At 73.6% G+C, this 56,391-nt stretch carries 53 protein-coding genes (2 of these 53 running past the window's edge); 32 read left to right on the forward strand and 21 right to left on the reverse strand.

Annotated elements, in window-relative coordinates; all coding sequences use genetic code 11:
- Positions 1-428: the start of an O-antigen ligase family protein gene (locus ACWEFJ_RS22210; protein WP_378095536.1), read on the reverse strand. The gene continues 949 nt to the left of window position 1, outside the view; 428 of the gene's 1,377 nt are visible here — the first part of the coding sequence; it begins with the start codon at positions 426-428; its stop codon lies beyond the left edge, outside the window.
- Positions 401-1,336 carry a hypothetical protein gene (locus tag ACWEFJ_RS22215; RefSeq protein WP_449714883.1) on the reverse strand — a complete coding sequence of 312 codons (936 nt, stop codon included), beginning with the start codon at positions 1,334-1,336 and terminating at the stop codon, positions 401-403. The genes ACWEFJ_RS22210 and ACWEFJ_RS22215 overlap by 28 nt, the downstream gene beginning before the upstream one ends.
- Positions 1,337-1,429: 93 nt before the next feature.
- On the opposite strand from ACWEFJ_RS22215, the gene ACWEFJ_RS22220 reads away from it, so the two are divergent.
- Together ACWEFJ_RS22220 and ACWEFJ_RS22225 are read left to right on the forward strand one after the other, a co-directional pair.
- The gene (locus ACWEFJ_RS22220) at positions 1,430-2,392 is read left to right on the forward strand and encodes a TolB family protein (protein WP_449714884.1); all 963 of its coding nucleotides are present in this window, start codon (positions 1,430-1,432) and stop codon (positions 2,390-2,392) included.
- Between the two features lie 351 nt (positions 2,393-2,743).
- Positions 2,744-3,829 carry an acyltransferase family protein gene (locus ACWEFJ_RS22225; RefSeq protein WP_449714885.1) on the forward strand — a complete coding sequence of 362 codons (1,086 nt, stop codon included), beginning with the start codon at positions 2,744-2,746 and terminating at the stop codon, positions 3,827-3,829.
- Here the strand turns inward: ACWEFJ_RS22225 and ACWEFJ_RS22230 are convergent.
- Genes ACWEFJ_RS22230 through ACWEFJ_RS22240 form a run of 3 tightly spaced genes read right to left on the reverse strand, consistent with a single transcriptional unit; the run spans position 3,807 to position 7,530 of the window.
- Positions 3,807-5,024 (reverse strand): rhamnosyltransferase WsaF family glycosyltransferase, encoded by a 1,218-nt coding sequence (locus ACWEFJ_RS22230; protein ID WP_449714886.1) that lies wholly within the window; start codon positions 5,022-5,024, stop codon positions 3,807-3,809. The genes ACWEFJ_RS22225 and ACWEFJ_RS22230 overlap by 23 nt on opposite strands.
- Positions 5,021-6,463, reverse strand: a complete 1,443-nt coding sequence (locus ACWEFJ_RS22235; protein ID WP_449714887.1) for a lipopolysaccharide biosynthesis protein — start codon at positions 6,461-6,463, stop codon at positions 5,021-5,023. Before ACWEFJ_RS22235 ends, ACWEFJ_RS22230 begins: the two co-directional genes overlap by 4 nt.
- Positions 6,448-7,530 carry a glycosyltransferase gene (locus ACWEFJ_RS22240; RefSeq protein ID WP_378088038.1) on the reverse strand — a complete coding sequence of 361 codons (1,083 nt, stop codon included), beginning with the start codon at positions 7,528-7,530 and terminating at the stop codon, positions 6,448-6,450. Before ACWEFJ_RS22240 ends, ACWEFJ_RS22235 begins: the two co-directional genes overlap by 16 nt.
- Positions 7,531-7,623: 93 nt before the next feature.
- Here ACWEFJ_RS22240 and ACWEFJ_RS22245 point away from each other — a divergent pair, with 93 nt between their 5' ends.
- The 4 genes from ACWEFJ_RS22245 to ACWEFJ_RS22260 all read left to right on the forward strand — a co-directional run bounded on the left by ACWEFJ_RS22245 (position 7,624) and on the right by ACWEFJ_RS22260 (position 11,493).
- Entirely contained in the window at positions 7,624-8,472 is an 849-nt protein-coding gene (locus tag ACWEFJ_RS22245) for a glycosyltransferase (protein WP_449714888.1), read from the forward strand.
- Complete coding sequence (locus ACWEFJ_RS22250) at positions 8,469-9,737, forward strand: hypothetical protein (protein WP_449714889.1); 1,269 nt, start codon at positions 8,469-8,471, stop codon at positions 9,735-9,737. Before ACWEFJ_RS22245 ends, ACWEFJ_RS22250 begins: the two co-directional genes overlap by 4 nt.
- A gap of 67 nt (positions 9,738-9,804) precedes the next feature.
- Complete coding sequence (locus ACWEFJ_RS22255) at positions 9,805-11,124, forward strand: cytochrome D1 domain-containing protein (RefSeq protein WP_449714890.1); 1,320 nt, start codon at positions 9,805-9,807, stop codon at positions 11,122-11,124.
- Positions 11,125-11,193: 69 nt separating this feature from the next.
- Positions 11,194-11,493, forward strand: coding sequence for a hypothetical protein (locus tag ACWEFJ_RS22260; RefSeq protein ID WP_449714891.1), 300 nt, complete (start codon positions 11,194-11,196; stop codon positions 11,491-11,493).
- Here the strand turns inward: ACWEFJ_RS22260 and ACWEFJ_RS22265 are convergent.
- On the reverse strand, positions 11,481-12,692 hold the full coding sequence (locus ACWEFJ_RS22265) for an MFS transporter (RefSeq protein ID WP_449714892.1): 1,212 nt from the start codon (positions 12,690-12,692) through the stop codon (positions 11,481-11,483). The two genes, ACWEFJ_RS22260 and ACWEFJ_RS22265, sit on opposite strands and share 13 nt — an antisense overlap.
- A 115-nt stretch (positions 12,693-12,807) precedes the next feature.
- Between ACWEFJ_RS22265 and ACWEFJ_RS22270 the strand changes: the two genes are divergently transcribed.
- From ACWEFJ_RS22270 to ACWEFJ_RS22280, 3 genes are all read left to right on the forward strand, one after another.
- The gene (locus ACWEFJ_RS22270; protein WP_449714893.1) at positions 12,808-13,605 is read left to right on the forward strand and encodes a WecB/TagA/CpsF family glycosyltransferase; all 798 of its coding nucleotides are present in this window, start codon (positions 12,808-12,810) and stop codon (positions 13,603-13,605) included.
- Between the two features lie 2 nt (positions 13,606-13,607).
- Entirely contained in the window at positions 13,608-15,650 is a 2,043-nt protein-coding gene (locus ACWEFJ_RS22275) for a glycosyltransferase (RefSeq protein ID WP_449714894.1), read from the forward strand.
- A gap of 404 nt (positions 15,651-16,054) precedes the next feature.
- Positions 16,055-17,575, forward strand: coding sequence for a serine/threonine-protein kinase (locus ACWEFJ_RS22280; RefSeq protein ID WP_378088023.1), 1,521 nt, complete (start codon positions 16,055-16,057; stop codon positions 17,573-17,575).
- 36 nt (positions 17,576-17,611) lie between these two features.
- On the opposite strand, the gene ACWEFJ_RS22285 is transcribed toward ACWEFJ_RS22280, so the two are convergent.
- Positions 17,612-18,397, reverse strand: coding sequence for an enoyl-CoA hydratase/isomerase family protein (locus tag ACWEFJ_RS22285; protein ID WP_449714895.1), 786 nt, complete (start codon positions 18,395-18,397; stop codon positions 17,612-17,614).
- Positions 18,398-18,843: 446 nt separating this feature from the next.
- On the opposite strand from ACWEFJ_RS22285, the gene ACWEFJ_RS22290 reads away from it, so the two are divergent.
- A complete protein-coding gene (locus tag ACWEFJ_RS22290) occupies positions 18,844-19,377 on the forward strand; it encodes a LuxR C-terminal-related transcriptional regulator (protein WP_378088019.1) in 534 nt (177 codons plus the stop codon).
- Between the two features lie 73 nt (positions 19,378-19,450).
- On the opposite strand, the gene ACWEFJ_RS22295 is transcribed toward ACWEFJ_RS22290, so the two are convergent.
- Complete coding sequence (locus ACWEFJ_RS22295; protein WP_449714896.1) at positions 19,451-22,270, reverse strand: ATP-binding protein; 2,820 nt, start codon at positions 22,268-22,270, stop codon at positions 19,451-19,453.
- A gap of 266 nt (positions 22,271-22,536) precedes the next feature.
- Between ACWEFJ_RS22295 and ACWEFJ_RS22300 the strand changes: the two genes are divergently transcribed.
- Both ACWEFJ_RS22300 and ACWEFJ_RS22305 read left to right on the forward strand, forming a co-directional pair.
- Positions 22,537-23,775: an ABC transporter substrate-binding protein gene (locus ACWEFJ_RS22300; protein WP_378088015.1), complete on the forward strand. Its 1,239-nt coding sequence runs from the start codon at positions 22,537-22,539 to the stop codon at positions 23,773-23,775.
- Positions 23,776-23,821: 46 nt separating this feature from the next.
- Entirely contained in the window at positions 23,822-24,262 is a 441-nt protein-coding gene (locus tag ACWEFJ_RS22305) for an SRPBCC family protein (protein ID WP_378088013.1), read from the forward strand.
- 188 nt (positions 24,263-24,450) lie between these two features.
- On the opposite strand, the gene ACWEFJ_RS22310 is transcribed toward ACWEFJ_RS22305, so the two are convergent.
- From ACWEFJ_RS22310 to ACWEFJ_RS22330, 5 genes are all read right to left on the reverse strand, one after another.
- The gene (locus tag ACWEFJ_RS22310; RefSeq protein WP_378088011.1) at positions 24,451-26,028 is read right to left on the reverse strand and encodes a phytoene desaturase family protein; all 1,578 of its coding nucleotides are present in this window, start codon (positions 26,026-26,028) and stop codon (positions 24,451-24,453) included.
- Positions 26,025-27,044 (reverse strand): NAD-dependent epimerase/dehydratase family protein, encoded by a 1,020-nt coding sequence (locus tag ACWEFJ_RS22315; protein WP_449714897.1) that lies wholly within the window; start codon positions 27,042-27,044, stop codon positions 26,025-26,027. The genes ACWEFJ_RS22310 and ACWEFJ_RS22315 overlap by 4 nt, the downstream gene beginning before the upstream one ends.
- 16 nt (positions 27,045-27,060) lie before the next feature.
- Positions 27,061-29,376: a Tex family protein gene (locus ACWEFJ_RS22320; protein WP_378088007.1), complete on the reverse strand. Its 2,316-nt coding sequence runs from the start codon at positions 29,374-29,376 to the stop codon at positions 27,061-27,063.
- A 73-nt stretch (positions 29,377-29,449) separates the two neighbouring features.
- A complete protein-coding gene (locus ACWEFJ_RS22325; RefSeq protein WP_449714898.1) occupies positions 29,450-30,229 on the reverse strand; it encodes a hypothetical protein in 780 nt (259 codons plus the stop codon).
- Positions 30,230-30,259: 30 nt separating this feature from the next.
- Positions 30,260-31,363 carry a PA2928 family protein gene (locus ACWEFJ_RS22330; RefSeq protein ID WP_449714899.1) on the reverse strand — a complete coding sequence of 368 codons (1,104 nt, stop codon included), beginning with the start codon at positions 31,361-31,363 and terminating at the stop codon, positions 30,260-30,262.
- A gap of 121 nt (positions 31,364-31,484) precedes the next feature.
- Between ACWEFJ_RS22330 and ACWEFJ_RS22335 the strand changes: the two genes are divergently transcribed.
- The 5 genes from ACWEFJ_RS22335 to ACWEFJ_RS22355 are packed head-to-tail and all read left to right on the forward strand — an operon-like array spanning position 31,485 to position 37,517.
- The gene (locus tag ACWEFJ_RS22335; RefSeq protein WP_449714900.1) at positions 31,485-32,732 is read left to right on the forward strand and encodes a hypothetical protein; all 1,248 of its coding nucleotides are present in this window, start codon (positions 31,485-31,487) and stop codon (positions 32,730-32,732) included.
- On the forward strand, positions 32,729-33,739 hold the full coding sequence (locus tag ACWEFJ_RS22340; protein ID WP_449714901.1) for a hypothetical protein: 1,011 nt from the start codon (positions 32,729-32,731) through the stop codon (positions 33,737-33,739). Before ACWEFJ_RS22335 ends, ACWEFJ_RS22340 begins: the two co-directional genes overlap by 4 nt.
- Positions 33,736-35,823, forward strand: coding sequence for a hypothetical protein (locus ACWEFJ_RS22345; RefSeq protein WP_449714902.1), 2,088 nt, complete (start codon positions 33,736-33,738; stop codon positions 35,821-35,823). The genes ACWEFJ_RS22340 and ACWEFJ_RS22345 overlap by 4 nt, the downstream gene beginning before the upstream one ends.
- A complete protein-coding gene (locus ACWEFJ_RS22350) occupies positions 35,817-37,004 on the forward strand; it encodes a CHAT domain-containing protein (RefSeq protein ID WP_449714903.1) in 1,188 nt (395 codons plus the stop codon). The genes ACWEFJ_RS22345 and ACWEFJ_RS22350 overlap by 7 nt, the downstream gene beginning before the upstream one ends.
- Before the next feature lie 48 nt (positions 37,005-37,052).
- Positions 37,053-37,517, forward strand: coding sequence for a hypothetical protein (locus tag ACWEFJ_RS22355; RefSeq protein ID WP_378087993.1), 465 nt, complete (start codon positions 37,053-37,055; stop codon positions 37,515-37,517).
- Here ACWEFJ_RS22355 and ACWEFJ_RS22360 read toward each other — a convergent pair.
- Positions 37,501-38,073 (reverse strand): AAA family ATPase, encoded by a 573-nt coding sequence (locus tag ACWEFJ_RS22360; protein ID WP_378087991.1) that lies wholly within the window; start codon positions 38,071-38,073, stop codon positions 37,501-37,503. The genes ACWEFJ_RS22355 and ACWEFJ_RS22360 overlap by 17 nt on opposite strands.
- Before the next feature lie 57 nt (positions 38,074-38,130).
- Here ACWEFJ_RS22360 and ACWEFJ_RS22365 point away from each other — a divergent pair, with 57 nt between their 5' ends.
- Genes ACWEFJ_RS22365 through ACWEFJ_RS22375 form a run of 3 tightly spaced genes read left to right on the forward strand, consistent with a single transcriptional unit; the run spans position 38,131 to position 40,633 of the window.
- Positions 38,131-38,988, forward strand: a complete 858-nt coding sequence (locus tag ACWEFJ_RS22365) for a patatin-like phospholipase family protein (RefSeq protein ID WP_449714904.1) — start codon at positions 38,131-38,133, stop codon at positions 38,986-38,988.
- Positions 38,989-38,993: 5 nt separating this feature from the next.
- Positions 38,994-39,887 (forward strand): alpha/beta fold hydrolase, encoded by an 894-nt coding sequence (locus tag ACWEFJ_RS22370; protein ID WP_449714905.1) that lies wholly within the window; start codon positions 38,994-38,996, stop codon positions 39,885-39,887.
- 2 nt (positions 39,888-39,889) lie between these two features.
- A complete protein-coding gene (locus ACWEFJ_RS22375) occupies positions 39,890-40,633 on the forward strand; it encodes an aminoglycoside adenylyltransferase family protein (RefSeq protein WP_449714906.1) in 744 nt (247 codons plus the stop codon).
- Here ACWEFJ_RS22375 and ACWEFJ_RS22380 read toward each other — a convergent pair.
- Positions 40,623-40,799 carry a DUF397 domain-containing protein gene (locus ACWEFJ_RS22380; RefSeq protein ID WP_449714907.1) on the reverse strand — a complete coding sequence of 59 codons (177 nt, stop codon included), beginning with the start codon at positions 40,797-40,799 and terminating at the stop codon, positions 40,623-40,625. The two genes, ACWEFJ_RS22375 and ACWEFJ_RS22380, sit on opposite strands and share 11 nt — an antisense overlap.
- Positions 40,796-41,653: a helix-turn-helix domain-containing protein gene (locus ACWEFJ_RS22385; protein WP_449714908.1), complete on the reverse strand. Its 858-nt coding sequence runs from the start codon at positions 41,651-41,653 to the stop codon at positions 40,796-40,798. Before ACWEFJ_RS22385 ends, ACWEFJ_RS22380 begins: the two co-directional genes overlap by 4 nt.
- A gap of 176 nt (positions 41,654-41,829) precedes the next feature.
- Between ACWEFJ_RS22385 and ACWEFJ_RS22390 the strand changes: the two genes are divergently transcribed.
- The 6 genes from ACWEFJ_RS22390 to ACWEFJ_RS22415 all read left to right on the forward strand — a co-directional run bounded on the left by ACWEFJ_RS22390 (position 41,830) and on the right by ACWEFJ_RS22415 (position 46,941).
- Positions 41,830-41,967 carry a hypothetical protein gene (locus ACWEFJ_RS22390; RefSeq protein WP_449714909.1) on the forward strand — a complete coding sequence of 46 codons (138 nt, stop codon included), beginning with the start codon at positions 41,830-41,832 and terminating at the stop codon, positions 41,965-41,967.
- Positions 41,968-42,300: 333 nt separating this feature from the next.
- Positions 42,301-43,104, forward strand: coding sequence for a lipase family alpha/beta hydrolase (locus ACWEFJ_RS22395; protein WP_449714910.1), 804 nt, complete (start codon positions 42,301-42,303; stop codon positions 43,102-43,104).
- Between the two features lie 593 nt (positions 43,105-43,697).
- A complete protein-coding gene (locus ACWEFJ_RS22400) occupies positions 43,698-44,591 on the forward strand; it encodes an amino acid ABC transporter permease (RefSeq protein ID WP_449714911.1) in 894 nt (297 codons plus the stop codon).
- On the forward strand, positions 44,591-45,343 hold the full coding sequence (locus ACWEFJ_RS22405) for an amino acid ABC transporter ATP-binding protein (protein WP_449714928.1): 753 nt from the start codon (positions 44,591-44,593) through the stop codon (positions 45,341-45,343). The genes ACWEFJ_RS22400 and ACWEFJ_RS22405 overlap by 1 nt, the downstream gene beginning before the upstream one ends.
- A gap of 30 nt (positions 45,344-45,373) precedes the next feature.
- Positions 45,374-46,336, forward strand: a complete 963-nt coding sequence (locus ACWEFJ_RS22410) for an ABC transporter substrate-binding protein (protein WP_378087974.1) — start codon at positions 45,374-45,376, stop codon at positions 46,334-46,336.
- 56 nt (positions 46,337-46,392) lie between these two features.
- Positions 46,393-46,941, forward strand: coding sequence for an NADPH-dependent FMN reductase (locus ACWEFJ_RS22415; RefSeq protein ID WP_378087973.1), 549 nt, complete (start codon positions 46,393-46,395; stop codon positions 46,939-46,941).
- Position 46,942: 1 nt separating this feature from the next.
- Here ACWEFJ_RS22415 and ACWEFJ_RS22420 read toward each other — a convergent pair whose 3' ends face one another.
- Both ACWEFJ_RS22420 and ACWEFJ_RS22425 read right to left on the reverse strand, forming a co-directional pair.
- Positions 46,943-48,781 (reverse strand): FAD/NAD(P)-binding protein, encoded by a 1,839-nt coding sequence (locus tag ACWEFJ_RS22420; protein WP_449714912.1) that lies wholly within the window; start codon positions 48,779-48,781, stop codon positions 46,943-46,945.
- Positions 48,778-49,602: an amino acid ABC transporter permease gene (locus tag ACWEFJ_RS22425; protein WP_378087969.1), complete on the reverse strand. Its 825-nt coding sequence runs from the start codon at positions 49,600-49,602 to the stop codon at positions 48,778-48,780. Before ACWEFJ_RS22425 ends, ACWEFJ_RS22420 begins: the two co-directional genes overlap by 4 nt.
- A 335-nt stretch (positions 49,603-49,937) precedes the next feature.
- On the opposite strand from ACWEFJ_RS22425, the gene ACWEFJ_RS22430 reads away from it, so the two are divergent.
- The 6 genes from ACWEFJ_RS22430 (at position 49,938) to ACWEFJ_RS22455 (ending at position 54,881) form a co-directional block, all read left to right on the forward strand.
- Positions 49,938-51,074: an LLM class flavin-dependent oxidoreductase gene (locus tag ACWEFJ_RS22430; protein WP_449714913.1), complete on the forward strand. Its 1,137-nt coding sequence runs from the start codon at positions 49,938-49,940 to the stop codon at positions 51,072-51,074.
- Positions 51,075-51,078: 4 nt separating this feature from the next.
- Positions 51,079-51,558: a GNAT family N-acetyltransferase gene (locus ACWEFJ_RS22435; RefSeq protein ID WP_449714914.1), complete on the forward strand. Its 480-nt coding sequence runs from the start codon at positions 51,079-51,081 to the stop codon at positions 51,556-51,558.
- 3 nt (positions 51,559-51,561) lie between these two features.
- Positions 51,562-52,482: an ABC transporter substrate-binding protein gene (locus tag ACWEFJ_RS22440; RefSeq protein WP_449714915.1), complete on the forward strand. Its 921-nt coding sequence runs from the start codon at positions 51,562-51,564 to the stop codon at positions 52,480-52,482.
- A 181-nt stretch (positions 52,483-52,663) separates the two neighbouring features.
- Positions 52,664-53,596, forward strand: a complete 933-nt coding sequence (locus ACWEFJ_RS22445; protein WP_378087961.1) for a hypothetical protein — start codon at positions 52,664-52,666, stop codon at positions 53,594-53,596.
- A gap of 303 nt (positions 53,597-53,899) precedes the next feature.
- A complete protein-coding gene (locus ACWEFJ_RS22450; protein WP_449714916.1) occupies positions 53,900-54,661 on the forward strand; it encodes an enoyl-CoA hydratase/isomerase family protein in 762 nt (253 codons plus the stop codon).
- 52 nt (positions 54,662-54,713) lie between these two features.
- Positions 54,714-54,881 (forward strand): hypothetical protein, encoded by a 168-nt coding sequence (locus ACWEFJ_RS22455; protein ID WP_378087957.1) that lies wholly within the window; start codon positions 54,714-54,716, stop codon positions 54,879-54,881.
- A 198-nt stretch (positions 54,882-55,079) separates the two neighbouring features.
- Here the strand turns inward: ACWEFJ_RS22455 and ACWEFJ_RS22460 are convergent, their stop codons facing one another.
- The 3 genes in view from ACWEFJ_RS22460 to ACWEFJ_RS22470 are tightly spaced (each overlapping or abutting the next) and all read right to left on the reverse strand, a layout consistent with a single transcriptional unit that may run on beyond the window.
- Entirely contained in the window at positions 55,080-55,364 is a 285-nt protein-coding gene (locus ACWEFJ_RS22460; RefSeq protein ID WP_378087955.1) for a DUF4235 domain-containing protein, read from the reverse strand.
- Complete coding sequence (locus ACWEFJ_RS22465; RefSeq protein WP_449714917.1) at positions 55,361-55,993, reverse strand: DUF3618 domain-containing protein; 633 nt, start codon at positions 55,991-55,993, stop codon at positions 55,361-55,363. Before ACWEFJ_RS22465 ends, ACWEFJ_RS22460 begins: the two co-directional genes overlap by 4 nt.
- Positions 55,990-56,391, reverse strand: the 3' portion of a protein-coding gene (locus ACWEFJ_RS22470) for a phage holin family protein (RefSeq protein WP_378087951.1). 51 nt of this gene lie beyond the right edge of the window; the window shows 402 of its 453 coding nt (coding positions 52-453); its start codon lies off the right edge, out of view — the gene reads right to left on this strand; the stop codon is at positions 55,990-55,992. The genes ACWEFJ_RS22465 and ACWEFJ_RS22470 overlap by 4 nt, the downstream gene beginning before the upstream one ends.

Raw genomic sequence — 56,391 nt, forward strand, 5'->3', positions numbered from 1 at the left:
CGGTCCTTGGTGCGCACCGCGTCGCACACGAACACCGCGACCGCGATCATCGACGTGATCCGGATGATGCTGCTGTCGGCCACGGTCAGCTCGTCGGTCGGCAGCCACCGCCGGGTGGCCACGCCGTAGGTCGCCAGGTGCGACGCCAGGTACAGCGCCACGGCGGTGCGCACGACGTTGCGCCCCTTGCCCATGCCGACGTTGTCCACCATCTGCCCGGACACCCACAGCACGCCCAGCAGCAACGCCACCACGAGCGCGGGCGGCAGGGTCATCGGGACGAACGACAGCACCAACCGGGCCGGGATGATCAGCAGGGCCAGCAGGAACAGGCGCACCAGCGTCGCGCCGTCCACGCCCTGGCGCGCGAGGGTCTCCCGCACGGACCGCTCGGACACGGTCAGGGCTTGTCGTCGCCGGTCGGCCACGCGGGCCTGCCCGGCTGACCGCCGGCGTTGCGCGGACCCGGCGGGACCGACGGGCCGTGCGGTCCGGTCGAACCGGGCGCGGCGATCTTCACCGTCTTCTCGCTGGCCGTCGGCTGCGGGCGGCGGGGCGGCGGGCCGGGCGGGCGGCGGGGCGCGCCGTTGGGCGACGGCGGCGGCGCCTGCGGGGGCGTCTTGGCCGGCCGCGCGACCGGCTCGGGGGCGGGCGCGTCCTCCTCCGGCTCGACCGCCTTGCCCTCGCGCGCCTCACGGCGGCGGCGCAGGTGGTTGAGGATGCTGTCGCCGCCGAACGTGGCCGCCGTCGTCAACAGCATCAGCAGCACGAACGCCGCGCCCGCGTACCGGACCTTGCCGCCGATCTGGGCCTCCGCCGCGGTCGGGTTCACGATCACCTGCGAGGTGATGAACGTCGACTCCGGCGCCTTCAGCGCGGTCTGCTGCTTGTCCAGCTCCTTGGCCGCGAACTCCATCACCGTGGTGACCAACTTCTCGGCCGCCTCGGGCGTGCTGCCGTCCGCGGTCACGAACAGGAACGGCCCGCTCATGCCGCCGCCCGCCGCGGTGAAGTTCTCCGTCGAGTCCTTGTCCAGGCCGAGCGACTCCTTGCGCGTCTTCGGGTCGGCCAGGATCTGCGCCAGGATCTGCGCGGTCGTGGTGAGGCTGCCGTCGAACGCGAGCAGCGGGTTGACCCGCACCGCGTCCTCCGGCGACAGCTTCTCCGAGAACGTGCCACCGGCCGACGGCGATGTGAGCACCATGACACCCGAGGACTGGTAGCGCGTCGGGATGGACAGGAACACGCCCGCGGCGACGGCGACCGCCGTCACCGCCGCCGGGAGGGCGATGTACCACCGCCTGCGCAGAGTTCGCACGGCGCCCCAGAAGTCCATCCGCTCCCCGATCCACGTTTACCCTGCGTAGGTGCCCGCAAGGTGTTGTTACTCTGAAATCGGCCGACTCGCGCCTAGTCGTTACAGGTGGTGATGGACTTGGGCTACCGGCGGGTCGTCTTCGCCGTCGCGGCCATCGTACTGGTCGTCGGCGTGGCCGTGGGGTACGTGGTTTCGGTCGTGCGCGAGGCCGCGCCCGTGCCGGTCGCCTCGACCGGCGGGGACCTCATGTTCGTGGCCCTGGCGGACGGGCGCAGCCGGGTGGAGCAGGTCGACCTGGCCGATCCGGGCGCACGCGGCGCGACGGGGATGACGTGCCAGCGGGTGTACCGGGCCGGTGGCACGACGGTGTGCCTGAAGCTGGCGGGACCGGGTCCGACGTACGCGGCCGAGGTGTCGCGGGACGGTGGCGTGGTGCGGACCGTGCCGCTGCCGGGCGTGCCGAGCCGGGCGAAGGTGTCGGCGTCGGGGCACGTGGTCTCGTGGACGTCGTTCGTGACGGGCGACTCGTACTCCGTGCCCGGCGGGTTCTCGACCAGGACCGGGTTCCTGGACCTGCGCACCGGTGAGGCGGTGGAGTCCCTGGAGGGCTTCACGGCCGTCGTCGAGGGGCAGCAGCACACCGCGCAGGACGTGAACTACTGGGGGCTGACGGTGGCCGACGACGACCGCACGTTCTACGCGACGTTGGCGTCCGGCGGGTACACCTGGCTGGTGAAGGGCGACCTGGCGGCACGTCGCCTGGAGTCGTTGCGGCGTGACGCGGAGTGCCCGTCGCTGTCGCCGGACGGCACGAAGGTGGCCTACAAGAAGCGCATCGGGCGGTTGGGCCCGTGGGAGCTGGCCGTGCTCGACCTGGAGACCGGGGAGGAGCGCCGGCTGCCCGGGACGGCGGGCGTGGACGACCAGGCCACGTGGCTGGACGACGACCGGCTCGCGTTCGCCGCCGTGCCGAAGGACGCCAAGCTCGCTTCGATCCACGTCGTGCCGGCCGACGGGTCGTCCGCCGCCGTGCTGCTGATCCCCGACGCGACCTCCCCGTCGCCGGTCGGCTAACGCCTGGCCGAGCGCCGCGATCTCCCTGTGTCAGAAGGAGAACGCGGCCCTTGGGAGGCTGGAGTTGTTATCCCGGACGGTGAATCCCGCCGAACCCGCAAGAATGCTGTTACCGGGCAAGGGGTCCGCGCACGTCGGCCACCGGCGGTCAACCACCTGCGCCGCCCGCGTGGTCCACCCGGCCGCACGTGGCCGCCGCCGCACGCCGAGCGCGCTCCGCCCCGCCGACCCGGCGCCGACCCGATGACCACCGCGCCACCCCCGCCGTCCCGGACCCGGCCGTCCCAGACCTCGCCGCTCGCACCGCAAGCCCCGCTGATCCCGGCGCCCGCGCCGCCACCCGACTCGCGCGTGCCGCCCGCCTCCGCGGAACCGCCCGCGCCCCCGCCGCTCCCCGCGGTCCGGTTGCCGTCCCTCACCGGCCTGCGCTTCCTCGCCGCCTTCGTCGTCTTCGGCTTCCACCTGCACGCCGGCGGCCTGTTCGACGGCACGGGCGCGGAAGGGGTGCTGGCGGCCGTGTTCGGGCAGGGGGCGACCGGGGTCGGGTTCTTCTTCCTGCTCTCCGGGTTCGTGCTCACCTGGTCCGCCCGGCCCGGGGTGCCGGCCCGCGTCGCCCTGCGGCGCCGGGCCGCCCGGGTCCTGCCGAACCACGTCGTGGTCTGGCTCGTCGTGTTCGCGGGCCTGGCCTGGGCGGGCGGCGCGTCCGTGCTCACGGGCCTGCTGGGCCTGGTCCTGCTCCAGGCGTGGGTCCCGGTGCAGTCGGTCTACTTCGGCGTCAACACCCCGGCCTGGTCGCTGTCCTGCGAAGCCGCCTTCTACACCGCCTTCGGGTGGCTGCTCGGGCTGGTCGACAGGATCCCGCCCCGGCGGCTCCGGTGGGCCGCCGGCGGGCTCATGGCGGCCGTGGTCGCGGTGCCCGCGGTGGCGTTGCCGATGCCGGCCGGCCTGGAGTACTGGTTCGTCTACGTCTTCCCGGTCACCAGGGCGCTGGAGTTCGTGCTCGGCATGGTGCTGGCCCGGGTCGTGCGCGCGGGCCGGTGGGTGGGGCTCGGCCTCGCCCCGGCCGGCGCGCTGGCCGTGGTCGGCTACGTCGCCTCCGGTCACCTGCCGGGCACGTTCGGCTACGTCGCGGGCACGGTGGTCCCGCTCGCCCTGCTCATCCCGGCCGTCGCGGTCGCCGACGTCACCGGCGCCCGGTCGCCCTTCCGCAACCGGACCGCGGTGCTCCTGGGCGAGGTGTCGTTCGCGTTCTACCTCGTGCACCAGGTGGTGATGCGGGTCGCCGAGGCCGCCAGGCCGCACGACCTCGGCCTGGTCGGGGCGGTGGGCATCGCCGGCGCGCTCCTCGTCGCCTCGCTGGCGGCGGCCTGGCTGCTGCACCGGCTCGTCGAACGGCCGGCGCAGCGCCGCCTGCTCAGGCCGACAGCTCCCGCCTGAGCACCTTCTCCAGCTCGTGCCCGGCCGCGTCCCAGGACCGGCCGGACACGCTGGCGGACGCGGCCCGCGCGACCGCGTCGAAATCGGGCGTGGTGACCACGTCGGACAACGCGCGGGCCAGGTCGTGCGGGGTCGGGGGCGCGTACCGGACGTGCTCGTTGTCCAGCACGACCCGGTTGTGCGCGGCGTCGTTGACCACCGGCACGCAGCCCGCGGCCAGCATCTCGTGCGGCACCAGCGACACGTTCGTCATCGACAGCGTGAGACCGGCGTAGCACCGGTTGTAGATGTCGTTCAACGCGTCCGGCGTGACCAGGCCGTGGTCCACGTGCCGCGGCCCGAGCGAGCCGATCTTCTCGCCGTACGTGTGGATCGCGACGTCCGGGTGCCGCTCCGCGAAGACCTCCAGCGCCAGCAACCCGATCTCGATCGCCCGCCGGGGCGCGAGCCGACGCGCGTAGAACACCACGCCGTCCCGCCGCGCGCCCTCCCGCAGGCGGTACCGCCCGACGTCGCAGCCGAAGTCGAAGAAGTCGGCGGGCATGCCCACCTCGGCGCGCAGCTTGTCCGCCAGGTAGCGGCCCGCGGTGAACGCGTGGAACCCCATCCGGTAGGTGTTCTCGGCCAGCGCCGACAGCCCCCCGACCGGGAAGAACCACGGCTCGTAGTCCTGCACCAGGTAGAACCGCCGGCCCGCGCACGGGTCGTTGAACGCCGGGTAGGCCGTCATCCACGCGGTCGCGAACACGGCGTGGGCGTCGGCCATCCCCTCGGTCACGTCGTGCACCGTGCCGCGGAACCCCGGGTAGGCCGACCGGATCACCGGCTCGTGGTCGACCGCACGGCTGCCGTACACGTCGTACAGGTACAGCCGGCACGTGTGGCCCACCGACTCCAGGTGCTCGATGAGCCGGAACATCGTGGTGTGCCCGCCCGAGCCGGGCGACGGCGGCGTGCTGATCCAGTTCACGGTGAGCCGCCCGTCGGCGGGCACCGGCGGCACCACCACCGGCCGCGGCGCGCCGAGGTCCGCCGCCCGCACGTCCTCCAGGCGCACCGGGAACACTTCGGCGTCCGCGCCGAACCGCCGCGCCGCCCGACCGAGCGCGCGGGCGCCCACCTGGCGCACACCCTGTTCGCGCACGATGCGCGTGACCTGGTGCGCCCGCCGCCGCAACTGCCGGACGACCTTCACGTGCCACTCCTCCGCAACAGGCCCAGCACCTCGTGGCGCAGGGGGTAGACGACGGCGGCGTAGGCCAGCGACGCGAGCGCGCCGCTCACCAGGAGCCGCAACAGCGGTGCCTCGACCAGCTCCTCCACCCCGAGCGCGACCGCGACCATCACGAGACCGCCGAGCAGGGGACGTGCCACCGCCGCACCCAGGACACCCGCCCGCAGCCCGTAGGGCCGGAACGCCACCAGGTACGCGGGCACGATGAACACGAGCACGACCACGCTCTGCGCCGCCGCCACGCCGCGGATGCCGTCGACGTGCGCGCCCAGCGCCAGCAGCGGCACCAGCGCCGCGAGCCAGACGAGGTGGATGACGAAGATGGCCCGCGACCGGCCCGCGCTGGCCAGGTAGTCGTAGCCCAGCTCCAGCGCCACGCGCAGCGCGCCGAGCGCCACCAGCAGCGCCAACGCCTGCGCGGCGGGGGCCCACCGCTCGCCGTAGACGACCCGGACCAGCGGGTCCGCGAGCACGGCCAGCAGCACGCAGGCGGGCACGGTGGCCAGCGCGAGCAGCCGCAGGGCGCGGGCGAACGTCCGCGCGAACATCTCCGGATCGTCCCTGACCTGCGAGAACGCCGCCAGCGACACGCTGCGCACCGGCTGCGAGAACGCGGCGACCGGCCAGTTCGCCAGGTTGAACGCGAGCAGGTAGTAGCCGAGCTGCACGGTGCCGAGCACGCTGCCGACGATGATCTGGTCGACGTTGAGCACGCCGAACACGAGCAGGCTCGCCCCGGCCAGCGGCAGGCCGAACGCGAGCAGCTCGCGCGCCTGCCGCGGGTCGAAGCCGGGCCGGTACCAGCGCTCGGTGTAGGCGAACATGACGCCGGCGGACACCAGGTTGGTGGCGATCCGCGACCAGGCGAGGCTCCACGCGCCGAACCCGAGCAGGGCGAGCACCACCGTCACGGCGGTGCCCACGACGAACGCCGACGTGTCGGCGACGAACTTGTGGTTCTGCCGGAACTCGCGCTGGAGCAGCGCGCCCGGCACCGCCGACACGCCCGCCACCACCAGCGACACCGACATGAGCCGGATCACCCCGGTGGCCTGCGGCGTGCCCATGGCCTCCGCGAACCACGGCGCGCCGAGCACGCAGACCAGGCACAGCAGCGTGCCCGAGGCGATCGACAACGTGGTCACCGTGGGCGCCAGCTCCTCGACCGGCCGGTCGGTGCGCACGAGCGCGACGCTGACGCCCATCTCGCTGATGCTGAGCACGATGTTCATCACCACGAGCGCCACGGCGAACACGCCGAACTGCTCGGGGGCGACCAGCCGGGCGACGAGGATGCCGACGCCCACCTGGCCCAACCGCTGCACCAGGCTGTTGACCGCGCTCCAGCGGATCGCCGACGTGACCTTCCGCTCCAGGCCGGCGGTCACTGCCCGCGCCACTTCCAGACCTGCTTGGACACCAGGCCCCGGCCCCGCTTGACCAGGTGGCTGCCGACGAACACCTGCGTGCGGCTGCACAGCTTCGGCCCCAGCGCCCGGCGGCGTCGCAACGCGCCGTACTCGGGCAACCGCGTGGCGTCGGGGTACACCCGCCGGGCGAACGCGACCAGCTCGTCCACCGGGATCTCGGCCAACCGGTCGCGGTCGTAGGCGCGCACCGCCCGCCACAGGGCGTCCTTGGCGATCGACCGGTTGGCCAGCGCCCGCAGCCGCGGCGGCAGGTCGGGGTGCTCGGCGAAGAACCGCTCGAACACCGCCTGCCGCTGCTCCAGGTCGGCGAACAGGGACGAGAACTGCGTGCGCATCATGCTCTGCTGGTGCACCCGGTAGTACGCCGCGGGCTTGCCGCGCACGTACCCGATGTCGGACACCGCGGCGATGCGCATCCACATCTCCAGGTCGCCGGCGTGCGGCAGGTCCGGCCGGTAGCCGCCGACCCGTTGCTGCACCGACGTGCGCACCACGGCCTCGGGCGAGGACAGCACGTTCTGCCCGGTGCGGCAGCGGGCCTCGATCCAGTCCACACCGGACCACACCGTGCGACCGGGCGGGGGAGTGACGACGCGCGGAAGTCTCGGGTCGTCGTGACCTGTCGTCCGATCACCGACTCCGTCGGCGGTGTAGTAGACGACCCGCCCATATACCATGCCGACGTTGGGGTGCGCCTCGAAGACCTCGGCGGCACGGGCCAGCGCGCCCGGCGCCAGCAGGTCGTCCGCGGACAGCAGCACGGTGTAGTCGGCCTTGGCCCACTCCAGCAGGCCCTCGTTGTAGGTGGCGATGTGGCCCTGGTTGACCTCGTGCCGCCGGCCCTCGACCCGCGGGTCGCGCACCAGCTCGGCCATGACCTCGGGCGTGTCGTCGCTCGACGTGTCGTCGATGATCAGCACCCGCACGTCCACGCCGGTTTGGTCGAGCACGCTCCGCACGCAGGCGCGGAGGAACCTCGCGTAGTTGTAGCAGGGGATGACGACGTCGACCGTTGGTCGTGCCGGGGGCTCAGTCACGCCCTACACATCGTGTCCGATCGCGGATCGTTAACGGCGCGGCCCCGATCCCGATGTACGGGACATACGGGAAGGGGCTCCATGGACCACGTCGTGCTGACGCGTTTCAACCTGCCGTCCGTCGGCGCGGAAAGCGTCGTGCGGGCACGGGACGGCTGGTTGACCGAACGCGTCGCGTTGTTCGAGCGGTACTGCCTGCCGTCGGTGGCGGCGCAGACCTCGGCGAACTTCCGGTGGCTCATCTACTTCGACCCGGAGAGCCCGCAGTGGCTCAAGGACCGCATCGAGGCGCACGGCGACGCGTACACGCCGGTGTTCCGCACGCAGGTCGGCCGGGAAGAGCTGATCGAGGACATCTTCGCCCTCTTCCCGGTCAAGGGCGAGGCGCTGATCACCACCAACCTCGACAACGACGACGGCCTGGCGGCGGACTTCGTGGCCCGGCTCCAGGCCGAGCGCCCGACGGGCCGCCGCACCGCCCTGTACCTGGCGAACGGTCTGGTCAAGAGCCCGGCCGGGCTGTTCTTCCACCACGACCGCGACAACGCGTTCGCGTCCATGCGGGAGACCTGGGACGACCCGGTGACGTGCTGGGCCGACTGGCACAACCGCCTGCACCGGCACGCCGAGGTGGTGTCGCTGGGCGGGCCGCCCGGCTGGCTCCAGGTCGTGCACGGCGGGAACGTGAGCAACCGCACACGCGGCCGGCTGGTCTCGCCCGCGCCCTACCGGCCGCTGTTCGGCGCGGCGCTGGACGACGTGCCCGAACCGGCGGGCGGCGTGCTGGCCCGCGACCGGTTCGTCGGGCGACCGCTGCGCTCGGCCCGCGACGGGGCGAGGTACCTGGCCAAGAACGCGGCGCTGCGGCTGCTCGGACCGGGTGGCTTCGAGAAGGCGAAGCAGGTGCTGGCCGCGCGCGGCCGCGTCCGGACCCCGAGGTGAGGCGGGGCACCGCGGCGGCGCTGACCTCCGGCTTCGCCCTGGCCCTGGCGCTGGCCGGGTGCGCCGCCGAGCCGGTGCGGCAGCCCGAACCGCCGGCCGCCGTGCCCCCGGGGCCGTCCGTCGACTACTACCGCAAGTGGGCCAACGGGCCGAACCCCGCCGGCGACCCGGCCGTGTTCCCGATCAACGTGTGGATGCAGGACCCGTCCGGCGTCGAGAACGGCGAGAAGCTCGGCCGCGCCTTCCCGAAGATCGGCATCGACTTCGGGATCGGGCTGTGGGAGGACGAGTGGTGGCACCTCCGGCAGGAGGGCCTGCACGAGACCGACTGGCGGGTGTACGTGGACGGCACCCGCGTGGACGACGTCCTGGCCGACACCGCGCACGCCCGCAACTACGTCGGCTACCTGATCGCGGACGAACCGGACATGACCAAGGTCTACGGCGACGTGTTCCACCCCGACATGCAGCCGTCGGCGATCGTGAAGGCCGCCGACGCGGTGCGCGCCCAGGACCCGACCCGGCCGACCTACCTCAACTTCAGCCCGTGGATGGGCACCCCGACCGGCGAGGTCGGCTACGGCTACATCGAGAAGTCCTACGAAGAGGACATGCGCACGTACTGCTCGGCCGCGGACATCGCGTCGGCCGACTACTACGGCTGGACGCACCCCGACCGCAACCACACCGTCGGCGCGTACAGCTACGGGCAGGTCATCGACACCATGCGCAAGTGGTGCGGCCCGGACAAGCCGCTGTACGGGTTCGTGGAGACCGGGCACCCGCACGACCGCGGCGAGATCATCCAACCCGACCAGCTCGAATCGGCCGTGTGGAACACCGTCCTGCACGGCGCGACCGGCATCAACTACTTCGCGCACAGCTTCTACACCGACGGCACCGGCGAGTACTCCAGCGTGCTGACGCGGCCGGAGATCACTGCCCGGGTCGCCGCCGTCAACGCGCGGCTGAAGTCGCTCGCCCCGGTGCTCAACGCGCCCAACCTGCCCGGCGTGACGGCCGGGAGCGACAACGGCATCCCGGTGGCCGTGCTGCACAAGCGGGTCGGCGACGAGCGGTGGGTGCTGGCCCAGACCGACGGCACCAAGGACGACCCGCGCAGCCGCGCCGCCCGCGTCACCCTGACCGTGCCGGCGTCGTCGGGCACCGCCACGGTGGTGGGCGAGGACCGGACCGTGCCGATCGTGGACGGGCGGATCGTGGACGACTTCGGGCCGTACGGGGTGCACGTGTACCGATTCTGACCCGCTAACGGCGCAGTGGTCCCCGCCGATTGGAGCACTGCGGGACCCCAACCCCTGGAGGTCGATAGTGCTGCTCGGACGATTTCGCAAGGCGCCGGCCACGTGCGGCGTGGTCGCGTTGGGAGCGGCGCTGCTGCTCGTGCCGCCCGGCACGGCGGCGGCGCAGGACCCGGTCCGCGTGCTCGGGTACGTCGCCAACAACGGCGGCGGGGTGTCGGTGCTGGACACCGCCACGAACGCGGTCACCACGACGCTCGTCGACTCGGCCGGCGACTCGCCGTACGGCGTCGGCGTCGCGTTCGACGGCACGCGCGGGTACGTCACGAACGTGCGCGACGACACGCTGACCGTCATCGACACGCCGACCAACACCGTGGACGCGGCGGTGCCGGTCGGCGACGGGCCGGCCGGTGTCGTGGTGTCGCCCTCCGGCGGGCACGTGTACGTGTCCAACTACGCGGCGGGCACCGTCTCCGTGGTGGACGCGGCCACGCTGACGACCACCGAGACGATCCCGGTCGGCGCGAACGCGGACGGCATCGCGATCACCCCGGACGGCACGCGGCTGTACGTGGCGCACGACGTCGTGGGTCCGGGCACGGTGTCCGTGGTGGACACCGCGACGAACACCGAGATCGCCGACATCCCGACCGGCAGCACCCCGACCGCGGTGGCGGTGACGCCGGACGGCGCGAAGCTCGTGGTGGTCAACAAGTTCTCCAACAACGTGGCCGTGGTGGACACCGGGTCCAACGCCGTGCTCGGCACGGTGCCGGTGAGCTTCATCCCGCACGGCGTGGCGATCTCGCCCGACGGCGCGCGGGCGTACGTGACCAACAGCGAGGCCCACAGCCTGTCCGTGGTGGACCTCGTCGCGTTGACGCCGGTGGCGCAGATCCCGGTCGGCAGCAGGCCGATCGGCGTCGCGCTCACCCCGGACGGCGCGAAGGCGTACGTGACGAACTACAACAGCGGCACGGTGTCCATCGTGGACACCGCGAGCCTGGCGGTCGTGGGCTCGGTGCCGGTGGGGGCGAACCCGGTGGGCCTCGCGATCCACGCCGTCCCGCCCGCGCCGACCAGGCTCGTGGCCGGGTACGGGCAGCTCCAGCTGCGCCTGCTCGGCTTCACCGCGCGGGGTCTGGACGCCACGCTCACCGAGTCGCACACGGGCCGGCCGGTGGCGGGCAAGGCGATCGCGTTCCGCACGATCAAGGGCCACCCGCTGTGCACCGCGACCACGAACGCCCAGGGCAAGGCGCAGTGCGACGCGAACGTGCCGCTGCTGGTGGGGCTCTCCACCCTGCTCCGGGGCTACACGGCGAGCTACGCGGGCGACACGACCCACGGCCGTGCCGCGGCGCACGGGGCGATCGGCCTGCTCTGACCGCGTGTAGCGAGCGGGGCTGAGGGGCACCTCCCGGGAGGACCGGAACCGACCTCCCGGGGGAGTGCCATGCGCTTCGACTCCGACAAGGACATCGACTTCGCCGAGGACGCCGATCCCGGCAGCTTCCCGACGGAGCGGTCGCGGCGTCGGGCCATCGGCCTCGACCGCTGGTCGGGCCGCCACCCGGTGCTGGTCACGCTGTTGACCGGCGCGAGCCTGGGCGTCCTGATGTGGTGGGCCCTGCTGGACGTGCGGCCGGAGAAGCTCGGCTCCCGCCTGGTGATCTACGTCGCGTTCGTGGTCGCCGCGACGGTGTTGGTCGCCCGGTTCGCGCTGAAGGCCAGGAAGCGGTACTACGGCCGCTGAGCGTTGAGCCGCCAGGCCACCACGACCGCCACCGCCAGCGACCCGATCGCCGCCCACACCGCGGCGCCGAACGCGGCGAACTGGAGCAGGAAGCCGAACGCCACGGACGACACCAGCCGCGCCAACGCCTGCCCGGTCTGCACCACCGCGAGCCCCGACGCGCGCAGCGACTCGGGCACGAGACCGCTCACCCGCGCGGACAGCACGCCGTCCGTGGCGGCGTAGAACAGGCCGTGCAGCAGCAGTGCCGCGCCGACGCCGAGGTAGCCGGTGCCGGGTGCGAGCAGCAGCACGTACACCGCCAACAACAGCACGTGCCCGCCGAGGAACACCGGCCACCGGCCGACCCGGTCCGCCAACCGCCCGACCGGCGCGGCGGCCACGAGGAACACCATTGCCGTGCCCAGCGGCAGCAGCGGCAGCAGGTGCAGCGGCGCGTCGGTCGCGTCCTGCACCAGGATGAACACGAACGCGTCCGAGAGCGTTGCGAGGCCGAGCACGGCCGCCGCGACCGCCAGCCGCCGGTAGCCCGCCTCCCGCAGCAGCGCGAGGCCCGCCCGCACCGACGGGCGCGGCCCGGCGAGCACCGGGCGCGGGTTCTCCCGCACGAACGCCACCAGCACGATCAGCCCCACCGCGGCGAAGCACGCGCTCACCACGAACACCGGACCCGCGACCGTGCCGATGCCGTACAGCAGCAGGAACGTCACCAGCGGCCCGAGGAGCGCGCCGACGGTGTCCATGCTGCGGTGCAACCCGAACGCCGCGCCGAGCCGGTCCGGCGGCGTGGCCAGCGAGATCAACGCGTCCCGCGGCGCGGTGCGCAGGCCCTTGCCCGCGCGGTCGGCCGCCATGGCCGCGCCGATGCCGAACGCCGACGCGCCCACGACCGGGAAGATGAGCTTCGTCACCGCCGACAGCCCGTAACCGACCGCGGCGATCGCCTTGTGCCGGTGCGTGCGGTCCGAGACGTGCCCGCCGACGAGCCGCAGCACGGCCGTCGCGCCCGTGTAGAGGCCGTCCAGGACGCCGAACTGGGCGTAGCCCATGTTGAGCGTGAACAGCAGGTAGACCGGCATGAACGCGGTGACCATCTCGGCGGAGACGTCGGTCAGCAGGCTCACCGCGCCGAGCGCGACCACCGTGCCCGGCACCTTGCCCCTGACCCGCTCGCTCGGCCGGACGGACGCTACGTACATGCCCCCGTTATCGGTCACGTGCGGTGACCGTTACCGGTGCGGGCCCCGTCGTAACGGGGACCACGCCGAACCCGATGACGCGGGTATGCCGGAACTCCCGCAGCCCCGCGTCCGCGTGGGCGCAGTCGACGTGTGGTCCGTCCGCGAGTCCGGTGTCGCCGATCACGTCGCCGCCGCGTGGCGGCGGGCCGAGGGCGGCGCGATCGTCACGGCCAACGTGGACATCGTGCGCGCCGCCACCCGTCGCCCCGAGCTGGCCGCGCTGATCGCCGAGTCGGAACTGGTCGTGGCCGACGGCATGCCGGTGGTGTGGGCGGGCCGGCTCGCGGGCGTGCCCGTGCCGGAACGGGTCACCGGGTCGTCGCTCGTGTTCACCCTGGCCGGGGCCGCCGCCCGCGAGGGCCGCTCGGTGTACCTGCTCGGCGGCGAGCCGGGCGTGCCGGAGAAGGCCGCCGAGGTGCTGGCCGGCCGGTACCCGGGGTTGCGGGTCGCGGGCACGGACTCGCCGCCGTTCGGCTTCGACGCCGATCCGGGGGCGACCGCCGCGACGGTGGCCAGGGTGGTGCGGGCCGAGCCGGACCTGGTGCTGGTCGGGCTCGGCTTCCCCAAGCAGGAACGCCTGATCCGGCTGCTGCGCGCGGAGCTGCCGCGGGCGTGGTTCCTGGGCTGCGGCGCGGGCATCCCGATGGCCGCGGGCGAGTTCAAGCGGGCCTCGGGCGTGGTGCAGAAGATGGGCGCGGAGTGGCTGCACCGCCTCGCCCTCGAACCGCGCCGCCTGGCCAAGCGCTACCTGCGCGACGACCTGCCCTTCGCCTTCCGCCTGCTGGGCGGCGCACTGCGCACCCGCCTCCGCCGCACCACCGCCGGGACCGCCGGCGACCAGACCACCGCCGGCGCCCGGATCGGGGAGTAGAAGTGCCGCTTGCCGTCGTCGTCGTGACCTACCAGAGCGCGGAGGTCGTCGAGGACTGCCTCAGGTCCGTGGACGCGGCCCTGGCGTCCATCCCGGACAGCCGGGTCGTGGTCGTGGACAACGCCTCCACCGACGACACGGTGGCGATCGTCGCCCGCGTCGCCCCGCACGCGCAGGTCGTGGCGCGGACCGCCAACGACGGGTTCGCGGCGGGCGTCAACGCCGGGTTCGCCGCCGCGCCCGACTGCGACGTGCTGGTGCTCAACCCCGACGTCCGGCTCGACCCGGACGCCGTCGCGCTGCTGCGCGCCGCGCTGTCCCTGCCCGGCACCGGCATCGCCGTGCCCCGGCTGACCGGTCCCGACGGCGCGCCGCAGCTGTCCTTGCGCCGCGCGCCGAACCCGTTGCGCGCGTTGGGGGAGGCGATCCTCGGCGGCCCGCGCGCGGGCCGGTCCGCCGCCCTCGGCGAGCTGGTGGTCGACCCGATCCGGTACGAGACGGCCGGGACGGCGGACTGGGCGACCGGCGCGGCCTGGCTGATCTCCCGCGAGGCGCGCGAGGCGACGGGCGTGCTGGAGGAGCGGTACTTCCTGTACTCGGAGGAGACCGAGTACATGCTGCGTGCGGGCCGGCGCGGGCACGCCGTGCGCTACGAGCCGCGCGCGCGGGCCGTGCACCTCGGCGGCGAGCAGTCGACGTCGCCGGTGCTGTGGTCGATGGCCACCACGAACCGGGTGCGGATGGTGCGCGAGCGCAACGGTCGGTTGGCGGCGTTCGCGATGTGGTGGGCCGTGCTGCTGAACGAGCTGCTGCGCCTGCCGCGCGGGGCCAAGCACCGCCGTGCCGTCGGCGACCTGCTGCGCTGGCGGCGGTGGCCGCAGCGCCCCGGCGCGGGCGCGGAGCCCGGCTGGGTGTGCTTCTCCGCGCAGGACTGGTGGTACCACAACCGGGCGCACTCGGACTTCCAGCTCATGCGGTCGATGGCCGCGCACCGCCGGGTGCTGGTGGTCAACAGCATCGGCATGCGGATGCCCACCCGGGGCAACAGCACGCACGTGTCCCGGCGGATCCTGCGCAAGCTGCGCAGCGTGGCCAAGTTCGTGCGCCGGCCGCTGCCGGACTTCTACGTGATGTCGCCGTTGCCGCTGCCGTTCTACGGCTCGCCGCTGCTGCGCAAGGTCAACGCCGTGCTCGTCCGGGTCCAGGTGCGCGCGGTCGCCCTGGCGCTGGGCCTGCGCACGCCGGTGATCATGGTCACCATCCCGACCGCGTGGGACGTCGTCGCGCCGATGCGCCGGCACCGCCTGGTGTTCAACCGCTCCGACCGGCACTCCGACTTCCCCGAGGCCGACCGCGCGTCCATCGAGGCGCTGGAGAACCAGCTCCTGGACCACGCCGACCACGTGGTGTACGTCAGCCACGCGTTGATGGAGGAGGAGCGGGCGCGCACCGGTTCCCGCGCCTACTTCCTCGACCACGGCGTGGACGTCGACCACTTCACCGCGCGGCCGCAGCACGAGTGGCCGGACGACGTCCGCGCCGTCCCCGGCCCCCGGATCGGCTTCTTCGGCGCGCTGGACGACTTCGTGGTCGACTTCGACCTGCTGGAACGCGTCGCCGCCGAGCTGCCGGACGCGTCCCTGGTGCTGATCGGCGACGCGACGCACCCCATGGAGCGCTTCGACAAGTACCCCAACGTGCACTGGCTGGGCTTCCGCCCGTACGACCTGATCCCGGCCTACGGCTCGGCGTTCGACGTGGCGATCATGCCGTGGCAGGACAACGACTGGATCAAGCGGTCCAACCCGATCAAGCTGAAGGAGTACCTGGCGCTGGGCCTTCCGGTCGTCAGCACGGACTTCGCCGAGCTGGCCCACTACACCGACCGCGTCCGCGCCGCCCGCTCGCACGCCGAGTTCGTCGACGCCCTGCGCCGGACCCTGTCCGACGGCCCCCTGCTCCCGCCCCGGGCGCTGCGCACCTCCGTCCAACCCCACTCCTGGCAATCCCGCACCCGAACCCTCCTCACCCTCACCACCACGTGAGCCCACCCGCCAAACCCGCGTGTCCAACCTCCAGAACGCGTGTGTCCTACGCCCAGAACCCGCGTGTCCTACGCCCAGAACCCGCGTGTCCTACGCCCAGAACCCGCGTGTCCTACGCTCAGAACCCGCGTGTCCTACGTTCAGAACCCGCGTGTCCTACGTTCAGGACGCGTGAGTCGTACGTTCAGGACGCGTGAGTCGTACGTTCAGGACGCGTGAGTCGTACGTTCAGGACGCGTGAGTCGTACGTCCGGGACCTCTGAGTTCAACGCTCAGGACGCCCGACCCGGTCCCGAGACACCCTCGACTGCACGACCCCGCCCGAGGTTGCGCGGTTGTGGCCTGCGCCGCGAACCCCGCCGTCCGGGCCGACCGGGGCGGCCGGCCCCTCTAGTGTGGGTGTCGTGCAGCCACTGCCCCCGAACGCCCCGTCGCGGATCGGCGACTACACGCTGCTCGCCGCCCTCGGCCGCGGCGCGATGGGGTCGGTCTACCTGGCGCGGTCACGCGGCGGGCGGCCGATCGCGGTCAAGGTCGCGCGGGCCGAGCTGGCCGACAACCCGCAGTTCCGCGAGCGCTTCCGCCGCGAGGTCGAGATGGCACGCGCGGTCGGCGGCTTCTGGACCGCCACCGTCGTGGACGCCGACCCGGACGCCGACCGGCCGTGGATGGCCACCGAGTACATCCCCGGCCCGAGCCTCCAGCAGGCCGTCCAGGACCACGGGCCGCTGCCCGAACGCGCCGTGCGCCGCCTCGCCGGCGGCCTGGCCGAGGCCCTGGTCGCGATCCACGGCGCGGGACTGGTCCACCGCGACCTCAAGCCGTCGAACGTCCTGCTGGCCGACGACGGCCCGCGCGTGATCGACTTCGGCATCGCCCGCGCCCTGGAGCACTCCGCGCTCACCGAGGCCGGCATCGTGTTCGGCACCCCCGGCTACCTCTCGCCCGAGCAGGTCGTCGGCCGGCGGATCACCGCCCAGAGCGACGTGTTCGCGCTCGGCTCGGTGCTGGTCTACGCCGCGACCGGCGGCGGGCCGTTCGGCGAGGGCGCCACGTCCGCGCTGGTCTACCGCGTGGTCCACCAGGAGCCCGACCTGTCCCGCGTGCCGCCGGGCCTGGTGCCGCTGATCGTGCCGTGCCTGGTCCGCGAACCGGAGCACCGCCCCACGCCCGCGCGCCTGCTGGAGGTGATCGGCCCGCCGTCGGCCGAACCGTCCTGGCTGCCGCCGCGCGTGCGGACCATGGTCGAGCAACGGCACACCGAGCTGAGCAAGCTGCCCGCCAAGCCGCCGACCCGCGTGCTGGTGGACGACCCGCCGCCCAAGCCGCCGACCCTCGTCGCCCCCGCGGCGACGAACCTCCCGGCGGTCGCGCGCCACCCGGTCCCGGCCGAACCCGACCGCAAGGACGTCCGCCCCACCGGCGTCCGCTTCAAGACCTCCCGCGCGGTCGGCCTGAGCTGGGCCGGCGCGAACGTGGTGGCCGCCCTCGTCACCGCCTCCGTCGCGGACTCGGCGTCGGGCGCGCCGGGCGCGGTGCGGCTGGCCGCGTTCGTCGCGTTCCTGGCGTTCGCGCTGGCCGGCGTCCGGCTCCTGATCGGCGTCGCCCGCTCGCCGCTCACCCTCGACGTCGGCCCCGACGGCATCACGCTGTCCAACGGCGCCCGCTCGCACCGCCTCCCGTGGTACGCCATCGCCCGCGTCAAGGTCGAGGCCCACCACGCCCGCCCGTGGCTCGTGGTCTGGCTGGTGCCCGCCGCCAAGACCCCGGACACCCTGGGCCGCGGCAGCTTCACCCGGCACCAGGGCGGCCTGCGGGTCTACCCGATCTCGCACGAGCGCTACCGCAAGCGCCGCGACCGGGACGTGGTCGAGCTGCGCTCCGCCCTGGCCTGGTACGGCTCCGCCGCCTACGACCCCCGCTAGGGCGACCGCCACCGGCCCCCGAGGCGCGCGCGAAGGTCAGCGACCGCTGAACGTCGCCTTGCCCGGTCCGTCGGTCAGGAACGACCGCACCGCGCCGCGCAGGTCCTCGGTGTCGAACAGCTCGGCCGCGATCGCCGCGACGTGCTCGTTCGCCTCCGCCACGCCGCCGCTCTCGAAGTGCGCCAGCACCCGCTTGGTGGCCGCGTGCGCCACCGTGGGCCCGGCCGCGAGCGCCAGCGTGAACTCCAGCGCCGCGTCGTCGAACCCCTCGTCGGGCAGCACCCGGTTCACCACGCCCCACCGCTCCAGCGTGGCCGCGTCGTAGCGCTCGCCGGTCATCACCAGCTCCTTGGCCCGCCCCACGCCCGCCCGCGCGGCCAGCCGCTGCGTGCCGCCCATGGTCGGGGTCAGCCCGATGACCTTCTCCACCAGCCCGAACCTGGCCCGCTGCGCGGCCAGGACCACGTCGCACGCCAACGCGACCTCGAACGCCCAGGTCAGGCACAGCCCGTGGGCCGCGAACACGGTCGGGAACGGCAGCGCGGCCACCCGCTCCGGCAGGTCCAGCATCCGGTCGAACAGGGCCTTGGCCTGCGCGGGCGTCTTCCGCGCGGCGAACAGCGCCACGTCGACGCCGCCGCTGACGACCTTGCCCTCGAAGCGGATCAGCAACGCCCGCGCGGGCCGCTCCTCCAGGTCCTCGACCGCCGCCTCCAGCAGGTCCTGCAACTCGCCGGTGTAGAGGTTCAGCGGGGGCGCGGCGACCGTGAGCACGGCCAGCCCTGCCGCGTCCCGCTCGAGGCGGAGGAGTTGCGCTGCCACGGGCGTGCACCCTACACGCGTCCGGAATGCCGAAAAGCACGTGCCCGAATGGACCAGCGCGGGTGAAAATCTGCCACTGTGTTCGTGGACCGTTCAGCCCGAACCCCTTGACCGCCGCGCCGGGCGGTCCCGGGCGGAGCGTGCCGACCGACCCGGCCCTGTTCGCGGGGGTCGTGGCGGCCGTCGTCTCATTTGGAGGCGGCGGCCATTCGCCGCGCCACCCGTACTGACCTGGTCGAAGCGCGGGCGTCGGGCGGCCGACCCGGCTACCGTGAGGTGTTCGCGCCCGCCGACGACCGCTGTGCGGAGCACTGCTCCGAAAAGCGGCTATGAGGGCCATCGGGTTCCCATATCCCTGTTGTGATGTGTCTCACTTGACAGTTAATAAACGCCCCAGTTGAGTATGTGGCGAAAGTCGGCCGCGGAATGAAATGGGGATCAGTCCAGTGGCTTTCGCCGTTGAGTTGACATTTCGTGATGCGCGCCAGGTGCGGAGATCCATTCATCTCGCGCACCGGGAATATTGGCGTCCGCTCGCCGAGCAGGGTGTGCTCGTCGGAACCGGCCCGTGGGCCGACGGTTCCGGCGTGCTGCTGATCGTGCAGGTGCCCGACGACGCCGCGGCCCGGGACCTGGTGCGCGGTGACCCGTACGTGCGATCGCAGTCGATCGCCGAGGTTCGCATACGCCAGTGGCACGTGCTGCTGGGTGTGCCGGAAGGTGAGCGCGTGCCGGGCATGGTCCGGCCGCGCGACGGGCAGAGCGCCGAGGCGCGCTCGCGCGAGCCGCTGACGCCGCACGAGCACCGGATCGCCCTGATGATGTTGGAGGGGATGACGAACCGCCAGATCGCCGAGCACTTCTCGGTGTCGACCCGGGCCGTCGAACTCCACATCACCCGCATCTACCGCAAGCTCGACATCGGCCGGCGGGCGCAGCTCGCCGCGGCGATGCCGTGGGGCCAGCGCTCGTACCTGTAGCGGACGTACCGGTCTGACGCGACGCCGCGAGGAACGGCGGGACACCCCCGCCACCCTCGCGGCGTTCCCGTGCTCAGACCACCAGGTCGGCCCTCGACGCCACGCCGAGCTTGCGCAACGCCCGCGCCACGTGCTGCTCCACCGTGCGTGGCGACAGGAACAGCACCTCGGCGATCTCGCGGTTCGTCCGGCCCTGCGCGACCAGCCGCGCCACGTCCCGCTCGCGCGGCGACAACGCGTTGCCGTAGCCGCGCCGACCGCGCCGTGACGGCGTCGCCACGCCCGCGCCGCGCACCGCGTGCCGGCACCGCGCCGCGTCCCGGCTCGCGCCCAGCGCGTCGAACCGCGCCGCCACCTCGCCCAGCGCGGCTGCCGCGGTCCCGTCACCGCGCTCCAGCGCCAGCACCGCGATCCGCTCCGACAGCCGCGCCGAGTAGTACCGCAACCCCAGCCCGTCGGCCGCCCGGCGCGCGTCCTCCAGCAGCGCCGCCGCGTCGTCCCGACCTTCGTGCAGCGCGAGCGAGGCCCGGCACGTCTTCAGCGCCACGTGCGCGAGCGGCGCGTCCCGGTCGGCCAGCCCGGCGTCGAACTCCGCCACCAGCCGGACCGCGTCCGCCACCCGCCCGGCCGCGCAGAACGCGTCCACCGCCGCCGGGGCCAGCTCGCCCAGCCACGCCCACACGCCCTTGCGCCGGGCGAGGTCCAGCCCGCGGTCCGCCTCGGCGCACGCCCGCGCCGGGTCGCCGCGTTCCAGCCACAGCCGCGCCGACGCGGCGAACCCGCCCAGTGCCACCGGCGTGATCGCGTTCTCCACCGACCGCACCCCGCACGCACCCAGGTGCCGCTCGGCCGCGGCCCAGTCGCCCCGCGCCACCGCCAGGCACCCCAGCACCAGGTCGATCTCCCCGGCGACGGGCAGCATCTCGCGGTACTCCTCCAGCAGCCGCGCGCCCCGGTCGGCGAGCGTCGCCCAGTCCCCGCGGTACCAGTCGAGGTGGATGCGGGTGGACTGGCCGGTGCCCTCGGTGAACGGCACGCCCGCGCCGACCGTGAGGCGCAGGCCCCGGTCGAGGAAGTCGCGGGCCAGGTCGAAGTGCCCGACCAGGGCGAACGCGTCGGCCAGGTTGCAGTGCGCCCGCGCCAGGTGCCGCCGCACGGTCACGTCCGCCGCCGTGTCGGGCAGCCGGTCCAGCTCCGCCATCACGGTGTGGTCGCCGATCGACATCCGCGAGCCGAGCTGGTTGGCCAGCAGCGCGTACCGCGTCTCCTCGTCCGCGCACGAGCCGATGAACGCCTCCACCTCGCGCAGCCACCGCAGGTGCTCGGCCAGCGGCGTGCCGCCGAAGTACGGCTGGGCCAGCACGGCCCGCGCCCGCATCGCCAGGTCCGGGCGGTCGGCCAGCTCGCCGATGGCGCGCTCGACGACCTCCCGGGCGTGCTGCGGGCCGTCGAACTGCCGGATCAGCAGGAACCCGAGGTTGAGCCGCACCTCGCCGCGCGCGGCGGTGGACAGCCGCCGGTCGTCGAGCAGGCGTTCCAGCGTGGCACGGGGGTCGCGCTGGTCCAGCCCGCCGCGGGCGACCTGCCCGAGCTTCACCGCGAGCCGGTCCACGTCGGCGGGCGTGAGCGACGCCTCGTCCAGCAGCCGCCGGTAGAGGTGGGTGGCGGTGGCCGGGTCGCCGACCTCCAAGGCCCGGTCGGCGGCGGCCTCGCCGTGCCGCAGCCAGTCCGCCGCCAGCCCGGCGCGCCGGCTGTGCTCGGCCAACTGCCGGTGCGGGCGCGGGGAGGCGTGTTCGAGGGCGTGCAGGGCGCGCAGGTGCAGGCGTTGCCGTTCGGGACCGGTGAGCGTGTCGTAGACGGCCTGCTGGGCGAGCGAGTGCCGGAAGCCGTAGCGCACGTCGGCGGTCTCGTGCAGCACGCCGCTGTGCAGGGCGTGGGTGAGCGCGGCCCGGGCCCGGTCCGGGGCGACGGCCCCCACGTCCGCGAGGAGCCGTTCGGTGGCGGGCACGCCGAGCACGGCGGCGGCCTGGGCGATGCGCCGGCCCGTGGCGGGCAGCCGGGCCAGGCGTTCGGCCATCGCGTCGCGCAGCAGCGCGGGCACGCCGACCGCGTCCAGCAGCCGCCAGTCCGGGGCGCGCACGGCCCGCAGCACCTCCTCGACCACGAACGGGATGCCGGCCGTGCGCTCGTGCAGGCGGGCGGCGAACCCGGCGGGCACCGCCTCCACGCCGAGGATCGCGGCGGTGAGGTCGTGCACCTGGTGCACGTCCAGCGGGCCCAGCTCGACCAGCGCCGACGCCACCCCGGCGGGCGGCCGGTACGCGCTGCCCAGCGGCATCCCGCCGGGCGCGTCCTCACGGCGGTAGGTGACCAGGGTGGTCAGGTTCGGCGGCGGGTCGGCCATCAGGAAGCGCAGCAGGTGGCGGCACCCGTCGTCGGCCCAGTGCAGGTCCTCGACCACCAGCAGCACCGGGCCGAGGGCGGACAGCAGCTCGCGCACCGCGCGGAACAGGTGGTGCCGTTCGTGGCGCGGGTCGTCCGGGCGCTCGGGCGGCTCGGGCAGGCGCCCGGCGAGTTCGGGCAGCAACGGTCGCAACACACCGGTCACAGGGCTCAGTGACGCCCGACCGAGGTAATCGCCCACGTTCCGCAACGCGTCGAGCACCGCGCCGTACGGGAACGGCTCGCGCAGCGGCTGGCAGAACCCGGTGAGCACGCGCAGCGGCCGCAGCTCCGCCCGGCCGAGCAGCTCGCGCACCAACCGGCTCTTGCCCACCCCGGCCTCGCCCGCCACGAGCACCACCGACGGCTGCGCGGCCACCGCGTCCAGCACCGCGGCCAGCTCGTCGCCCCGACCCACCAGGACGGGGGAGCTGGTTCGCGGTGGCGTCATGCGCTCTCCAGGCGGTTCCGGTTGCGGGCGGGGGTCTCGACCGGCCCCAGTATTAGAACCCGAATCGTTCGGCGGGGGCACCCCGCCGGCCGTCGGTCCACCCCGGGTCGCATCGGCCGTGAATGTTGATCTGAACGGGTGGCAATCGCCGGCGGCGCGGAGCGGAAGTGCGACCGAAATGCTCACCGACCGTGCGGTATGTCACATGATTAGGCGATCCGGGTGATGCCTGTCAATACTCCTTACCCGTCGGTAACCTGAGCGCGGTGGGAGTCCCGTTGGTGCGCAACTTCGTCGTCGGATCGGCCGTGCTCGCCCTGCTGGCCGCGACCGCGTGCGGGGCCGCGGAGGAGACGCCGGTCAAGACCGGGCCCGGCGTCACCGACGACACCATCTCCCTGGGCGTGCTCACGGACATGACCGGACCGTTCTCGGCCACGTCGCTCGTCCGGATCAAGGGCTACGAGCTGTTCCTGGGCGAGCTGAACGAGCGCGGCGGCATCTGCGGGCGCAAGGTCGAGCTGAAGCAGGCCGACCACGGGTACGACGTGAACCGGGCGCTGGACGCGTACTTCGAGCTGGAGCCGCAGGTGCTCGGGTTCATGGACGTCACCGGCGCGCCGATGACCGAGGCCATCGAGCCGGACCTGATGCAGACCCGCGCCGTCGCCGCGCCCGCGTCGTGGTCGGCGAGCCTGCTCGGCAACCCGCACATGATGATCGTCGGCACCACGTACGACCTCGACGTGATCAACGGCCTGGACCACCTGAAGCGGTCCGGGCTGATCCGCGAGGGCGACACGATCGGGCACGTCCACGTCGACAGCGACTACGGCCGCAACGCCCTGGAGGGCAGCGCGTTCGCCGCCGGGCAGTGGGGCATGGACCTCGTCGCGAAGGCCGTGCCGGAGACGGCGGACGTGGCCGCGCAGGTGGGCGAGCTGCGCGCGGCGGGGGCGAAGGCGGTGTTCCTCAGCACGTCGCCGCAGCAGACCGCGACGGCCGTCGTCACCGCCGAGCGGCTGGGCTGGGACGTGCCGTTCCTGGTCAACGCGGTGGGTTACGACCCGTTGATCCTCAAGTCGCCCGCGGCGGCGGCCGCGGTGGCCCGGCTGCGGGTCGTATCGCCGATCGCGCCGTTCGCCACGGACCAGCCGGGGCCGCGGGCGGTGGCCGAGGCGTTCACGCGCGAGTTCCCGGACGTGGAGCCGACCGGGTCGGTGGACCACGGGTACGTGATCGGCGTGGCGTTCGCGGCGGTGCTGGAGAAGGCGTGCGCGGAGCGTGACCTGACGCGTGACGGCGTGCTGCGGGCGTTCCAGGACACGAACCAGGTGGACACCCGGGGCCTGACCGGGCAGCTGCGGTTCTCGCTCGTGGGCAGGCCGTCCGCGACCAAGTCCTTCATCGCGACGCCGGACCCGGCGACGGCGGGCGGGTTGGCGGTCGTCGCGGACCTGTTCGAGTCCGACCTGGTCAAGCTCAAGGGCACGCGCGCCAAGTAGCCCCGGCGGGGAGTTTCCGCCGGCGTGCGCGGGGAATCCGAGGCGCATGATCGAGGTGCGCTGGGCGGTGCCCACGTCGGTGGAGCGGGTGTTCGCGGTGCTGGCCGACGGCTGGTCGTACGCGGGCTGGGTGGTCGGCGCGGCGCACATCCGCGAGGTCGACGCGGGCTGGCCGGGCACCGGCACCCGCATCCACCACAGCGTGGGCGCGTGGCCGTTGGCGGTGAAGGACGTGACCACGGTGCTGGACGTGGACCCGCCCCGGATGCTGGAGCTGGAAGCGCGCCTGTGGCCGTTCGGGGCCGCGCGCATCCGGTTCGAGCTGGCCCCCACCCCGACGGGCTGCGAGGTCACCATGCTGGAGGAGGCCGTCAAGGGCCCGCTCTCCCTGCTCCCCGAACCGGCCCAGTCCGTCTACCTGATCCCCCGCAACCGCGAAACCCTGCGCCGCCTGGCCGACCAAGCCGCCCGCAACCCCAACCCCTGACCCCGCGTGTCCTACCTCTGGAACGCGCGTGTCCTACGTTGGGAACGCGCGTGTCCTACGTTGGGAACACGTGTGTTGAACGCTCAGAACACGCCGCCTGCCCTGAACGCTCAACTCGGCTGTTCTGAACGTAGGACACGCGCGTTCTGAACGTAGGACACGCGCGTTCTGGACGTAGGACACGCGGGTTAGTAGAGGGAGCGGTGCAGGGTGTGGAGGAGGAGGCGGTAGGCGTCGCCGGTCAGGGCGTTGCGGGACAGGGCGGCACGGGCGGCGTTCGCGCCGGCCGCGCCGTGCACGCCGCCGCCGGGGTGGGCCGAACCGGACGTCAGGTACAGGCGGTCGACCGGCGTGTCCGCACGCCCCAGACCCGGCACGGGCCGGAACACCAACTGCTGGTGGATCGCCGCCGTGCCCGAGTTGATCGACCCGCCGACCAGGCTGGGGTTGCGCGCCTCCAGCTCACCCGGCCCCTGCACGAACCGCCCCCGGATCAGCGACCGGAACCCCGGCGCGTGCCGCTCCACCAACGCCTCCACCTCGTCCGCACGCCGTTGCAACCGGTCCTCCGGCCACCGCTCACCCCGCGGCACGTGCGTGTACGCCCACGCCGTCTCCGTCCCCGCCGGCGACCGCGTCGGGTCGGCCGTCGTCATCTGCCCCATGATCACGAACGGCGTCCCCGGCACCCGACCGCACGCGATCTCCGTGCTGGTCATCGCCAACCCGTTGAAGTCGCCTCCCAAGTGGACGGTCCCCGCCGACCGCGCCCCCTCCGCCGTCCACGGCACGGGCCCGTCCAACGCCCAGTCCACCTTGACCGTCGCGTCGTCCCACTCGAACGCGTCCAGGTCGGACACCAACCGCGCCGGCAGGTGCTCCGCCCCCACCAACCCCAGGTACAACGCCGGCGCCGGCACGTCCGCCAGCACCGCCTTCCGCGCCCGCACGTACCCGCCTTCCGCGTCACGCACCCCGAGCGCGCGCCCACCGGCCACCACCACCCGCTCGACCGGCCGCCCGCACTCCACGACCCCGCCGAGCCGCCGCACCAACGCCCGCGTCAACGCGCCCGCACCGCCCTCCGGCACCGGGTACCCGACGTCCTGCCCCAGCATCGACAGCAGCCACCCGAACGCCGCACCGCCCGCCTGGTCCGGCCCGAGGTCGGTGTGCATCGCGTTGCCCGCCATCAGCAGCGACGCGCCCTCGCCGGCGAACCGCTCGTTCCCGAACGCCCGCACCGACTGCACGAACGACCGCGCGAACCGCAACGCCTCGCCCGGCCCCAACGCGCCCAGCAACCCCGCACCGGCCCGCACCGGCGGGAACGGCCGCATCAACGCCTCCACCAACGACGACCGCACCCGCAGCCACCGCGCGAACTCCGCCCGCCACGCGTCGCCGTCGCCCGCCCCGAACGCCTCCACCGACGCGGCGGTCCGGTCCACGTCCTGCGACAGCACCACGGCCCGGTCGTCCGGCAGCACGTGCGCCAGCACCTCCGGGGCCCGCCGCCACCGCAACCCGTGCCGCTCCAGCCCCAGCCCGGCGATCACCGGCGACGCCGCCCCCAGCGGGTAGAACGCGCTGAACAGGTCGTGCCGGAACCCCGGCTCGGTCAGCTCCGCCGTCCGCACCGCGCCGCCGGGCTCGTCGGCCGCCTCCAGCACCAGCACGTCCCACCCGGCGTCGGCCAGCAGGTTTGCCGCCACCAGCCCGTTCGGGCCGGACCCGATGACCACGGCGTCCACGACATCGCTCACCGCACGTCTCCCTGACTCTGGTGCGCCGGCCGCCCGAGACGGGGCCACCGCACGGCGCCGCGCGGTGCGAGCGGCCCCCACGTCCCGCGTCCCTCGGCGACCGCCGCCACGAACTCCGACAACGCCGCCGCGGGCGGGTGCCGCGGCTCCCACCCCAACGCCCGGACCCGGGTGCAGTCCACCAGGGGCGCGCGGGCGGCCAGCCGCAGCCAGCCGGGGTGCGCCGGCTGCACGCCCACCCGCCACGTCGGCCACGCCAGCGCCAGGAGCACCGCGAACGGCACCGGCACCAGGAACCCGCCGAACACCGACGCCAGCTCGCGCGCGCCCAGCGGCGGGTCGGCGGCGACGTTGAACGGACCCGTCGCCCGGTGGGCGAGGATCACCCGGATCGCCCGCGCCACGTCCTCCGCGTGCACGACCTGCGCCGTCAACCCCGGCCACAGCGGCACCGGCAGCCACGGCCGCCCCAGCAGCCGTCCGGGCAGGAACGGCCCGAGCACCCACCGGTCGACCTCGGCCCCCGCGTCGGGCTGCACGACCGCGCAGGGCCGCACCACCGCCACGCCGTCCCGCCCGATCAGCAGCCGCTCCAGCTCGGCCTTCTGCCTGCTGTACGCGCTGCCCGGCACCCCGCCGCACGGCCAGCCCTCGTCCACCGGGCCGGACGTGGGCGTGTAGGCCGCCACCGAGGACGCCACCACCACGTGCGGCACCCCGGCACGCCCGGCCGCGCGCAGCACGTGCGTGCTCCCCGTGATGTTGGTCCGCCGCATGTCGGGCTCACCCGGCGTGGGCTGGATCGCCCACGCCAGGTGCACCACCGCGTCCGCACCCTCGAACGCCCGCGCCAGCACCACCTCGGCGGCCGGCGCGCCCAGGTCGCAACTCACCCAGTCAGGTGAAGCGGCCGGGATGCGCCGCGCGATGCCGACCACCGTGTCGCCCGCGTCCGCGAGCACCCGGCGCAGGGCCGTCCCCACGCTGCCGCTGGCACCCGTGACGACGACCCTCATGGCCAGGCGGGTACCCCTATCGGCCGCCGCCAAGCCCCGCGCGCCGCAGCGCCTCGGCCATCGCCCCGTTCGCCGGCGGCCGCTCCTGCTGGCGGGGCCGACCGCCGCCGCCACCGCGCTGCCCGCCGCGCTGACCGCGCTGGCCGTCGCGCTGCTGCTCGCGCGGCGGCTTGCGGCCCGGCTCGTCCTCCAGCCGCAGCGTCAACCCGATCCGCTTGCGCGGGATGTCGACCTCCAGCACCTTCACCCGGACCACGTCGCCGGACTTCACCACGTCCCGCGGGTCCTTCACGTAGGTGTTGGACAGCGCCGAGATGTGCACGAGCCCGTCCTGGTGCACGCCGATGTCCACGAACGCGCCGAACGCGGCCACGTTCGTCACCACGCCCTCCAGCACCATGCCGGGCTTGAGGTCGGCGATCTTCTCCACCCCGTCGGCGAACGTGGCGGTCTTGAACGCGGGCCGCGGGTCGCGCCCCGGCTTCTCCAGCTCCCGCAGGATGTCGGTGACGGTCGGCAGGCCGAACGTGTCGTCCACGAAGTCCTGCGGTCGCAGCGACTTCAGCACCGCGGTGTTGCCGATCAGCTGCTCCGCGCCCGCGCGCTCCTGCATCCGCCGCACCACCGGGTACGCCTCGGGGTGCACGGCGGAGGCGTCGAGCGGGTCGTCGCCGTTGGGGATGCGCAGGAAGCCCGCGCACTGCTCGAACGCCTTCGGGCCGAGCCGCGGCACGTCCTTCAACGCCCGCCGCGAGCGGAACGGCCCGTTGGTGTCGCGGTGCTGCACGATGTTCTCCGCCAGCCCGGCGGTGATGCCGGAGACCCGCGTCAGCAGCGGCACCGACGCCGTGTTCAGGTCGACGCCGACCGCGTTCACGCAGTCCTCGACCACCGCGTCCAGCGAGCGGGACAGCTTCGCCTCGGACAGGTCGTGCTGGTACTGGCCCACGCCGATCGACTTCGGGTCGATCTTCACCAGCTCGGCCAGCGGGTCCTGCAACCGGCGGGCGATGGACACCGCGCCGCGCAGCGACACGTCCAGCCCCGGCAGCTCGGCCGAGGCGAACGCCGACGCCGAGTACACCGACGCGCCCGCCTCCGACACCACGACCTTGGTCAGCTTCAGGTCCGGGTGGCGCTTGACCAGGTCGGCGGCCAGCTTGTCGGTCTCCCGCGACGCGGTGCCGTTGCCGATCGCGATCAGCTCGACCCGGTGCTGCCGCGCCAGCGCGGCGAGCTTGGCCAGCGCCTCGTCCCACCGGTTCGCCGGCACGTGCGGGTAGACGGTGTCCGTGGCGACGACTTTGCCCGTCGCGTCGACCACGGCCACCTTCACCCCGGTGCGGAAGCCGGGGTCCAGGCCCATCGTGGCGCGCGTGCCGGCGGGCGCGGCCAGCAGCAGGTCGCGCAGGTTCGACGCGAACACCTTCACGGCCTCGTCCTCGGCGAACGCCCGCAGCCGCGACCGCAGGTCGATGCCCAGGTGCACGAGGATGCGGGTCCGCCACGCCCAGCGCACGGTGTCGCCCAGCCACCGGTCGGCGGGCCGGCCGCGGTCGTCCACCCCGAACCGGGACGCGATGCGCGCCTCGTAGCCGGTGGGCTCGTCCTCGTCGGCCGGGTCGAACTGGAGGTCGAGCACCTCCTCCTTCTCGCCGCGCAGCAACGCGAGGATGCGGTGCGAGGGCAGCTTGGTGAACGGCTCGGAGAAGTCGAAGTAGTCGGCGAACTTCGCGCCGTCCTCCTCCTTGCCCTCCCGCACCTTGGACACCAGCCGGCCCTGGCCCCACATGCGTTCCCGCAGCTCGCCGATGAGGTCGCCGTCCTCGCCGAACCGCTCGACCAGGATCGCCCGCGCGCCCTGCAACGCGGCGGCGACGTCGGCGACCTCCTCGGTCACGTACGCCTTGGCCGCCTCCTGCGGGTCCTGCCCGGGGTCGGCCAGCAGGCCGTCGGCGAGCGGTTCGAGGCCCTGCTCGCGGGCGATCTGCGCCTTGGTGCGCCGCTTCGGCTTGTAGGGCAGGTAGAGGTCCTCCAGCCGGGCCTTGGAGTCGGCGGCCAGGATCGACGCCTCCAGCGCCTCGTCCAGCTTGCCCTGCGACCGGATGGACTCGAGCACAGCCGCCCGACGGTCCTCCAGCTCGCGCAGGTAGCCGAGCCGCTCCTCCAGCGTGCGCAGCTGGGCGTCGTCGAGCGCGCCGGTCGCTTCCTTGCGGTACCGGGCGATGAAGGGGACGGTGGAACCGCCGTCGAGCAGGTCGACCGCGGCGCTGACCTGGCCGGCCCGCACCCCCAGCTCGTCGGCGATCCTCTGGTGAATGGCTGTGCTCACAGCGAGCCATTGTGCCCTGCCCGCCGGTCCACGTTCGGGCACCCCGACCCCTCCCCGCGTCGCGTCGCGGCCGTTACGGCATCGCCTTGGTGAGCACCGCGACGTCCGACTCGTCGTCGGGCAGGTACATCGCCCGGACCACCATCCCCGGCTGGACCTGCGGGATCGACACGGGCGGGAGCTTCTTGTCCTGCGTGACGTCGAACGTGGTCCCGTCCGGCCGGCTCACCCGCAGCGTGAGCCGCAGCGCCGTGCGGCCGTCCGGCAGCTGCCCGGTCGGCGTCATGTCGAGCACGACCGCGCGGGTGTCGACGCCCTCCTCGGTGATCCGGAGCTGGTGCGGTGTCAGGTACCCCTTGGCCACGTGCACGCGGTCGAGGGCGGCCTGCAGCTCGTGCGGCGGGGCGTCGGTCGCGAGCACGGCGCGCCCGTCGGGCAGGTGGCGCACCGGCAGGATCGCCCCCGGCCGCACCAGCGCCAGGTCGGTGAGGTCCACGACCTGGCGCGCGGTGGCCGGGAACGTGCGGCCGTCCGCGGTGTCCACCTCCAGCCGGATGTCGAGCTGCGGCTGGTCGTTCACGGAGAGGCCGGTCCGCGCGACCCCGACGACGGTGCCCATGCCGATCGGCGCGCCCCGGAACTCCTTGGGGACGCCGCCGGTCAGGGCCGCGAGGCCGCCGCCCGGCAGCCGGCCCGCCGAGAACAGGGTCGGCACGACGAACAGCAGGATGGCCGGGCCGACCAGCAGGCCGTTCAGCCAGGCGAACGCGTCGTCGCCCGCCAGCCCGCCCGCGACCCACGCGGCGGTGAGGGCGAGCCCGGCGGCCAGGACGAGCCAGTTGACGATCTTCATGTGAGGTCCTTCCAGCGTGTCGGACGGGGGTCAGCGGGGTGCGCTGAAGAAGCCGGCGAGGCCGACGTCCAGGGGCACCACCCGGCCGTCGCCGCGGGCCGCGGCGAGCACTTCGCCCGCCGCGATCGCCGCGACGCCGTCCGGGCCGACGAGGGCGCGCTCCACCCGGGCGTCGACCGCCAACGTGGCGGTGACCTGCCCGGTGGCCAGGGAGACCAGGCTGAGCGCGAGGCCGGTGTCGTTCACCGAGCGCTGGTGCTCGACCAGCACGTGCCCGGTGGCGGCGGGGACCGCGGTCACGCCGTCCACCACCAGCCGGGCGTCGTGGAAGACGGTCGCGCCGACCGGGAGGTCCCGGCCGTCGGCCGTGACGCGGACCAGCACGCTCCCCGGCGCGCCGCCCGGCGCCCGGCGCAGCGCGACCCGCTCGGCCCCGGTGCCGAGGACGGCCTCGACACCGGTCGCGCTGGTCGGCGCGCCGGGACCGCGCTCGACGGACAGGCGTCCCGCCCAGGCCGCGGCCGTCGGCGCGTCGACCGGCACGGCCACCGCCTCGTCCAGCCCGATCGCCACCACCCCTCCGGTGGCGTTCATGGCCATGACGCGGCGGTGGTCCGAGTCGTAGGCGTAGGCCGTGCGCACCGCGGCGTACGCGTCGCCCAGCCCTTGTACGCCCGCGCCCTCGGCGACCACCGAACCGTCCGCCAGGTCGATCACGACCAGCCCGGAGTCGGTGGCCAGGTAGGCGTACCGCTGCCCGGCGGCCAGCACGGACGCCTCCCAGACCAGCTCGTCGGACAGCTGGGTGTCCCACAGCACGTCGCCGGTGGCCGGGTCGGTGGCCGCGAGCCGCACCTGGAACAGGTCCTGGGTCAGCAACTGGAACATCCCGCGCGCGCCGTGCCGCTCGTACGGGGCCAGCACCACGTCCCGCCCGTCGATCTCGGCGAACGCGAAACCCGGCTGCACCTCGACGTCCGGTTCCGGTGCGATCGCGTAGGACCCGCCGAAGAACAGCGCCGCGAACAGGACCAGGGGCAGCAGCAACAGCCGCAGCGGCAGGACGAAGCGGAGGCGTCGCGTCGGCGTCTCGTAGGGCATCGCCGGCGGGTACTGCGGCGGTGTCTCGTACATCGGTCTCCCCCGTTCGGTGGTCGTGGGGGAAGCGTCGTGCGGACCGCGCGCCTACCGGTCCCAACAACGGCGGGCGCGAAGCCGCCACCAGCGGTGATCCGGTTCGACTAGGCTCGGCCGGGTGAGCACCGCCCGAGCCGTGACGGCCACGATCCCGCGCGGTGCGCTGGTGGCCCGCGCCTGGGCCGGCCTGGGCGACGCGGTCGCGCCGCTGGGCAACCCGGCGGGCCGACCGCTCACCCGGACGGTGAAGCTGATCCTCGACCCGCTGGTGCTGCGGCCCGTGCAGAACCCGGAGTTCGCCGCGGGCGCGATCGCGGCCGAGCACGCGGACGCCCTGCTGTCCCGGATCGCCGACGCCGGCCCGGCGCTGGCCGCGACCGCGAGCTGGTTCGTGGTGCTGAAGAAGGAACGCCGCCGGCGGTGGATCACCGAGGGCAACCCGCAGGACCTGTACTTCCAGCGCTGCTTCGAGCTGGCGACCGGGCACGGCGAGCCGGGCCCGGACGCGGCCGAGGTCGCGGCGGCGGTGCTGGAGGAGGTGCACGGGCGGGACGGGCCGACCGTGGCCGCGCTGCGCGACTTCGTGGCCGATCCGGGCCGCGCGGCCGAGCTGACCGCCCTGCTGGACGCGGCGTGGGCCGCCCGCGAACCGGTGGTCCAGGCTCCGCCGGCCACGGCGCCCTTCCTGGCCACCTGCGCCGTCGCGCCCGACCACGGCCTGTTCGACGCGCTGGTCGCGAGCCGGGCCGGCGCCGCCGCCGCGGCCGACCTCGACCGGCCCGGTGTGGCGCTGGCGCACGGCCTCACCTCGCGGGACGTGCCCGTGCGGCCGGAACTGGGCCGTGCCGCGTCGAAGGCCAACCTGCCCCGTCCGTTCGACCGGTCGATCGTGGAGCGCCTGTTCCCGCCGCTCACCAACGCGTTCCAACGGGCCGGCCTGGCGGACGTGCCGACGTTGGTGCGGCGGGAGATCGCCCGGTCCGCCGGTCCGTGGCAGCTCGCCGAGGAGGAGAGCCGGCTCGTGGTCGCGCTGGGCCGGGACGCGTCCGCCGACCTCGCCGGCCCGCCGACGGCCGAGCCCGGTTCCGCCGCGGCCAGGCTGCGGTCACGCTGGGAGCGGGAGGCGTACGTGCACCGGGTGCTGCGGGTGCCGTCGTCCGCGCCGCCGGAGGTCCGCGCGGACGTGCACGGGGTGCGCGAGGCGTACCTGCGGCGGCTGTGGGTGCGGCTGCACGGCCGCGAGCTGCGCCACGACACCGTGACGCCCGACCAGGTGTGGGACGTGCTGGACGGCGTCCTGCGGTCGGTGATCCTGGACCAGCGGGACCGGCTGCGCTCGGCGCTCGAACGGGAGGCGGTGGCATGAGGGTGACCCGCGGGGCCGACCTCGCGGTCGGCGACTGGCCGACGTCGCCCGAGGTCGTGGCCCTGCTCGAAGGCGCGGGCGCGGTGCTCGCGTGGGACGTCCTGGCCGACGACCCGGTGCCCGCGGCCCGCGTGCACGACCCGGAGCGCGCGTCCGAGTGGCTGTGGGAGGTCTACGGCGACGCGGCCGACGCCGTCCTCGGCGGTGCGGAGGAGGTGGACGTGCCCGCCGCCGGCGACTGGCGGGTCCGCGACGCCTGCCGCCGCGCGGCCCGGCTCACGTGGGCGGAGGCGTGGTGGCCCGCGTCGGTGACCGCCGGCGTGCCCGCCCTGGACCCCGCCGTGCTGCACGCGGAACTCGCGGTCGCGCTGTCCACTGTGGAGCACCTGCTGGACGACCCGGACGCGGTGACCCGGGCGCTGGCGTCGGTCGTGCCGCTCGACGTGCCGACGTCCGACCCGGAGCTGGACGCGCTGGCCGAGCGGGTCGCCGCGCTCGCCGAGGACTACGGCGTGCGGCCGCGGCCCGCCGAGGCGCCGAGCAGGCGCGCGTTCGCCCTCGCCGCCGGGGGAGGAGGCGGCACGACCGGGATCACGGCGCTGTCCGGCGAGTCCGATGTGGACTGGGCGCTGGTGCCGCACGGCGCGGTCGACGCGGTCGCCCCCGCCCGGTGGGCCGTCGTGCGCAGGCAGGGGCGCACGGTGCTGGAGGTCTCCGTCGTGCCGGGACCGTCGCCGGGCGCGCGGCTCGCGGCGCGGTTCGGCGACGTCGAGGTGGCCCTGGACGGGGTCGACGCGGCGGGTCGGATCACCGGGGCCGCGCCCGTGTCGGCGGCCGTGCTCCTGCTGCCCCCGGACCGGCGCGTGCTGACGGTCCACGCGCCGGACTTCGCCGCGCCCGCCGCACCCGACCCGGACGCCCCGGCCCGTCGCGCGGCGATCGTCGCCCACGCCCGGTCCCGGATCGGCTCGCCGACCGCGACCCTCACCGAGCGGACCGCCCGGTGACCGACTGGGCCGAGCTGAACGACCGGGCCGTCCACCTGGCCGCCGCCGGCGACCTCGACGGGGCGCGCGCGGCGCTCGAAGCCGCGCTCACCGCGCCGGCGCCGCACCGCGCGCAGGTCCTGCTGAACCTGGCGCACGTGGTCGACCTGGCCGGCGACCGGCAGCGCGCCGCGGACCTGCTGACCGAGGCGGTCGAGACCGGCGAGGGGGAGGTCCGGTTGACGGCCGTCGCGGCGCGTGCCGACCTGCTGCCCTGGCTGGGCCGGTGGGACGAGGCGTGGCGGGACGTCGAGGCGGCGCTGGCGGACACCGAGCCCGAGCACCAGGTCGGGCTCCGCAGCACCCGCGTCGGCCTGCTGATGATGGCGGGCCGGCTCGCCGAAGCGGAGGCGGACGCGGTAGAAGCGGTCGGGCTGGCCGCCCGGCACGCGCCGGAGCACCTGGCGGGCCTCTACGCCAACCTGGCGCTCCTGGCCGACGAGGCGGGGGACGAGCGGCGCGCGGCCGAGTACCGGGTGCTGTCCGACAACCCCGGTCGGCAACCGCTCGGGCACCGGTGGCACCGGTTCGTGGAGCTGAACACCGAAGGCGGCGTGCTGCTGGCCTCGGGCGACCGGGCCGGCGCGAGGGCGGCCTTCGAAGCCGCCTACCGCGAGGTCGGGACGACGTCGACCGGACCGGACGACGTCGAAGCCGTGGTGTGCCGGGCCGGCGTCGCGGGCAACCTCGCCGGGGTCGCCGACGATCCGGAGGACGCGGCGCGCTGGAGCACCGAGGCGATCGAGGCGGCACGGGCCGCGTCGGCGGTCGTCGGCGACGCCTACGGCTCGGCCTCCGTGCTGCTCAACGCCCTGGTGTCCCGGGCCGCCGCCCACCACGCGCGGACCAGGCTGCCCGAGGCGTTGGCCGACCTGGCGGAGGCCCTGGACCTGTCGGTCGACGGGAGCGAGGCGACCGTCCGCGCCGTCCGGGCCCGCGTGCTCGCGACCGGCGGCTGGTTCGCGGAAGCCGCCGAGGAGGCGGGTCGCGCGTTGGACCTCGCGTACGCGGGCGCACCCGAACTGGCCGCGTCCGTCCACCTCACGCTGGCCGAGATCACGAGCGCGACCGGCGACCTGCCCGGCGCGGCCGAGCACCTGGCCCTGGCCCGTGACCTGAGCGCCGCCACCGGTGACGTCGCGGGCGAGGCCACCGCCCTGCTCAGCGCCGCGCGCCTGGCGTACCTGTCCTCGGACGTCGACCGGGCCGACGCGCTGTACGGGGAGGCGGACGCGCTCCTCGCCGACGACCCGCGCCGCCGGGCGGTGTGCCTGCACGGCCGCGCGGCGGTCGCCGTCCTGCGCGGCCGGCCGGACGAGGCCCTGGCGCTGTCGGACCGGGCGCTCGCGCTGTTCCCCGCGGCCTCCACGCTGGAGTCCGTGGCGTTGCACCAGGTGCGGGGGTCGGCGTTCGAGGCGGCGGGGCGGTACGCCGAGGCCGAGTCCTGCTACGCCGAGGCCGCGACGTCGTGCGAGGCCGCCGGGCTGTGGCACGTCGCGTTGGGCATGGCGTGGTGGCGCGCGGACGCCCTGGTGCGCCGGGCCGCGGCCGCGACCGGCGCCGAACGCGAACGGATCGGCCGCCGGGCGCTGGACCTGGCGCTGCCCGCCGCGCTGGCCGCGGAGGCCGTGCGGCAGCGGTTCCCGCACGGGCCGCTGCGCGAGCGGTGGGTGGCGCTGGCCGCCGCACCGGCCACCCGGTCGGCGTTCCTGGCGATCCGGGCGGTGGGTGACGCGTCGTTGGCCGCCGAGTACGTGGACCACCTCGCGGGCGCGGTGTCCCTGCGGGCCGAGGGGGTCGTCGAGGTGGAACGCGGCGAGCTGGTCCGGCTGCCCGCCCCGCCGCCCGCCGCCGCGCACCTGCCGCACGCCGCGGCCGGGTTCGCCACCGGAGCCGACCCGGCCTTCCCGGACGCGGGCTTCGAGCTGCCGCCGAGGGTCCGGCCCGACCCGGCCACGCCCACCGCGCTGGACGCCTGGATCGACCTGGCCGAGCGGCGGTACGGGCTGGGCGTGCGGTCGGAACGGGCGGTGTCGTCGTGGTGACCGTGCAGCTCAAGCTGGTGGACGCGGGCGACCTGTACGTGTCGTGGCGGTGGGAGCACGAGCCGGCCGACCCGCGGGTGATCGCCGTGCCGCGCGACCTCGTGGAGGGCACGTTGCGGGAGTGGGCCGAAGCGGTGCCGTCGCCGCTGCCGGGCGAGACCGCCGACCAGGCCCTGCGCCGCTCGCTGGCGCACGGCCCGCTCGTGGACCACGACCGCGAGCGGGACCTGGCCACCAGGATGGCGCGGGCGCTGGTGCCGCACCGCCTCGCGGTCGAGCTGAACGCGTACCTGGCGCAGGGGGTCCGGCCGCACCTGCGGGTCCAGCCCTCACCGTCGACCGCCTTCGTCCCGTGGGAGGCGCTGCGCGTGGACGAGGGCGGACGGGCGGTGCACGACCTGACGATCTCCGTGCTGCCGCCCGCCACCGTGGCCAACGCCCCGACCCGCCGGGTGAGCCCGTTCGATCCACAGGGGACGGTCGTCGGCGTGCTGGACCCGGTGGTGCCGGGGTTCGCCGACGACTCCGGCCTCGGCTCGGTGCTCGGCGACCCGACCCCCGAACTGGCCGCGCTCGGCGGCGTCCGCCGCGACGACGTGGACCGCGACCACCTCGAACGGGCCCTCGCCGGCGCCTCGCGCTTCCTCTACGTCGGCCACGTGACCACCGGCGACCACGGCCTGGACGCGCGGCTGCACCTGTCCTGCGCCGCCGACACCGCGGGCCGGGCCGCACCGCTCGGCGCGCACCGCCCCCTGACCGCCGCCGACCTCGTGCTGGGCCACCGCCCCGGCCCCGTGCGCCCGTGGCGGATACCCGCCCGGGTCGCCCTGGTGGCGTGCGAGAGCGGCGGCGACGTGCGCTTCGCCGAACCGTCCGGCCTGGTGACGGCCATGGTGCACGGCGGCGCGGAGCACGTGACGGCGACGCGCTGGACCCTGCCGACCGACGAGGGGCTGCGCCGGCTGGTCCCCGGCTTCCCGCCGACGCCCGTCCTCGGGCCGACCGTCCTGTCCGTCGACGCCGCCCACCGCGCGCCCGACCCGGTGACCGCGCTCAACGACTGGCAACGCGCCCTCGCCACCCGCTGGGAGGAGACGGGCGACCCGACGTGCTCGCCGCTGGTGTGGGCGGCCTTCACCACCACGTGGGCGCCACCGCCGCGAAGTTGGGACCGGTAGGGCACCACCCGGCCCTTAACGTCTGTTCGCCGGAAGGGGTGAGCGGACGTGTTCGGATCGAGGGACGAAGCGCTGTACGCCAGGGTGCTGGAGCTGGAAGGCCGCGTCGAACGGCTCGGCACGCTGCTGGGCGCGTTGTCCGAGGACCAGGAGCGGTACGCGCGGCTGCACGAGTTGGCGGAACGGGCGGACGGTGCGTTGCGGTCGCTGGAGGGCCGGGCGGCCGGGGCGGGTGTCGGCGAGCCGCGCTTCCAGGCCGCGCTGGACACCGTCTACCGCGCCAGGACGTTCGGCTACGTGGCCGTGTTCTTCGTCGGCGGGCGTACGGCCCGGATGCGGTTGCTGGTCGGCCCGCAGAGCCCGCCCACCACGAGCATCGGCCAGGCCGACTCCAGCGCCGACCTCAACTCCTACATGGGCGGCGTGGTCCGGCCCGGCGAGTTCTGGATGGCCGCCACCCACCGGCCGGGGATCAAGGCCGGGTTCGAGTGCGTCTTCACGCCCCTGTTCTGACCGCCGCGGCTTCTTCGGCCCTCCGGAGCGCCGCGAGGACCCGGTCGGCGAGCTGGGCGGGGTCGTGCCGGTCGCCGCGCAGCACGAGCGTGCCGGCGGGCAGGTCGTCGCGGGCGGCGACGCAGCGGTCCACGTTGCGCAGCCGGAACGCGCGGGCCCGCGCGTCGGCCTCCGCGTCGTGCGGGTCGAGGACCTGGGCGTCGATCCGGCGGCGCAGCTCGTCGGCCGGCACGTCCAGGAACACGTGCAGCAGCGGGACGTCCGCGGCGGCGAGGAGCGTGAAGATCTCCTCCCGGTAGGCCGGCTCCACCAGCGTCATGGGCGTGATGACGTGCCGCCCGTAGTCGTGGTGCAGGCCGATGGCCATCTCCGCGGTGAGCTTGCGCCACAACCGCAGGTCCTGGAAGTCGCCCGTCCCCGGCGGCGGCGCGGTCACGCGGAGCAGGAAGCCGACGTGCTCCGGGTCGAACGACAGGGCGTCCGGGAGGCGACCGCGCAGCTCCCCGGCCAGCGTCGTCTTGCCCGCGCCGAACGCGCCGTTGATCCACACGATCACGTTCACCACTCTAGGCGACCTCGTGCCGCCACCCGGTCGTGGTGGCACGATCCGACCGTGGACCTACCCGGACCGGTCGGGTTCGTGCTCGGCGGTGGGGGCAGCCTGGGCGCGGGCCAGGTCGGCATGCTCCGCGCGCTGGCCGAGCGCGGCGTGCGGCCGGACCTCGTCGTCGGCACGTCCGTCGGCTCGGTCAACGGCTCCCTGCTCGCGCTCGACCCGGCGGGCGCGTTCGAACGGCTCGACGCCATCTGGCGGCACATGACGCGCGCCCGCGTGTTCCCCGGCGGCCTGTTCGCGCAGGCCAGGACGTTGCGGCAGCACAAGACCCACCTGTTCGCCAACACCGGGCCGGCGCAGGTGCTCCGGCTCGGCCTCGGTGGCGACCGGGACTTCGCCGAGCTGACCCTGCCGTTCGGCGCGGTGGCGGTCGACACCGTGACCGGCTCCGCCGTCGCGCTCACCTCGGGCGACCTGGTGTCGGCGGTGCTGGCCAGCAGCGCCATCCCCGGCGTCTACCCGGCCGTCCGGCGGGAGGGCCGGGTGCTCTACGACGGCGGCGTGCTGGCGAACGTGCCCATCCGCCAGGCGTTGGCCATGGGGGCGAAGTCGCTGGTCGTGCTGGACTGCGCGTTCCCCGGGCACCTGCCGGCCGTGCCGGCGACGTTGGCCGAGGCGCTGTTGTTCTGGGCCACGCTGAGCACCCGCAACCAGGCCGTGCCGGAAGCCGAACTGGCCTCCGCCGACGTGCCGGTGGTCTACCTGCCGGGACCTCCCGTGCGACCGGTGACCCCGCTCGACTTCGGCCACACCGCCGAGCTGGTCGAGGCGTCCTACGCGGCCTCGGCGGCGTTCCTCGCGCACGTGGTGATCAAGGGGCCCGGTCTGTACGGCCACCCGTCCGGGACATACTGACCGGTATGACCACACTCGACCACTGGGGCGGCACGAGCCGGACCGTCCACCTCGACGGCGCGCCGGTGCACTACGTCGACTTCGGCGGCGACGGCCCGCCGATGGTCCTCGTGCACGGCCTGGGCGGGTCGCACCTCAACTGGTGCCTCCTCGCGCCGCACCTGGTCGACCGGCACCGCGTGCTCGCCGTCGACCTGGCCGGGTTCGGGCTCACCCACCCCGAGGGCCGGTCCACGACGGTGCCCGCCAACGCGCGCCTGCTGGAGCGGTTCCTGGCCGAGGTCGTGGGCGAGCCCGTGGTGCTCGTCGGCAACTCGATGGGCGGGATGATCTCCATCCTGCACGCGGCCCGCCGCCCCGCGTCGGTGACCGCGCTGGCCCTGCTCGACCCGGCCGTGCCGCTGCCGTTCGGCGTCCGGCTGGACCCGCAGGTGGCGGCGGCGTTCGCGATGTACACCGTGCCGGGGCTGGGGCGGTGGTTCCTGGCGAAGTCGCGGGCCGGGGTGTCGACGCGCCGGCAGGTCAGGCGGGTGCTCAACCTGGTGTGCGCGAACGCGAAGTCCGTGCCGGAGGAGATGGTCCTGGCGTCGATGTCGTTGCTGGAGCAGCGCGCCGAGATCCCCGGGCTGGACGAGGCGTTCCTGGCGGCGGCCCGGTCGGTGGTGTGGACGGGGGCGACGAGCCGGCGCTACTACACGGCCATGAGCCGGGTCGCCGTGCCGGTGTACCTGATGGCGGGGGAGAAGGACCGCCTGGTGCCGTTGGCGTCGGCCCGCGAGGCCGCGCGGCGCAACCCGTCGTGGCGCTTCGAGGTGCTGGAGGGCGTCGGGCACGTGCCGCAGTTGGAGGTGCCGGAGCTGGTCGCCGGGCGGATCAAGGGTTGGTTGGACGAGCGCTGAGCGTGCGGCAGGCACAGGAGGTCGTGGAGCTGGTCGGCGACGTGCTGGGCGGCGAGGTCGTCGGCGCGTACCTGCACGGGTCGGCGGTGCTCGACCGGCTCAGGCCGGCCAGCGACGTGGACGTGCTCGTCGTCGCCCGGCGGTCGCTGGAGCCGGGGGAGCGCCGGGCACTGGTGCGCGGGCTGCTGGACACGCCCGGCGACCGCCCGGTCGAGCTGACCGTCGTGGCCCACCCGGAGGTCCGCCCGTGGCGGTACCCGCCGACCGGGGACTTCCTGTACGGCGAGTGGTTGCGCGGGGAGTTCGAGGCGGGCGCGGTGCCCGAGCCCGCACCGATGCCGGATTTGGCGCTGCTGGTCACGGCGGTCCTGGCCGGTGACCACCCGTTGGCCGGCCCGCCGCCCGCGCGGGTGCTGGACCCCGTGCCGCGGGCCGACGTCGTGCGCGCGAGCACGGCGGCGATCCCCGCGCTGCTGGCGGACGTGGAGCACGACACCCGCAACGTCGTGCTGACCCTGGCCCGGATCTGGGTCACCGTCGCGACCGGGGAGATCCGGTCGAAGGCCGCGGCGGCCGACTGGGCCGCGTCCCGGCTGCCGCCCCGGCACCGGGCGGTGCTGGAGCACGCGAAACGGCTGTACCTGGGGTTTCGGTACGACGAGGAGCGGTGGAGCGACGAGCTGAAGGCGCGGGTGCCCGACCACGTGCGGCACGTCGTGACCGAGATCCGGCGGCTCAGCGGTTGAGGAACTTCGCCCACGCGGAGCGCGGGAAGGTCAGCACCGGCCCGGTGGGGTTCTTGGAGTCGCGGACGTCGATCGCGTCGGGCACGAACCGCACCTCCACGCAGGACGGGTTGTCCGCGCTGCGACTCGACTTGAACCAGCCACTGCGGTCGATGCCGTCCCTCACTCAAGCTCCCTGCGGATCTCTTCGATCAGGCCGAGCGATTCGCTCCGGCCGAGGGCGAAGCTTAGAGCCTGGTCGTGGGCCAGACTGTACTCGCGCATCCGCATCGGTTGATCGATCAGATCCGTGGACGTGATCGTCTCCTGCCAGACCAGTTCGGGCAGTCGGCTGCTGGCGAACCCGAAGAGGTAGAAGTTCGAACCGCCGAGGGCGTTGTAGTAGTCGGCGGAGAACGGGATGACCCGCACGTCGAGCGTGTCCGGCAACCGCTCGATCCTGGTCTCCAGGTGTCGCAGCTGCTCGACCATCACCTCCCTGCCGCCGACCTGCTGCCTCAGCGCGGACTCGCCGATCAGCGCGGTCAGGCGGAGCGGGTCCTCGGCGTCGTCCAGGCGTTCCTGCCGCTTCAGGCGCACCTCGACCCGTCGGCCGGCCTCGGCGAGCCGGATGCTCGGCCCGCCGCCGTGCATGACCGCGAGCGCGTACGCCCTGGTTTGCAGCAATCCGCTGATCAGCCCGGCGTTGTAGGCGCGGATGCTCTCGGCACCGTGCTCGAACCCGAAGTACCGCAGGACGTCCGCGCTGAACATGGCGGAGTAGGGGTGCCACCAGGCGCGTTGGGCGGCGGCCTCGCGGAGTTGCTGGAGTTCTTCGACCTCGGCGGCGTCGAACTCGAGAACGGCGGCGAGTTCGGCGAGCTTGGCGGCGTTGATCTTGAGCTTGCCGGTCTCGACGCCGGAGACGTACGACTGGCCGGTGCCGATTGCGTGCCCGGCCGACGCCGCCGTGACGCCCATGAGTTCGCGGCGTTCCCGCAGCCGGAGGCCCAGCTCCCAGCCTGCCACAGAAGGCGACATCGCCATGATTCATCACCCGATCGGGTTGTTCCAGTTGCTGATATCAGCACACCTCGGCACGATCATAACAGGGCACGAGATCGGAGGCAGGGATGGCGCGGGCTCAAGTCCACCTGTGGGCGCAGGTGCCGAACGACGTGTGGATCAACTACGAGGTGGAACCGGGAGGAGGCGCAGTGGTGTTCAAGATCGGTCAGGACGTGGAGCTGTACATCGATCCGCGGGCCTTGACCAAGCTCAGCGAGGCGGCGGCGGAGGCGGCCGAGCTGGCCGGGGCGATCGCGGCCGACCGTCTCGGCGCGCGACCGAAATGAGGTGACGCGGTGGTGCCCGCCTGCGCCATCCGACAATCCACGACCGCACGCGACCGTTCCCCGACGCCGGGCCGGTCCGGGGTGGGGAAGGAGGTACGTCCACGGGGCTGCGGGAATCGAGACTGATCCGTACTGGCGTAATCAACCGCCACGAAACATCATGGTCACCTGGGGTTGCGCTCGACGCGGAGCGGGGGAGGGGCCATGTCAACACTGCCGCACATCCCACCTGACCACCCTGATCTGCGCGAACCGTCGAACGGGCCTGGCGTGCGCGAACCGCGCGCGTCCGAGCGGACATCGGAGCACGTGTCCGTGCGGTCATCCGAGCGTGTGTCCGAGCCGGTGATCGAGCGGGTGCCCGAGCCGATGACCGAACCGGTGTCCGAGCGGGATCCGGCTCCGGGCCTGCTCTGGTACCTCACCGAACCGACCCGGACCGCTGTCGGCATCGGCCAGTTCGCGGCGTCCCGTTCCCTGCTGCGGGCCGCTCCGAGCGGCGACGGGCACACCGTGCTCGTGCTGCCGGGCCTCGGGACGACCGATGCGATGACCGCGCCGCTGCGGAAGTTCCTGGCGGGCCTGGGTTACGACGTCCACGGCTGGGGCCTCGGCCTGAACATCGGGCCGTCGGTCGGGGTCGTGCGCGGCATGCGCGAGCTGCTTCGGGAACTCGCCGTGGGGGCCAAGGTCAGCATCGTCGGCTGGTCGCTGGGCGGCATCTTCGCCCGCGAACTGGCCCGCGAGCACCCCGGCATGGTGCGCCAGGTGATCACCCTGGGCAGCCCGTACGCCATGACGGACCTGCGCCAGACGAGGGTCAACCCGGTCTACCAACTGCTGGCCAGGTTCTACGTCGCCGGCGCGGAGCTGCCCCCACCGGAACGCACGCGCCCCCCGTTCCCGGTCCCGTCGACGTCGGTCTACTCGAAGTCGGACGGCATCGTGGCCTGGCAGACCTGCATCAGCACACCCGCCACCCGCCAGGAGAACGTGGCGGTCAACTCGAGCCACCTGGGCTACGGCTACAACGCCACCGTCCTGTGGCTCATCGCCGACCGCCTGGCCCAACGCCCCAACCGCTGGCGACCCTTCACCCCGCCACCGGGCATGGCCCGGATGTTCCCCACCCCCTGACACCCGCCCCGCCTCCTGCCTCACCACCCGGCGGCCACGCCCCTGTCCACCACCCGGCCCAGCCGCCCAACCCGGCCGTGCCCCGTCCGCCGCCCGATCCGGCCGCGTCCCTGCTCGCTCTTCGGCCCGGCCGCCTCCCTGCCGCTCCTTGGCCCGGCCGTGTCCGTGCCCGTCGCTTGGTCCGGCGGCATCCGTGCCCGGCGTCCGACCCGGCTCCGCCCGCTTGCGGCGGATCCCGCCCCGGCCCGGCTGTCCGACACCGGCCCGCCGCACCCACCGCCCGACCGCCCGACCCCCACCGCCCGACCGCCCCACCGGTCGATCGGCACCGCGGCCTACCTGCCGGAACCGGCACCGGTGCCGGCACCGCGTCGAGAGGCGCGATCCCTGACGTGCCAAGGCGAAATCCGTCGGACTACGACATTCCTCAGTGGACCGGACATTGCTCGTTTCAGGTGACATGACCCGTTTGTCAACCACCTCACCACAGTGGTTCAGCACGTGGGCACCCTTGTTCGTGCGCCGGCGAAGTGGCTACCTTTCCGCCGCCGTCCCTCGACGCAGCGCTTCTCCCCACCCGGAAGGACCTCGCCATGAGCGTGTCCGCGCGACCGCGCCCGCGTGCCCTCGACTCACCGGCGCCCAAGGTGGTCGCCGCCCGCCACCCGTGGCGGTGGGTGGGGGTCGTGGTCGTGCTGGTCCTGTTGTCCCAGTTCGTCCACGGCCTGGTCACCAACCCCGGCTGGGACTGGGCCACGTTCGCCCGCTTCGTCACCGCGCGGTCCATCCTCGACGCGGTCGTGGTGACCCTCGAACTGACCCTCTACGGCACCGTGCTCGGCTTCGCCCTCGGCATCGTGCTCGCCCTGATGAGGCTGTCCCGCAGCCGGTTCCTCGAAACCGTCAGCTGGACCTACGTCTGGGCGTTCCGCTCGATCCCCTTGATCGTGCAACTGCTGTTCTGGTTCAACATCTCCTACCTCTACGACGAGCTGCACTTCGGCATCCCGTTCGGCCCGACGTTCTTCGGCTTCCGCACCCAGGACCTGATCAGCCCGATGGGCGCGGCCGTGCTCGGTCTCGCGCTGCACCAGGCGGCCTACGCGGCGGAGATCGTGCGCTCCGGGGTCATCTCGGTCGACCACGGCCAGCTCGAAGCCGCCGCCGCGCTCGGCCTGCCCCGGTCGCGGCAGCTGCGCCGGATCGTGCTGCCCCAGGCCATGCGCTCGATCCTGCCGAACGCGACCAACGAGGTGATCAGCCTCTTCAAGGGCACGTCCGTGGTGTCCGTGGTCGCCATCGGCGAGCTGTTCTACCAGGTCCAGGTGATCTACGGCCGCAACGCGCGGGTGGTCGCGCTGCTCATGGTCGCCACCGCGTGGTACGTCGCGCTGACCACCCTGCTGTCGATCGTGCAGCACTACGTCGAGAAGCACTACGCCAAGGGCGCGACCCGCAACGAGGAGGGCTGGAAGTGGGCCAGGTGATGGTGGACGTCCGGGGCGTGCACAAGAGCTTCGGCGACAACGAGGTGCTGCGCGGCGTGGACCTCCAGGTCGGCGCGGGCGAGGTGGTGGTCGTGCTGGGGCCGTCCGGGTCGGGCAAGTCGACGCTGCTGCGCACGATCAACCACCTGGAGAAGACCGACCGCGGCCTGGTCGGCATAGACGGCGACCTGATCGGCTACCGCCGCCGCGGCGACAAGCTGTACGAGCTGCGCGAGCGCGAGGTGCTGCGGCAACGCGCGCACGTCGGGTTCGTGTTCCAGAACTTCAACCTCTTCCCGCACCTCACGGTGCTGGAGAACATCGTGGAGGCCCCGGTCGCCACGCGCCGCAAGACCCCGGCCGAGGCCCGCGCGCAGGCCCGTGCGCTGCTGGAGCGCGTCGGCCTGTCGGACAAGGAGTCCGCCTACCCGCGGCACCTGTCCGGCGGGCAGCAGCAACGCGTCGCGATCGCCCGCGCCCTGGCGCTGGAACCGAAGGTGCTGCTGTTCGACGAGCCGACCTCCGCGCTGGACCCGGAGCTGGTCGGCGAGGTGCTGGACGTGATCCGGGACCTGGCCCGCAGCGGCACCACGATGATCATCGTCACGCACGAGATCGGGTTCGCCCGCGACGTCGCCGACACCGTGGTCTTCCTGGACGCGGGCGTCGTGGTCGAACAGGGACCGCCCGGCCGGGTGCTCGACGACCCGCAACACCCGCGCACCCGCGCGTTCCTGTCCAAAGTGCTCTGAAGAACCCGCCGAGAACAACCGGGAGAACCGTTGTCCTTCCTGAAGATCGCCGCCGCGGCCACCGTCGTGCTCGCCTCCGCCGTCTCGCTGGTCGCCTGCGGGACCGAGGGCGGGACGACCGAGGACCAGGTGGTCGCCGCCGGCAAGACCGTGAACCTGGGCCCGGACCAGCAACGCCTCACCGCCGCCAAGGTCGACTCGATCGCCGCCAAGGTGCCGGAGGAGTTCCGCCGCACCGGCAAGCTCGTCGTGGGCGGGTCGATCACCACCGCGCCGCCGCTGCGCTTCTACGCCACCGACGACAAGACGCCGATCGGCGTCGAGACCGACCTGGCGGTGCTGATCGCGGGCGTGCTGGGGCTGGAGGCCCAGCTGGAGACCACGTCGTGGGAGAACCTGTTCATCAACCTGGACAGCGGCACGTTCCCGGTGGGCCTGTCCAACATCACGGTCACCGAGGAGCGCAAGGAGAAGTACGACTTCGCCACCTACCGGCTGGACACGCTGGCGTTCGAGGCGAAGAAGGGCGGCAGCTGGCGGGTGACCAAGCCCGAGGACGTCGCCGGCAAGGTCATCGCGGTCGGCTCCGGCACGAACCAGGAGAAGATCCTGGTGGACTGGAGCAGGTCCAACGAGGCCAAGGGCCTGCCCGCCACCGACATCAAGTACTTCCAGAACGCCGCCGACTACTACCTCGCGCTGGAGTCCGGCCGGATCGACGCCTACCTCGGCCCGAACCCCACCTCCGCCTACCACGTGGCGACGTCCGGCAAGACCGAGGTGATCGGCACGTTCTCCGGCGGCGGCGCGACCGTGGGCAAGATCGCCGCGACCACCAAGAAGGGCAGCGGCCTGGTGGAGCCGATCGCCGAGGCGATCGACCACCTCATCGCCAACGGCCAGTACGCCGAGGTGCTCGACCGCTGGGGCCTGGGCGACGAGGCCGTGGAGAAGAGCGAGATCAACCCGCCCGGCCTGCCCAAGACGAGCTGAATCCCGCACGGTGGACGACCTTGAGGGCCGGCGGCGACACCTGCATGCTTCGGCGCATGAACCAGCCACTCGTCGTCGGCGCCCTCGTCGGCAACCCCCGTCCGGGCTCCCGCACGGCGACCGCGGCACTGGCCCTGCGTGACGCGGTCCGGCACGCCTTGGCCGCGCAGGGCCTCGAAGTCACGCCGGACGGGCCCGTCGTGGACGCCGCGGACCTCGCGCCCTCGGTGTTCGCGCCGGGCTCCACGGCGGTGCGGGAGGCGTTGGACGCCTTGGCCGCGGCCGACGTGCTCGTGGTGGCGTCACCGACGTACAAGGCGACGTACACCGGGCTGCTCAAGGCGATCCTCGACCAGGCTCCCGGGAACTGGCTGCGCGGCCGGACCGCCGTGCCGCTGCTCGTGGCCGCCGCCGAGAAGCACGCGTTGGCCGTGGAGCTGCACCTGAAGCCGCTGCTCGCGGAGCTGGGCGCGGCCGTGCCCGGCCGGGGCCTGTTCGTCACGGAGTCGCTGCTGTCCGGCGACGGCGGTCGGGACGACCGGGACGGGCTGGTCGCGGCCCTGGGCGCGCAGCTGGCCGAGGCGGGCTGGTTCACCGCCCGCTAGCTCAGGCCACCGACTCGCCCGCACCGTCGGCCTCGGCGGCGAGGAAGCGCAGGATCGCCCGCGCCACCTCGTCGCTCTGCCGGAAGTTCGGCGCGTTCGTGCCGGGCCGGGCGAACGCCGCGTACGCCTTCCGCGTCGTGTAGGGCCCCACCGCGAACCGCCGGGCGTGCGGCGTGCCCGTGGCGTCCACGACCCGGCTGTCCGCCGGGTCCACCAGCACCAGACCGTCCACATCGGCCACGTCACCGGCCGCCGCCATCGACCGCAGCAGCGGGTCGGCGGTGTGCGGCAGCGTGTGGACCGGCAGGCGCGCCTCGATCAGGCCCGTCGCGCGCACCACGTGCGACGGCACGCTCGCGCTCCCCGCGAGGAACACCCCGTCCTCCGCGCGGACCCACGTGTCGGCGCCCAGGAACCGCACGACCCCCGCGCGCGACAGCGCCAGCAGCTCCTCCAGCCGGTCCGGCGGCGGCCCGCTCGCGATCGAGCTGAAGAAGCCGTGCCACCAGCCGTCCTCGCCGCGCAACCTCCCGGACGCGGACAGCACCGCGAACTGCCCGTACACGCCCAACAGCGCCAGGAACGCCCCCAAATCCGCGCTGTACGCCGAATCGGAGCGCCGCGCCACGTCCGCCTCGACGTGGGCCCGCAGGAACTCCTGGAACTCCTCGGCCGAGGAGAACTCCAGGCCGTCGATGGGCCGGTCCAACCGCTCGAAGTCGATGCGGTCCTCGACCGCGGGCACGGTCTCCCGTTCCAACGCCCGCATCCCGCCGCCGTACCAGTCCAGCTCGGCGAACCTCGCGGAGAACTCCTCCCACGACGCCAGCACGCGCGACGGGTGCGCGGTGAACAGCTCGCGGTAGTGCCCGTACGCGATGTCCTTGGCCATCAGCGGCCACGCGTCGCGCCGGAAGTCGATCTCGCCCGGACGCGCCAGCAGCTCCGAGGCGACGAAGAACCGCGGCGGCTCCGGTGGCGCGTCCTGGAGCCGGTAACCGGTCTTGGAGTGGTAGAGCGTGCCGCGGCGCGAGCCGACGTGCAGGCGCGGCTCACGCCCGGACGGCACGTACCGCAGCGTCCCATCCTCCCGGGTGAACCGCCCGCCGCGACCCTCGCCCAGCAGCACGGCGAGGTCCACGAACGCCAGCCCCAGGCCGCGCACCACGACGTCCGCGCCCGCGGGCACCGCGGACAGGTCCGTGTCCGCGGTGTAGTCCGGCGGCAGGTACGTGAGGCCGTGCGCGTCGGCGTACTCGGCCAGCCGCCGGTGCTCGGGCTCCACGACGGTGTCCAGGTGCCCCAGCACGAGCACCACCACGTCGGCCACCAGCGGCTCGGCCCGGTCGGCGAGCCACACCCGCTGCCGCACCTGCGCCGACCCGGTGATCCGCACGACCTTGGTCGCGTGCGAGGTCACGGAACTGCCCTCCGGCAGCGACGACACCGCGACCTGGTGGAACCACTTCAGGTACGCGCTCTGCACCCGCCTGCTCGGGAACGACGTCGGCTCCATCGCCTCCAGCTCGGCCCGCACGGACGGCTCCAGCGGCACCGACGACAGGCACGACCGCGCCCACTCCGCCAACGACGGACCGGGCCGGATCGGGCCGTCGCACGTCACCGACGCGTCGGTGAACATCGTGACGTCCTCGGCCATCGAGTTCATCCGCAGCAGCGGCGACTGCTCGTGCCGCCACACCCGTCCCGCGCCCGCCGCGAACGGGTCGACCAGGTGTACCTCCACCGGCCCGTCGAACAGCTCGGGCGCGTTCGCGCCGAGGCGTTCCAGGATGCCCGACGTGCGCGGCCCCGCGCCCACCAGCACGACGACGCTCATCGCGCGCCACGCCCGTAGTAGCGCTCGACGTAGTGCTGGCCGATGCTCAGCAGGCTCGTGACGATGACGTACCAGACGGTGGCGACCAGCAGCAACGGGATGATCAGGTAGTTGCGGTTGTAGATGAGCTGGACCGAGTACAGCAGGTCCTGCACGGCCAGCACGCTCACGATCGACGTGCCCTTCAACGTGCCGATGAGCATGTTGCCCGCCGCCGGCACGATCGACCGCATCGCCTGCGGCAGCACGATCCGGCGCAGCACCCGGGCGCGCCCCAGGCCCAGCGCGGCCGCCGCCTCGCTTTGCCCGGCGTCCACCGACAGGATGCCGCCGCGCACGATCTCCGCGGCGTAGGCCGCCTCGTGCAGCACCAGGCCGAGGATCACCGACGTCATCGGGCCGATCACCGGGGCGGAGCCCGACAGCGCCGGGTACAGCGCGCCGAAGTTGAACCAGAACAGCAGTTGCACCAGCAGCGGCACCGAGCGGAACAGCCAGACGTAGCCCCAGCTCACCCCGACCAGCACCGGGTTGCCGGACAACCGCATCACCGCCAGCACGCCGCCGAGGAGGAAGCCGAGCCCGACGGTCACCGCGGTCAGCCACAACGTCAGCCACAGCCCGCGCAGCACCGCGTCGGTGGCGAAGTAGCGGACGACCACGTCCCACTGGAACTTCTCGTTGGTCGCCGCGGACCACAGCACGACGCCGACCGCGGCGAGCACCAGCGCGGCGGAGGTCCAGCGCCAGGGCCGGCGCAGCGGGACGATGCGGGCGGTCCCGGCGGACCGCGGCGGCGAGGAGACGGTGGACGCGCTCATCGGCTGCTCCAGAGCAGGAGGGATCACGACAAATCGGCCGCGTCCCTCAACGCCGCGCCGGTGATCGTAGGCGCGCGTCGCCGAGGCCCGTCAAGGCATTCCGGTATTTGGACGGCGGTCGAACCGCCGTTGACGGCGACTTGCGCCGCTGCTCCACTGGGAACGTGGAATCCACGCGGCTGGTCATCCGCGGCCACATCGACTTCGGTCGGGTGTGGTCGGCCTCCTGTCGAGGCTGAACGCCCGCGTTCCCGCTTCACCGTCGACCCCGCGCGTCTCCCTCAACGTCGTGTGCGCGTCGACGTCTTCTTCCCTACCCGACGGAAGGTACTGACGTGCCTGTTGAGTTCCTGGGGATCGGCGGCACCAACGACGGTTCCGAGACGCACCCGCGCAGCGGCCTGTCGTTCGACAAGGAGTACACGCTGCGGCTGGCCCGCGCGCACGAGGACCACGGCTGGGACCGGATCCTGTTCGCCTACGGCTCCGGCTCGCCCGAGCCCGCGCAGGCCGCCGCCTACGTGGCCACGAAGCTGGACCGCATCCAGATCCTCCTGGCGCACCGGCCGAACGTGTCCTACCCCACGTTCGCCGCGAAGACCTTCGCCACGCTGGACCACATCAGCGACGGCCGGTTGACGGTGCACTTCATCACCGGCGGCACCGACCACGAGCAGCAGCGCGAGGGCGACTACCTCACCAAGGACGAACGTTACTCGCGCACCGAGGAATACATCCGCATCGTTAAAAAGGTCTGGACTGCGAGGGAACCTTTCGACCACGAGGGCACGCACTACCGGTTCGCCGATTTCGTCAGCGACGTTTTCCCGGTGCAGCAGCCCCGGCCGCGGGTGTCGTTCGGCGGCTCGTCGCCCGCCGCGTACAAAGCAGGTGGTGCGGAGGCAGACATTTTCTGCCTGTGGGGAGAACCCCTCGCGGACACGGCCGCGCAGATCGAGTCCGTGAAGCAGGCCGCGCGCGAGGCGGGCCGGACGGACGTGCCGCGCATCCAGGTGGCGTTCCGCCCGATCCTCGGCGCGACCGAGGAACTGGCCTGGGAGAAGGCGTACCGGACGGTGGACGCGATCAAGTCGCGCACCGGCGGCGTGAACCCGTTGACCCGCAGGCACTCGCTGAAGAACCCGGAGAACACCGGCTCGCAGCGGCTGCTGGAGATCGCCGAGCGCGGCGAGCGCTTCGACCGCGCCCTGTGGACGCCGACCGCCGCCGCGACCGGCGGCGCGGGCAACTCCAACGCGCTCGTCGGCACGCCCGAGACCGTGGCGCAGGCGTTGCTGGACTACTACGACCTGGGCGTGGACATCCTGTCGGCGCGCGGCTACGACATGGTCAACGACACGATCGACTTCGGCCGGCACGTGATCCCGATCGTGCGCGAGGAGGTCGCCAAGCGCGACCGGGAACGCGCGGCGGCCGTGCCGCAGCCGCGCGAGATCGCGGTGGACGGCTGACCGCGTGACCGCACCGGAGACCCTCGTCGCCCGCCGGGTCCGCTGGGAGGACCCGGCCACCGCGCCGCTGAAGGAGGAGCTGACGCACGAGTACGTCACCCGTTACGGCGACGGGGCCCGTGCGGAGCTGACGCGGTACGACCCGGACGTCTTCGCGCCGCCGCACGGCACCCTGGTGCTGCTGTTCGAGGGTGACGTGGCGGTGGCGGGCGGGGCGTTCATGCGCCACGACGACCGCACCGCCGAGCTGAAGCGGATCTGGACGGACTCGCGGCACCGGCGGCGCGGCCTGGCCCGGCGCGTGCTGGCCGAGCTGGAGCGCGACGCCGTGGACCTCGGCTACTCGCGGCTCTACCTGACCACCGGCCCGCGGCAGCCGGAGGCGCGGGCGCTGTACCTGGCGACCGGGTACGCGCCGCTGTTCGACCTGAGCGCCGACCCGCTCACCATCCCCTACCTGCCGTTCGAGAAGGACCTGGGATAGCCCATGCGCGCACGTTGCCTGTTGATGCTCACCGCCGTGCTCGCGCTCGTGGTCTCGGGGTGTTCCCTGCCCGCGGACGCCGTGGACCCGCCCCCGTCGGGCGTGAAGCCGACCGAGGACGTGCTGTCCGCGGTGACGAAGGACGAGTCGATCGCCGCGCTGCTGCCGGCCTCCGTGCGCGAGGCGGGCGTGGTGCGGTTCGGGTCGTCGGTGGGCGGGCAGCCGCCGTCGTCGTACTACGCCGAGGACAACAAGACGGTGCTGGGGCTGGACATCGACGTGTCCGAGGCGGTCGCGCGGACGCTGGGGATCCGCATCGAGCGCGAGGTGGCGAGCTTCGAGACGATCCTGCCGTCGTTGGCGGCCGGGAAGTACGACGTCGGCACCGGCAACTTCGGCGTGACCGAGGCGCGGAAGAAGACGATCGACTTCGTCACCTACATCAACGACGGCCAGGGGTTCGCGGTCCGCGCGGACGACGACCGCCTCACGCGGGTGGACGGCCTGGTGGCGTTGTGCGGGCTGAAGGTCGGCACGGGCGCGGGCACGACGTTCGAGGCGACGTTGGAGCGGGAGAAGCACGTCTGCGCCGAGGCCGGCAAGCCGGACTACGAGGTGCTGAGCTTCTCCGAGAACGCCTCGACCTACCTGGGGTTGCAACAGCGGCACATCGACGTCGTGATGAGCACGATCAACGGGTTGCGGCACGCGGCGGCGAACCAGCCCAACCTGAAGTTCCTGGGCGAGTTCAAGCGCCTGGACGTCGGCTTCGCACTGCCCAAGGGCTCACCGCTCGCGCCGGCGCTCCAGGCCGCGGTGAACGACCTCATCGAGGACGGCGCCTACCAGCGGATCCTGGCGAAGTGGGGCACCGAGGACTCGGCGATCCCGGAGTCCCAGGTCAGCCCGCCGGAGCACGCTTGAGGCGCGCCGTGGGGCGGACCGGGGCACTTCGACTTCCCCGGTCCGCCCTGCGGTTCCCCGAAGCCTTCCCCCGCGTTCGAGCGGGTTTTCGCCCGATCCACCCCTTGTGTTGACCACCGCTTCACCCCAGGGTTCGGCGCGGCCCGTTGGCTCCGACGGGCAACCCTGACGGAGGTGGAGCATGTTCCCTGCCCGCAAGCTCGCCGCGGCGCTGGTCGCGGCGGCGTCCCTGTCGGCGTTCGTGGCAACCCCGGCCCACGCGGCGACCGACGCCGAGCTGGCGTTCCACTGGGCGCCGGTGCACTACCAGGACACCGACTCGTCCGACTACGACGCGGATTACCTGTCCACTGTGGATTTCGACGGTGAGTGGAACACGGCGAACAACTGGGAGTCGCAGGACGACTCGCTCGCGCGGCTCACCGGTGCGGCGTACTACTCCGTGGTGGAGACGTCCACGCACTGGTTCATCGTCTACAGCTTCTACCACCCGCGTGACTGGGAGGACTTCGCCGACCCGTTCGGGCAGTTCACCCACGAGAACGACATGGAGGGGTTGCTGGCGACCGTGCGGAAGGACGGTTCGGCGTTCGGCCGGCTGGAGGCCGTGATCACGGTGGCGCACAGCGACTTCTACTCGTACGTGCCGGCCGGGAGCACGTACACGTCGGGCCGGGAGAGCGTGGACGGGGTGCTGCGGTTGCAGGGCACCCGGCCGACGACGCGGCAGGAGGCCAAGGGGCACGGGCTGTACGCGTGGAACGGGGCGGAGTTCCCCGGCGGCGACGGCGTGGTGTACGTGCCGAGCGCGACGGGGGAGGCGCCGTCGGGCGGGAACGACCGTTCGGTGGGGTACCGGCTGGTGGACACGTTCGCGCCCGGCGGCTTGTGGGCGCAGCGCAACAGCTCCGCGACGTTCGCGGGCTGGGGCACGTTCCGGGGTGACAACGGCAAGGACAACGCCGCGAACAGTTCGTGGGGGTGGGACGACGCCAACGACGGCAGCGACGTGCCGCGGGGCCTGCTCGCCACCGACCCGGCCTACGTCGTCTCCGTCTACTTCGCCAACCGCGGCGACTTCAACCTGACCTACCTCCGCAACCCCTACCGCTAACCCACCCCACCCGCGTGTCCTACCTCCAGAACGCGCGTGTCCTACCTCCAGAACGCGCGTGTCCTACGTCCAGAACGCGCGTGTCCTACGTTCAGAACGCGTGAGTCGTACGTGCAGAACGCGTGAGTCGTACGCTCAGGCACCCCGAATTCAACGCTCAGGACGCTCGGCCCTGTTCTGAGTGTTGAATTCGGGTGTTCTGAACGTAGGACACACGCGACGCGAACGTAGGACACTCGCGTTCTGGACGTAGGACACGCGGGTGCTGGAGGTTCGACCCACGGGAGGCTCTAGGCTCCGGTGATGACGCTGAGGCTCGACACCGCAGGCCCGGTGGCGACGTTGACCATCGACCGCCCGGCCAAGCGCAACGCCATGAGCTACGACATGTGGTCGGCCCTGCCCGGCCTGCTGGCCGAGGTCCGGCGCGACGACGACGTGCGCGTCCTGGTCGTCCGGGGTGGCGAGCACTTCTCGGCGGGCGCGGACATCAGCGAGTTCTCCACGCTCCGCAAGGGCGCGGACGGCGCGGCCCGGTACAGCGAGGCCGTGCACAACGGCGAACGCGCCATCGCCACGCTCGGCAAGCCCACCATCGCCGCGATCACCGGCTTCTGCATCGGCGGCGGCTGCGAGATCGCGCTGGCCTGCGACCTGCGGGTGGCGGCGGCGGACGCCCGGTTCGGCATCACGCCGGCCAAGCTCGGCATCGTCTACAACTTCACGTCCACCAAGCAGCTGGTCGACGCGGTCGGCCCGGCGTGGGCCAAGCAGATCCTGTTCACCGGGGAGATCATCGACGCCGCCACCGCGCTGCGCATCGGCCTGGTCAACGAGGTGCACCCGGCGGACGCGCTGGAGGCCCGGGTCAAGCAGCTCTCGGAGACCATCGCGTCCCGCGCGCAGGTCAGCGTGCGCGGCGCGAAGCACATCGTCAACCGCATCACCGACGGGCAGCACGACGAGGACGACGCCGTGCGCGCGCTCTACGACGAAGCCGTGCACAGCGCGGAGTACGCGGAGGGCGTGGCGGCGTTCCTGGAGAAGCGCACGCCCCGGTTCTGACCCCGGACGGCGGGCCGGTTCAGGCGGGCGGGGTGGCGGGTACTTCGAGCGCATGACCGAACACCCGCTCGAAGGCGATCCGAACGACCCGGACCAGCACATCAACCCCGACCCGCCGCACTCGCCGGGCACGCCGGAGCCGCCCGACCTCGACGTGGACGCGGAGCAGTTCCTCGACGAGGGCGAACGGCGCGGGCAGGAGGACGAGCCGCCCTCCTAGGACACGACCACCCGGGACGCGACCACCCGGAACCACCGAACCGCCGAACCGCCGAACCGCCGAACCACCGGACCGCCGAACCACCGGACCGCCGAACCACCGGACCCCGGCACCCCGCCGCACGGGCAGGGCACCGGGGTCCGGGAACGGGAAGACCGGGGCCGGGCGGTTCGGGCCATCCCGACCCCGGGGACCTGGTCAGCGGTACTTGTTCGTGTCGCCGGGCCACTCGCCGGTGAGCTTGTCGTAGCCCGCCGCGCCGCCCCGGTCGATCGCCGCCTTCACCACGCCGAAGATCGCACCCTGGATGGACGCCGCCAGCAGCACCTCGCCCCAGCTGCGGTCCTTCTGGGTCGGGGTGGGCGCGTCCTTGGTGCCGGTCATCAGCTTCCACACCTGCCCGAACAACGCGCTGGCGGCCAGACCGCCGAGCACGCCGAACAGCATGCCGAGCGGGCGGTAGAGGAGCTTGTTCACGTTCACCGGCCCCTCCGCAGGAGCTTCCACAGCACCAGCACCGCCGCCACGACACCGGCCGCGACCGCCGCCGGGTGCTTGCGGGCCTGCTGGACGCCCTGCTCCACCTTCTGCTGCACGGGCGGCGGCAGCTGCTCGACCGCCTGGGCGGCCTTCGTGCCGACCTGCTCGGCCACCACGCCGGCCTTGACCGTGACCTGCTCGGCGACGGCGCCCGCCTTGGCGCTCACCTGCTCGGCCACCTCGCCGGCCTTCTGGCCGACCTGCCCGGCCACCTCGGTCGCCTTCTGACCGACCTGGCTCGCCGCCGCGCCCGCCTTCTCGCCGATCGCCGTGGCCTTCTCGCCGACGGCCGCGCCCGCCGCCGCGCCGGCCTTGCCGACCCGCTCGCCCGCCTTGTCCGCGGCCTCGCCGACCTTCGCGGTGGTCTTGCCCGCCGCCGCGGCCACCGCCGCGTTGGCCCGCGTCGCGGTCTCCTTCACCTGTTCCACTCCTTCGTGCGCCTTGTCCTTCACCCGTCCGGGAACGTCGGCCTTGTGCACCAGCGCTTCCACGGTGTCGCCCAGCTCACGCCGGGTCTGCTCCACATCGGCGCGCAGCTCGTCCGGGTCCTTCGGGACGTCCTTGCCGCTCATCGGTGTGCCCTCTCGCTCACGGTGGCGATGTCCTTCTTGACACCAGCAATGGCCTCTTCGGGCACGGGCGGGGTGCCGCGTTCGAGCTGCTTGCGGCCGACCAGCGCCAGCACGCCCGCCACGACGAACACGGCCGCCGCGACGACGAACGCCGCGAGCCACGCCGGCATGACGGTGGCCAGCAGCAGCACCACCCCGGCGAGCACCGTCATCAGCCCGAACCAGGCCAGCACGCCCGCGCCGCCGAGCAGCCCGGCGCCCGCGCCGACGCGCTTGCCCTTCGTGCGCAGCTCCGCCACGGCCAACCGCATCTCGTCCCGGGCCAGCCGGGTCACCTGCTCGGACAGCCGGTTCACCAGCTCCGCGGTCGACGGTTCACGACCGGTCGGCCGATCCGT

It is taken from the genome of Actinosynnema sp. NPDC004786, assembly GCF_053601135.1.

What these genes read in the sequence shown, in the direction of transcription:
- ACWEFJ_RS22405 (WP_449714928.1), top strand. Translation starts at nt 44,591, where the DNA reads ATGGTGGACGTCCGGGGCGTGCACAAGAGCTTCGGCGACAACGAGGTG.
- ACWEFJ_RS22440 (WP_449714915.1), top strand. Translation starts at nt 51,562, where the DNA reads ATGCGCGCACGTTGCCTGTTGATGCTCACCGCCGTGCTCGCGCTCGTG.
- ACWEFJ_RS22325 (WP_449714898.1), bottom strand. Translation starts at nt 30,229, where the DNA reads ATGAAGATCGTCAACTGGCTCGTCCTGGCCGCCGGGCTCGCCCTCACC.
- ACWEFJ_RS22315 (WP_449714897.1), bottom strand. Translation starts at nt 27,044, where the DNA reads ATGAGGGTCGTCGTCACGGGTGCCAGCGGCAGCGTGGGGACGGCCCTG.
- ACWEFJ_RS22420 (WP_449714912.1), bottom strand. Translation starts at nt 48,781, where the DNA reads ATGAGCGTCGTCGTGCTGGTGGGCGCGGGGCCGCGCACGTCGGGCATC.
- ACWEFJ_RS22425 (WP_378087969.1), bottom strand. Translation starts at nt 49,602, where the DNA reads ATGAGCGCGTCCACCGTCTCCTCGCCGCCGCGGTCCGCCGGGACCGCC.
- ACWEFJ_RS22370 (WP_449714905.1), top strand. Translation starts at nt 38,994, where the DNA reads ATGACCACACTCGACCACTGGGGCGGCACGAGCCGGACCGTCCACCTC.
- ACWEFJ_RS22385 (WP_449714908.1), bottom strand. Translation starts at nt 41,653, where the DNA reads ATGTCGCCTTCTGTGGCAGGCTGGGAGCTGGGCCTCCGGCTGCGGGAA.
- ACWEFJ_RS22455 (WP_378087957.1), top strand. Translation starts at nt 54,714, where the DNA reads ATGACCGAACACCCGCTCGAAGGCGATCCGAACGACCCGGACCAGCAC.
- ACWEFJ_RS22295 (WP_449714896.1), bottom strand. Translation starts at nt 22,270, where the DNA reads ATGACGCCACCGCGAACCAGCTCCCCCGTCCTGGTGGGTCGGGGCGAC.
- ACWEFJ_RS22400 (WP_449714911.1), top strand. Translation starts at nt 43,698, where the DNA reads ATGAGCGTGTCCGCGCGACCGCGCCCGCGTGCCCTCGACTCACCGGCG.
- ACWEFJ_RS22340 (WP_449714901.1), top strand. Translation starts at nt 32,729, where the DNA reads ATGAGGGTGACCCGCGGGGCCGACCTCGCGGTCGGCGACTGGCCGACG.
- ACWEFJ_RS22215 (WP_449714883.1), bottom strand. Translation starts at nt 1,336, where the DNA reads ATGGACTTCTGGGGCGCCGTGCGAACTCTGCGCAGGCGGTGGTACATC.
- ACWEFJ_RS22305 (WP_378088013.1), top strand. Translation starts at nt 23,822, where the DNA reads ATGATCGAGGTGCGCTGGGCGGTGCCCACGTCGGTGGAGCGGGTGTTC.
- ACWEFJ_RS22260 (WP_449714891.1), top strand. Translation starts at nt 11,194, where the DNA reads ATGCGCTTCGACTCCGACAAGGACATCGACTTCGCCGAGGACGCCGAT.
- ACWEFJ_RS22415 (WP_378087973.1), top strand. Translation starts at nt 46,393, where the DNA reads ATGAACCAGCCACTCGTCGTCGGCGCCCTCGTCGGCAACCCCCGTCCG.
- ACWEFJ_RS22220 (WP_449714884.1), top strand. Translation starts at nt 1,430, where the DNA reads ATGGACTTGGGCTACCGGCGGGTCGTCTTCGCCGTCGCGGCCATCGTA.
- ACWEFJ_RS22265 (WP_449714892.1), bottom strand. Translation starts at nt 12,692, where the DNA reads ATGTACGTAGCGTCCGTCCGGCCGAGCGAGCGGGTCAGGGGCAAGGTG.
- ACWEFJ_RS22450 (WP_449714916.1), top strand. Translation starts at nt 53,900, where the DNA reads ATGACGCTGAGGCTCGACACCGCAGGCCCGGTGGCGACGTTGACCATC.
- ACWEFJ_RS22465 (WP_449714917.1), bottom strand. Translation starts at nt 55,993, where the DNA reads ATGAGCGGCAAGGACGTCCCGAAGGACCCGGACGAGCTGCGCGCCGAT.
- ACWEFJ_RS22445 (WP_378087961.1), top strand. Translation starts at nt 52,664, where the DNA reads ATGTTCCCTGCCCGCAAGCTCGCCGCGGCGCTGGTCGCGGCGGCGTCC.
- ACWEFJ_RS22330 (WP_449714899.1), bottom strand. Translation starts at nt 31,363, where the DNA reads ATGTACGAGACACCGCCGCAGTACCCGCCGGCGATGCCCTACGAGACG.